Here is a 41428-nt window from a genome sequence, read left to right as displayed (position 1 = left end):
ATCCCGAACCGGACTCTTATGTCAGGCGGAAACCACTAGGAACAAGCGATTGCACAAGGACGGCAGCCGCAGTTACGAACAAGTTAATCTGAAGTTCTTTCATTCCCTCTCCCCTCGCCGCATTTTCTTATTCTAAGAATTACTTCTGTTGAGATAGATACTCCTGCAGAAAGTCGAGACGATCATTGCCCCAGAATATTTGATCGTCGACAAACATTAACGGCGCGCCGAAGACTCCCCGCTGATAGGCTAGGCTGCGAGCCTTGCGATATTCATTCTGGCCAAGTGAAGAGTCCACGAAGGCTGTCAACGCCTCTGGATCGAGTCCAGCTTCTGTTGCACAGGCGCGCAGTTCTTCGCGGTCGCTTGGGTCGATTCCCTGCCCCCAGATCAGATTGTAAGCGGCAGCGACGTATGCTTCCGCTTTGCCCTGCTCGCGCGCGTAGAGCGTGGCGCAGTTCCAGTCCTTGCAGGCAAAGCTGGCCGGAAAACGCAAGGGAGCGTCATATTTGTGGGCCCACCGGTTGAGGTCCGCCATCATCACCTTGATTTTCGGAACCACCTCGCGATTGGACGGGCCGTAGTTCCCCGCCGCAATCTTCGCCTCGGGGATATCGATCGGCCAATATTGGAGTTCGCAACCGGCCTTGCGGGCTATTTCCGGGAGCTTCAGCTGCGCGAGGTAACTGAAGGGACTGATGAAGTCGAAATAGAAGTCGATCTTGCGGCTCATCGTGCGGTCCCGAAGCCGACGAGCTTCTCGTAACTGTCCCAGAAGCCGACAATGGCGCCTTCGGTGACAAGGTGGTCGGCATCCTCGGCGCGGCCACCGCCCATCGCGATGAACGAGGTGGCCTGCTGTTCGCCGACAATGGCGTTCTGGACGATTTCCACCGCTTCGCCGTCTTCCATCGAGATCAGGCCGGCCGGACCGATCAGGTTGGTCTGCTTGCGCCGGATTGCCTGCATTTCTGCATCGTCGTCGGCGTAACCGAAGTGGGTCCAGACCAGCTCGAACGCTTCCTGTCCCTTTGGCACGATTTGCCGCACGGCGAGCGTGTTCTGAATCTGCTGGAGGACCAGGTTCGGGAAAACCGCGAGGATAACCAGGGTAATGCCGTCATCGAATTCCTGGCGGCCCTTGAGCAGCGACATGTCCTGAAGCTTGAACTCGGTATCGAAAGTCCTGGAATCGCCATAGGCCTGTTTGTCGGCGGCATCGTCGTTGCTGGCGGCGATGGAATAAAGGAGCGAATGCCGCTTCTCGCTGTCCATCAGTGACTTGCCGGTCTGGGTCGATCGGTAGAGCCCGAACGTATTGTGGAACAGGTGCAGAAGGCTGGCGTGATAGGGATCGCGGGTATTCTCGGCATAGAGCTTCCAGTTGCCGTGAACATATTGCCGCTGATCGCCCAGAACCTTGATCGGCTTGTGCATGATCCGTTTGATATGCTCGACAACCAGCGGGCCGAGGAAATCGTTCAGTGGCACCACGCTTTGAGAAAAGCTGGCGAAGACAAGCCCGCCGACGATCCCGACGCGCAACTGCTTGAGGCCATGCTGTTTCATGTCGAAATCGCCGGGCATTCCGCCCTGGCCCTTGAGACCGCGGCGGAACGGCACCCCGATCAGATTGCCGGCGAGGTCATAGGCCCATTGGTGGTAAACACATTCGAGATTGGGGCGATTGCCGCGCAGTTCGCGGCATACCAGTGCCCCGCGATGAGCGCAGCGATTGACCACGACATGAACGGCGCCATCAGCGGCCCTGGTGACGATGACCGGGGTTTCTCCGATGAAGGTTGATTTGAAATCGCCAGCCTCGGGCACTTCTGCCTCGAGCGCGACGAAGGACCAGGCCTCGCCCTGGAAGATCTTTTCCTGCTCGCGCGCGTGATACTCCGGATCGGTGAAAACCCGGTAGGGAACCCGGCGACCAGTTCCGTTTGCGGTTCTCGAGGTATTTTCGTCTGGCAGAGCTGTGTCGGTCATGATCAAAATCCTGGTCGCGAACTAAATCGGGCGAACCATCATCGTGTCGATGAGGTTGGTATCGAAAACGGCGATCTTCGAACGAAACAAGGGGCGCTCGCCCGACAAGTCGATCTCGTCTATATACTTGCCCGAATTGTAGATTGTTGTGTGTCCGTCAGTACGGGTCATAAGGACCGCATAATTGGTTTGCGTCTTTGCAAGTGCTCCCGTTGTGGAAACCATCCGGGTCGGACCGAGAATATGACGGTAGGCATGCACCGGGAAGATATTGGCTTTGCGCAGTGAAACAATGCGATCCACAAGCATTCCGCGGCTGTCGCAATAGATCGCCGCTGAATCCATGTTTCGCTCGAAGTTCTCGCGCGAGATCACGGTATAAACGCAGTCCGAAACAAAGAGTTCGGGCCACTCTTCCAAGCGATCATCGTCAATGAGTTCGGCGTAGAGCGCGTTGAGCTCGGAAGTGAGCTGCTGCAGCTCATAGCGGGAAGGGGTGTCGAGGAGCATTCAGGCGCTCTCTTTCGGTTGATCGATGCACACCCAGCCGTCTTCGATCGTGACGGGGTATGTCTTGATGGGGATCTGGCAGGGAAAGGCCTTGGCAGCTCCGGTGGCGATGTCGAACGAACCACCGTGAAACGGGCACTCGATAATTGTGCCGTCCTGGTAGCCATCGGTCAGCATGGCATTGCCATGGGTGCAAAGATTGTCGGTGACGAACACTTCGCCATCGACGTTGTAGACTGCAAGCGCAGGCATTTTTTCCTGGTAGACCGCGACCGGTTCACCGTCCTTGACGGAGGCTACTTGGCAAAGGCGCAATTTGTTCGACATGGCGTCTGGCAATTCCAATCTAGGTTATGGACCGGCGATCAAATGGATGATCAGCCGAGGGGAATATCCATTCCGTAGCCCGCGGCTTCGTTGCCGTGACCGAATATATCGCGGGTGTAGTATTCCTGCTGGCTTGGGGCCTTGCGGGCACCCCAGCCGAACTCCCACAGCCAGCCCGACGGGTTGGCGCAGTAGAAGGTCAGCGCCTGGTCGTTTGCATGCTTGCCGAGCTGGAGCGCGACGTCGATCTTGCGCGCCCGCACAATGTCGTGCGCGAGGCCGAGATCGTCGAGGTCGGTATATTCGAACATCAGGTGGTTGATGCGCTTTTCCATCGGGCCAAGCCCGAAAGCGACCGAATGCTGCCGCTCGTTGCAGTGCATGAAGTACGGCTGCGCCACCATCCCGTTGGGCAGCTGCAGGTGATACTCGACCGACCCGCGCAGCCCCAGCAGTCCGTAGAACGCCGCCGCCGCGGGAACATCGTCCTGACGCAGGATGCAATGCCCGATTCCTTCCGATCCGGTCACGAACTTTCCGTACATGGGGCGCCCAGGATGGAAAGGCTTGTGGGTGTCGACTTGCGGCCCGTAAAAAATTTCGGTGGGGTTCCCACCCGGATCAGCCAGCTTGGCAAGACCGAGCACGCGCCGCTCCCGAGCTTCGGCCTCGCTTGCCACCGTCAAGGAGATTCCGGCGGCGGTCAGCTTTGCCACCATGGCGTCGAATTCCACCGGATCGGCAACGCGCCAGCCCAGATAGGCAAGATCGTCGGAGTCGGAGGCATGCAACACGATGCGATGATGCCACTGGTCCATGCGCAGGTAGAGGCGGTCGCCTTCGCCCTCGTCGACAATCTCCATGCCGGCCACTTCGGCAGCATAACTGCGCCATGCATCGAGATTTGTTACGGTCAACCCGAGGTAACCGAGTTCCGTGACTGCTACCATTTGCCTTCTCTCCCAAGACGCGGCCCGCGTCGCGCGGGACCGTCATCACCGAATTGTGTTGTAGTCGGGCTTACCCGACCGACTCGACCTATTTAGTCGATAATTCTCCATGGTGCAATACGTTGCACCGGGAAATTTGTTGGTGTAGGAATGCGCAGCAGAACGTCAAACCAGCGATTCGCCCGTGATGGGCGGCGGCGCGGGGCAGCGTTTGGGAGCACCGCCAAGGTGCCCGGTCATCCAGCGACAGCCGACCGATCCGGCTTTCGCATCTTGGGAGTGGAGCGTTATGGAAGCCGCAGAAAAGCGCGTCGGTCGGATTGCCGATTTGCAAGCGATCAAACGGCGACTGAAGTCGTGGCTCGTGAAAGACCAGGCTAGGGGAATCTTCCAGATCGACCGCGCCGCCTTCACCGATGCCGAGCTGTTCGATATCGAGATGAAGTATATTTTCGAGCGCAACTGGATTTTTCTCGCGCATGAAAGTCAGGTCGCCAAGCCCCACGATTTCCTGACGACCAAGATCGGACGGACGCCCGTCATCATCACTCGGGACAGGACGGGCACTGTCTGCGGATTGGTCAACGCCTGCGCCCACCGCGGCGCCAAGGTCTGCCGCGAAAAGGCCGGCAACAAGAAGAATTTCATGTGCCCCTTCCACGGCTGGACCTACTCGTCTGCAGGGGACCTTCTCGACGTCACCGAAGAAGGGGCGGGGGGTTATGCGCCTGGCTTCGACCGCGCCGATTTCGGACTTCCCAGGATCGCCCGTCTGGAAATTTACCGCGGCTTCATCTTCGGCAGCCTGTCTCCCGATGTCTTGCCACTCGAGGAATATCTGGCCGGCTCGAAGGCGTTCATCGATCTGTTGGTCGACCAGTCTCAGCAAGGCGAAATGGAGGTGCTGCCGGGCGCTACGCGGTACCGCTATCGCGGCAACTGGAAGATGCAGGTGGAAAACGGTCTGGACGGGTATCACGTCGGAACGGTCCACGCCAATTACTTCATGACGGTGATGCGTCGGGTCGAGGGGGCCTCCAAGAACGACACCAAGGCGATCGACTTTTCAAATTTCAACCGGCAGGACGGCGGATCTTTTTCCTTCCATAACGGGCATTCAGTGCTCTGGGCCGACTACGCCAATTTCCGGGATCGGCCGAATTTCGAGGCCCTCGACTGGATCGAGGAAACCCATGGCGAGGAGAAGGCGCTGTGGATGAACAAACGCATCCGGAATCTTCAGCTGTTCCCCAACGTCTTCCTGATGGATCAGACCAGCACCCAGATCAGGATCATCCAGCCGATCTCCGTCGACGAGACCGAAGTCACGACCTATTGCATCGCTCCGGTGGGTGAAAGCGCCTCGGCACGGGCCCTGAGGATCCGGCAATACGAGGACTTCTTCAATGCCAGCGGCATGGCGACGCCGGACGATCTGACCGAATTCAACAACTGTCAGGCCGGGTTTGGTGCCGGCGAAGGCCGGATGAACGACATGTCGCGCGGTGCGACCCGGTGGGAGAAAGACGCCGGTCAATTCGGCGCGGGTCTCGCCGTGGATGCGGTGATGAGCAGCCCGGCGGTGGCCGACGAGGGACTTTATGTCGCAATCCACGACGAATGGATCAGCCGGATGAACACCGCAATCGACCAGGAGACTGCAGAACTTATTGCCAAGGGCGACCTGGAGTTGGCGCGATGACGGCTGCCGATACGCAATGGCTTGCCGTTCACCGTTTTCTTGGCCGCGAGGCAGTAGCGCTCGACGACAAGGACTGGGACACATGGCTGTCGCTCTATGCCGAAGACGCGGAATACTGGGCGCCGGCGTGGGATGACCGCGAGCGCCTGACCGCCGATCCGCAGCGCGAAATCTCGCTGATCTATTATCACAATCGCGGCGGCCTGGAGGATCGGGTTTTCCGCATTCGCACCGGGCGGTCCTCGGCAAGCACGCCCGGGCCGCGCACTTCGCACGTGTTCACGCTGCTATCGACGGAAGAAGGCGATGGCCTGGTGCGGGCGCGCACATCGTGGACGGTGACATCCGTGCTCGATGGGGCGGTAACCGTCTACAGCGGATCGGCCTTCTATGATCTCGAGCCTGCCGGCAGGAGTTATGTGATCAAGCGCAAGAAGACCGTGATCATCAACGACCTCGCGCAGACCATGCTCGATGTCTACAGCATCTGACCCACCCATGGCAGCAACAGCAGGGCGTCCCGTTGTCGGGACCATGATCGGCGATCCTGCGGGAATCGGACCCGAAGTGACGGTCAAGGCCCTCGCGGACGGTTCGGTACACGAGGTGTCGATTCCGGTGCTGCTTGGCTCGGCAGCGGCGGTGGAGCGTGCGCTCGACATGACCGGGGTCAAGGCCCGGGTGCGCCGGATGCGTTCGTTCGAACGGCCGAGCGACGATGTCCGGGTGATCGACGTGATCGACACCGGCGCCTTGCCGGACGGCGTTTTGCCGCTGGGCGAGGATACCGAAGTGGCCGGTCATGCCTCGGCGCAATGGCTGGACGAACTCGATGCGCTGGCCCGGGACGGGTCCTTTGCCGCGACGATCATGGGACCGATCAGCACCGGTTCGCTCAAGATGGCCGGAAAACTTGACAAGGTCATCAGTCCGACCCCTGGCGAAAGCTATCTGGTTTTGCTGACCGGACCCTTGCGGGTCGCGCATCTCACCGATCACATGTCGCTGCGCCAGGTGATCGACGTGATAACCGCCGATCTCGTGGCCAAGGCGATCGGGCAGGTCAACGATGCCATGCGGTCGTGGGGTATCGCCCGTCCGCGGATCGCCGTGGCGGGGCTCAACCCGCACGCCACGGGCGACGAAGACCGGCTTGCGATTGCTCCCGGGGTCGAGCGGGCGCGGGCAGCGGGCATTGCCGTGGAAGGCCCGATTGCGCCCGATTCGGTGTTCCGGCAGTGCATCGAGGGGCGTTACGACATGGTCCTCGCGATGTTCCACGATCAGGGGCACATTGCGGTCAAGACCTGGGGCTTTTCGGGCAACTGTGTGATCATGATGGGGCCGCCCTATCTGCACATGTCGGTTGCGCACGGCACCGCCTATGACATCGTCGGCACCGGACAGGCGGACGCGGCGATGATGCTCAGCGCGATGCGCACCTGCGGCCAGCTTGCATCGGGCCAGGGTTTTTCGGGAGACGCACAATGAATGCCATGGCACCAGTGGGGGCGCCCTCGCTCCCAACGGCGGTGGACTACAAGGTTTACCACGATACGCAGATTTTCGCCTCCGAGCAGCGCAGTGTCTTCAAGGGTCGCACCTGGTGCTACCTTGGGCTTGAGGCCGAGATTCCCAACGCCGGAGATTTTCGCGCGACCCATGTCGGTGAAACGCCGGTGGTGCTCGTGCGCGGGCAGGAAGGCAAGATCCATGCCTGGGTCAACCGGTGCGCGCACAAGGGCGCAACGGTGTGTCGCTCGCTGCGCGGCAACCAGGCCGACGGCGCGTTTGTCTGCGTCTACCATCAATGGGCCTACGATTCGGAAGGCACACTGGTTGGCGTGCCGTTCCGGCGCGGCCTCAAGGGAGTAGGGGGGTACGACAAGGATTTCGATCCAGCCAATCACTCGCTCGAAAAGCTCCGGGTGGAGAGTTACAAAGGCATGGTGTTCGGCACCTTTTCAGCCGAGATCGAGCCGCTTGAAGATTTTCTCGGCCCGGTGATGCGCAAGTACATCGACCGCGTTTTTCACCGCCCGATCAGGGTGCTCGGTTATTCCCGGCAATATATGGCGGGCAACTGGAAGCTCTACTCCGAAAACAGCCGTGACAGCTACCACGGCGCCTTGCTCCACCTGTTCTATCCGACCTTCGGCATTTACCGGCAAAGCCAGGACAGCGCCGGAGAATTGGCCGAGCAGGGTTTTCACAACGTCTTTACCGTCTCCAAGCCCAAGGGCGACATCGATTACGGCTCGTTCGGCGATGAAGCCAATCGCGAAATGCAAGGCGCTGCCAAATTGCAGGACGAAAGCCTGTTGCAGTTCCGGCCCGAGATCGAGGACGATGTCGGCTTGCACATCCAGTCGCTGTTTCCGTCGGTCGTGCTGCAGCAGATCCAGAACACCCTGGCGACACGCCAGATCGTGACTCACGGCGTCGACAAGACCGAATTGGTCTGGACCTATTTCGGCTATGCCGACGACGATGAGGAAACCACGCGTCACCGCCTGCGCAACCTGAACCTCGTCGGTCCTTCCGGACTGATTTCGATGGAGGACGGTGAAGCGGTCGAGCTTTGCCAGCAGGGCACGGTCGGGGCCGAAGGCAAGCACAGTTTCATCGAAATGGGGGGCGACGACGTGCGCGGCTATTACGCGCCGATGGGCATGGACGAAAACGCAGTGCGCGGATTCTGGAAAGGCTATCTGAACCTGATGGGCGATGCACTTGCCGTCAGTGCGGAGGCATCGGCATGAGCATGGTCGATCCTGTTTTGCAAGGCCTCGTGGATTCCCTGAACGCCGCTTACGGACTGTGTCTGGATGACGGCCGGCTTGAGGAGTGGCCCGAGTTCTTCGTGGACGATTGTCTCTATCAGGTGATCGCCCGCGAAAATGTCGATAACGGGCTGCCGGCCGCGGTGATGTATTGCGACAGCAAGGGCATGCTGGTCGATCGGGTGGTAGCGCTGCGCCGAGCCAACGTCTTTCCGGAGCATTTCAGCCGTCACCTGATTTCGCGAGCGGTCTTGACCGGGATCGACGGGGATACCGTGTCGGCCGAAGCAAGTTATGCCTTGCTGCAGACGCGCAACGACGGTGAGACTCGCATCTACAACGCCGGGAAATATGCCGACCGCCTGCTAATCAATGACGGCGTAGCCAAGCTGGTGAGCCGAATGTGCGTCTATGACACACACAGGATCGCGACGCTGCTGGCGACCCCAATCTGACGGCCGACCATCGTCTGGCGTCGAAAAGAAATCTAGAGGAGAAATACCATGAAACTGTTCATCAGCCCCGGCGCATGTTCCCTCGCCCCGCACATTGCCCTGCGCGAAACCGGAGCCGATTTCGAAGCCGTCAAGGTCGATCTGGCCCTGCGCAAGACCGAGGCGGGCGAGGATTTCCTCACCGTCAATCCGTCCGGCAAGGTCCCGGCCCTCACCCTGGACAGCGGCGAGACCCTGACCGAGAACCCCGCCATCCTGCTGTACATTGCCGACCAGAACCCCGCGTCTGGCCTGGCGCCGGCCGAAGGCAGCCTCGATCGTTACCGACTGCTGAGCCGTCTCAGCTTCCTCGGTTCCGAATTCCACAAGGCATTCGTTCCGCTGTTCGCCCCCGGCACTTCCGACGAAGCGAAGGCGGCGGCCGCGGAATCGGTCAAGAACCACCTCGCCGCGCTCGACAAGGAATTGGCCGGGCGGGACCACTATGCCGGCAATGCTTTCAGTGTTGCCGACATCTATCTGTTCGTGATGCTGGGTTGGCCAGCCTATGTCGGTATCGACATGGCCGCCTACCCCTCGCTCGGCGCCTATGCCGGCAAGATCGCGCAGCGTGCCGCCGTGGGTGCCGCGCTCAAGGCCGAAGGCTTGGCGTGAGCCGGACAGTCCGACTTCCGGCATTATGCGATGGAGCTGAATCATTCTCCATTTGCAAATGCGTTCTATTTAGTGCAATAGTAACGAGAAATTGGATGGACGCGAAAGCTGTGTGCATGACCTGGCGCGAACACAGGCAATGCTAGCGTCAAAAAAACAGTTGAAAATCGATTGGGAGAGCCATGACTGCCGTAGCCAACGACATCGCACGCCCGGAGATTGGCAAGTCCATCACGGTTGATGGCAGCGTCACGAACTACCACGATGTGGGCGATGGCGCACCGGTCCTGCTGATTCACGGATCGGGACCCGGGGTGACTGCATGGGCCAATTGGCGGCTCAACATGCCCGAGCTAGCGAAGCGCTTCCGCGTCATCGCGCCCGACATGTTCGGGTTTGGCTATTCGGATTCGAAGGGGCGGATCGAAGATAAGCGGGTGTGGGTCGATCAGGTCGCATCCCTGCTGGATGGCCTCGGGATCGACAAGGTCTCGATGGTCGGCAATTCCTTCGGCGGCGGCATAACCCTGGCGTTCATGATCGCGCATCCCGATCGAGTCGAAAGGGCGGTGCTGATGGGTCCGGCCGGGCTCGATTTCCCGATCACGCCTGCGCTCGACCTGGTCTGGGGCTATCAGCCTTCGCTAGAGGAAATGCGCACCTCGCTCAAGTACCTCGCCTGGGATCACAGCCGGCTGACCGAAGACCTGGTCCAGTCGCGCTATGAAGCGAGTGCGCGTCCCGAAGCGCATGAGCCGTATCACGCGACGTTCGGCGGGGCTGACCGGCAGCGCAACATCGCGATGCTGGCAAGCCGCGAGGAAGACGTGGCGGCGCTAAAGCACGAAACGCTCATCCTGCATGGCCTGTTCGACCAGGTGATTCCGCTGGAATCGACCGTTCGCCTGGCCAGCCTGTTGCCGCGCGCCGACCTGCACGTGTTCGCGGAATGCGGCCACTGGGTTCAGATCGAACGGATGACGAGCTTCAACCGCATGGTGGCCGAATTTTTCGAGAACGGCCTCAAGGCCTGAAGGGACAAGGAGAACTGAAATGGCACTGACCGGTGTACTTCGCCCTGGCTATGTCCAGTTGCGCGTCCTCGATCTGGATGAAGCGATCCAGCACTATCGTGACCGTATCGGCCTCAACCTGGTGAGCGTCGAGGGAGGCAGGGCTTTCTTCCAGGCCTTCGACGAGTTCGATCGCCACAGCATCATTTTGCGCGAAGCCGATTCTGCCGGGCTCGACCGGATGGCCTTCAAGGTCGCCAGGGATGCCGATCTCGACCACTTTGCCGAACGGCTGCTCGACATCGGGGTTCATGTCGACGTGATTGCGGCCGGAGAGGATCCTGGTGTTGGCCGCAAGATCCGCTTCAATACGCCAACCTCCCACGTGTTCGATCTCTATGCCGAGATGGAGCTGTCCGAGAGCGGTCCGGCCGTGCGCAATCCGGACGTCTGGATCGCCGAACCGCGCGGTATGCGCGCGACCAGGTTCGATCACTGCGCCCTCAATGGTGTCGATATTTCGGCGAGCGCAAAGATTTTTGTCGAGGCTCTCGATTTTTCGGTGGCCGAGGAATTGGTGGACGAGACTTCGGGTGTACGCATGGGCATTTTCCTGTCATGCAGCAACAAGGCCCATGACGTGGCGTTCCTCGGCTATCCAGAGGACGGTCGGATTCACCACACCTCGTTTTTTCTCGATTCCTGGCACGATGTTGGCCATGCAGCGGATATCATCAGCCGCTACGACATTTCGCTGGATATCGGCCCGACCCGCCATGGGATCACACGCGGGCAGACGATCTACTTCTTCGACCCCTCGGGCAACCGGAACGAGACGTTCAGCGGCGGCTACACCTACTATCCCGACAATCCGCGCCGGATGTGGCAGGCCGAGAATGCCGGCAAGGCGATCTTCTATTACGAGAAGGCGCTCAACGACCGCTTCATGACGGTGAACACCTGAGCATGAACGGAGTGGCGACAATCCGGTCGGTGGGACACGATCTTGCCGCCAAGGCGGTGCAGGTCGCGGTGGCGAAAGGCGGCGAGGCGGGCTGTCCCCTCGTCGCCGCAGTGGTTGGCGCCACCGGGGAACTGGTCGCCCTGTTGCGCGCCACCGGGGCCCCGTTTCCCTCCTCTCAGATCGCGCAGGACAAGGCCTATACCGCTGCCAGCTTCAAGGTTCCGTCGCCGGACGTCTACAAGATGGTCGCAGGCAATCCCGCGCTAAGCGGAGGTATCGCCGCGAAGCCCGGAATCGCTATGTTCGGCGGCGGACTGCCGATCGCGATCGCCGGCGAAATCGTCGGCGCGATCGGAGTGTCGGGCGGAACCGAAGAACAGGATACGCAGTGCGCAAACGCAGCCCTCATCTCGATCGGGGCGACGCAATATTGAGTGTCCGGCCATCGCGGCACTGAAACAAGACGCTACGGAGAATTGAAGAGCCCATGGCACATGAGAATATCCCGGCTGTTACCGACACCATCCTGAATTTCATCGGGGGCGATTATCGCCGTGGAAGCACCGGCAAGACCTTCGACAATTTCGCTCCTGCGACCGGCCTTCGGATCGGTACTGTCCACGAGGCGAGCGAGGCCGATGTGGCCGATGCGGTTGCCGCGGCCAAGGCGGCGCTCAACGGCCCCTGGGGCAAGATGACCACGGCGGAACGGGTCAAGCTCATCTCCGCGGTCGCCACCGAGATCGAGCGCCGCGCGGACGATTTCCTCGCAGCCGAAGTGGCGGATACCGGCAAGCCGCGCCATGTCGCCTCGCATATCGACATTCCGCGCGGTGCCGCGAACTTCCGGATGTTTGCCGACGTCATCTCCACTACCCCGACCGAATCCTTTGCAACGGCAACGCCCGATGGCGGGCAGGCGCTCAACTACGTGGTGCGCAAGCCCAAGGGTGTGATCGCGGTGATCTGCCCGTGGAACTTTCCCCTGCTGCTGATGACCTGGAAGGTTGGACCTGCCCTGGCTTGCGGCAACACGGTTGTGGTCAAGCCATCCGAAGAGACGCCGCGGACCGCGGCGCTGCTGGGTGAGGTCATGAACGCGGTCGGGATGCCCGAAGGGGTCTACAACGTGGTGCACGGTTTCGGGGCGGGTTCGGCCGGTGAATTTCTGACCTCGAACCCCGACATCGATGCAATCACCTTTACCGGCGAAACCGGCACCGGCCAGGCGATCATGCAGAAGGCCGCGGTCGGGGTGCGCGACATTTCGTTCGAGCTGGGCGGCAAGAATCCAGCCGTGGTGTTTGCCGACGCCGATCTCGACAAGGTGGTCGAAGGATTGTCGCGTTCGGTATTTCTCAACACCGGGCAGGTCTGCCTCGGGACCGAGCGGGTCTATGTCGAACGGCCGGTTTTCGACGAATTCGTGAAGCGGATGACGGTGGCGGCCAAGGCGTTCAAACCAGGTGCAACCGGCGATCCCGCCTACCTTGGCCCGCTGATCAGTGCGGAGCATCAGGAAAAGGTGCTGGGATACTATGCGCGCGCGGTGGCCGAAGGCGCCACTGTCGTCACCGGGGGCGGGGTTCCCGCGCTTTCGGGGGACGAAACGGGCGGCTTCTATGTCGAGCCGACGTTGTGGACAGGCCTGGCGCACGACAGTTCGGTGATGCGCGAAGAAATCTTCGGGCCGTGCTGCGGGGTCATTCCCTTCGATAGCGAAGACGAGGTGATCGGCCTAGCCAACGATACCGACTATGGGCTGTGCGCGACGATCTGGACCGAAAACCTCTCGCGGGCGCACCGCGTGGCCGCCTCGATGCAGGTTGGCGTCTGCTGGGTCAATTGCTGGTTCCTGCGGGATTTGCGCACCGCATTCGGCGGTTCGGGACATTCCGGGATCGGCCGCGAAGGCGGCGTGCACAGTCTCGAATTCTACACCGAAACCGAAAACATCTGCGTGAAGCTCTGAGACCATGACGACTGAAACCACTATCGATCCCACGGCCATCCAGCAGGCGGCCGAGCAATTGAGGGGCGCGGCTGCCAGCGGCAAGCCGGTGGCGCCGATTCGCGATGTCATTTCGGCCGGCGGGGTGGATGCCGCCTACGCCGTGCAGGAAATCAACACCCGGCACGCCCTTGACAGCGGACGGCGCCTTGTCGGCCGCAAGATCGGCCTGACCTCGCTGGCGGTGCAGCGCCAGCTTGGCGTCGATCAGCCCGATTACGGCATGCTGTTTTCCGATATGGACGTGCCCGAGGGAATTCCGATCTCGCTCGATCAGGTCATCCAGCCCAAGGTCGAGGCCGAAATCGCGATCGTGGTCGGCCGGGACCTGCTCTATCCCGATCTCACCACGGCCGAGATGATCCGCGCGGTCGAATATGTCGTACCCGCGATCGAGATCGTCGATAGCCGTGTTGCCAACTGGGACATCCGCATCTGGGACACCGTCGCCGACAACGCCTCGAGCGGGTTGTTCGTGCTGGGGGCGGTGCCGCGCAAGCTCGAAGCGCTCGACCTGCGCGAATGCGGCATGGTGATGGAGGCAAAGGGCGAGCCGATCTCCGTAGGGGCGGGGATTGCCTGCCTCGGCAGCCCGATCACCGCATCGCTGTGGCTGGCGCGGGTCATGGCCCGGGTCGGACGCCCGCTGCTTGAAGGCGACGTGATCCTGTCCGGCGCGCTCGGGCCCATGGCCGGGATCGCGCGCGGCGATGTCGTGGAAGCGAGAATCAATGGCGTCGGAACGGTGCGGGCGGCTTTCGCTGCCGAGGCCGGCTGACGCAGATGAACGGAGAGATCGAAGAATGACCAAGATGAAATGCGCCATCATCGGCTCCGGAAATATTGGTACCGATTTGATGATCAAGCTGCTCAAGGGGTCCGATACCCTTGAACTGGCGGCGGTGGTCGGGATCGACCCGGCCTCGGAAGGCCTCGCCATGGCCCGCGAACGCGGCGTGGCGACAACCCATGAGGGTATTGAAGGGCTGCGCAAGCTGCCGGCCTACCCCGAGATTGGCATCGCGTTCGATGCGACTTCGGCCTACGCCCACAAGGAACACGATGCGGCCCTGCAAGCCGACGGCAAGCTGGTTGTAGACCTGACCCCTGCCGCGATCGGGCCGTTTTTTGTTCCGCCGGTCGGCGGAGTGCTCGACAGCGAAATCCGCAATGTCAACATGGTCACCTGCGGCGGCCAGGCGACCATTCCCATTGTCGCCGCGGTTTCGCGGGTGACCCCGGTCCACTACGCCGAAATCGTCGCGTCGGTGTCCTCGCGTTCTGCCGGGCCCGGCACCCGCGCGAACATCGACGAATTCACCCGGACCACCGCGCAGGCGATCGAGATAGTGGGCGGTGCCGGCCGCGGCCGGGCGATCATCATCCTCAATCCCGCCGAACCGCCGATGATCATGCGTGACACGATCTTCACGCTGACCGATCAGGTGGACGAGGACGCCATCCGCGCCTCGGTCAAGGAAATGGTCGAAACCGTGCAAGCCTATGTGCCCGGCTATCGCCTCAAGCAGGAAGTGCAGTTCGAACGGTTCGGCTCGAACCGGCCGCTGAAGATCCCCGGATACGGCGAATTCGTCGGCCTGAAGACCAGCGTGTTCCTCGAGGTCGAGGGCGCTGGCGACTATCTTCCGAAATATTCCGGCAACCTCGACATCATGACCGCCGCCGCCAAGGCAGCGGGTGAGCGTCTGGCCCAACAACGCCTTGAAAAGGTGGCAGCATGACCTTCAATCCCGAAACCGGAAAGCTCTACATCCAGGACGTCACCCTGCGTGACGGCATGCATGCCATTCTTCACATGTACGGCACCGAAAGTGTCCGCACCATTGCCAAGGCGCTGGACGATGCCGGCGTCGATGCGATCGAGGTGTCGCACGGCGATGGCCTCAACGGCACGTCGTTCAACTACGGGTTCGGTGCGCATACCGACTGGGAGTGGATCGAGGCCGCCGCCGATGTGATCAAGAACGCCGTGCTGACCACATTGCTGGTGCCGGGTATCGGCACGGTCGAGGAACTCCGCCGCGCCTATGCGCTCGGCGTGCGCTCGGTGCGGGTGGCGACCCATTGCACCGAGGCCGACGTCGCCAAGCAGCACATCGGCATTGCCCGCGACCTCGGCATGGATGTCTCGGGTTTCCTGATGATGAGCCACATGATCGATGCCGAGGCGCTGGCGCAGCAGGCCCTGCTGATGGAAAGCTATGGGGCGCATTGCGTCTATGTGACCGACAGCGGCGGCGCGCTCGACATGGACGGGGTGCGCGATCGCCTGCGGGCCTATGACCGCGTCCTCAAGCCGGAAACCCAACGCGGGATCCACGCCCACCACAACCTTTCGCTCGGTGTCGCCAATTCCATCGTCGCTGCCCAGGAAGGCGCGGTGCGGATCGACGCGAGCCTAGCCGGAATGGGGGCAGGGGCTGGCAACGCCCCGCTCGAGGTGTTCGTCGCCGCTGCCGACCGCAAGGGGTGGAACCATGGCTGCGACGTGATGGCCCTGATGGACGCGGCAGAGGACATCATCCGTCCGTTGCAGGACCGCCCGGTGCGCGTGGATCGCGAAACGCTGAGCCTGGGCTATGCCGGGGTCTATTCGAGCTTCCTGCGTCACGCGGAAAAGGCCGCCGAACAGTATGGGCTGGATACGCGCGAAATCCTGATCGAACTGGGCAAGCGCCGGATGGTCGGGGGGCAGGAAGACATGATCGTCGATGTCGCGCTCGATCTTGTTTCCGCACGTGCAGCATAGGCCCAAGGCAATGGACAAACTTGAGCGATACGCCGAAATCCTCGACAGCGCCGCTTTGCACGCGCGTGCCACACCGCAGCTCACCCATACCGATCCCGACCTGAGCGTCGCGGATGCCTACCGGGTCCAGCAGCTGTCGGTCGATCGGCGGCTGGCGCGGGGCGAACGCCGCATCGGGGTCAAGATGGGGCTGACGAGCCGCGCCAAGATGCTGCAGGTCGGGGTCGACGAGGTCGCCTGGGGGCGATTGACCGATGCCATGCTGATCGAGGAGGGCACGGCCATGTCGCGGGCGCGTTTTGTCCATCCGCGGGTCGAGCCGGAAGTCGCCTTTTTGATGAAGGCGCCGCTGGCCGGTAAGGTGACGGCGGCGGCCGCGCTGGCGGCGGTCGAGGCGATTGCCCCGGCCATGGAAATCATCGACAGCCGCTATGAGAACTTCAAGTTCGCGTTGTCCGATGTCATCGCCGACAACACCTCGTCGTCCGGGCTGGTGATCGGCTCCTGGAACGATCCAGCAATGGATTTCTCGAACCTCGGCGTGTACCTCGAAATCGACGGGGAAGTGAAGCAAATCGGCTCGACCGCCGCGATTCTCGGCCACCCACTACGCTCGCTGGTCGCGGCAGCCAGGCTTGTTGCCGAAGCTGGTGAGGAGATTTCGGTCGGGGACATCGTGATGGCGGGCGGGATCACCGCCGCGCCCAATCTGGCACCTGGTCAAACGGTGCGCACGACCGTCCAGGGGCTGGGTTCGGTCATGTTCCAGGTGGAGGCCTGAATGCCGATCATCGAGGTCAACTTGCTCGAAGGGAGGACTCCCGACGACAAGGAGCGGTTGATCCAGGCTTTGACCGCTGCCGCCATCGAAGCGATCGGTGCGCCGCGCGAATCGGTTCGCATCATCCTGCGCGAGATGCCGCCGGGCCATTTCGCGGTGGGTGGAGAGACCTTCGCTGCCAAAGCGGCCGCGAAGGCGGCTGGACAAGGCTAGGACCGTGACCGGCCTCTATCAAATCCGCGTGGTTGGCGGCGGCGAGTTCACCTGCGGCGGGGACGAGCGGGTCCTCCTCGCAATGGAACGTTGTGGTGCCGGCGATATCGGGGTTGGTTGCCGGGGCGGCGGATGCGGAATTTGCCGGGTGAGGGTAGTCGAAGGCGATTACCGGACCGGCAAGATGAGTGCGGCGAAGGTGTCGGATAGCGATCGCCAGGCAGGTTATGCCTTGGCTTGCCGTCTGTTCCCGGCCGAAGATCTGGTCATTGCAGTGGAATAAGGTTGGAAGGAGTTTTAAGATGGCTACTCAACTGAAAAGCGCGGAAAACGAATACGGCATCAAGCCGGAATACGGCCACTTCATTGGCGGTGAATGGGTTTCGGGTGACAGCGGCAAGACGATCGACCTGATCAATCCGGCGACCGGGGCGGTGCTCACCAAGATCCAGGCGGGCAACGCCAAGGACATTCAGCGCGCGGTCGCGGCGGCCAAGGCCGCCTTCCCGAAGTGGTCGGAAAGCTCGCCCGCCGAGCGCCAGGAAATCCTGATCGAGGTCGCCCGTCGGCTCAAGGCGCGCCACCAACATTACGCAACGCTCGAAACTCTGAACAACGGCAAGCCGATCCGCGAATCGATGTACTTTGACATGCCGCAGGCTATAAGCCAATTCGAAGTGTTCGCCGGCGCAGCCTATGGCCTACACGGCCAGACGCTGGACTATCCCGATGCGATCGGCATCGTCCACCGCGAGCCGCTGGGCGTTTGCGCGCAGATCATTCCATGGAACGTCCCGATCCTGATGATGGCCTGCAAGATCGCGCCAGCCCTGGCTTCAGGCAACACGGTGGTGCTCAAGCCCGCGGAAACCGTCTGCCTTTCGGTTATCGAATTCTTCGTCGAAATGGCCGACCTTCTGCCCCCGGGCGTAATCAACGTCGTGACCGGTTACGGCGCCGACGTCGGTGAAGCGCTGGTGACCCACGAGGATGTCCGCAAGGTCGCGTTCACCGGTTCGGTGGCGACGGCTCGCCGGATCATCCAGTATGCTTCCTCGAACATCATTCCCCAGACTCTGGAATTGGGCGGCAAGTCGGCGCACATCGTTTGCGCGGATGCCGATATCGATGCGGCAGTGGAGAGCGCCACGATGTCGACGGTGCTGAACAAGGGTGAGGTCTGCCTGGCCGGTTCGCGGCTGTTCCTGCACCAATCGATCCAGGACGAGTTCCTCGCCAAGTTCAAGGTGGCCCTCGAAGGCATCCGCCAGGGCGATCCTCTGGACTTTGCCACCCAGCTTGGTGCGCAGGCTTCGCAGATGCAGATGGACAAGGTCCAGAGCTATCTTCAGCTGGCTACCGAGGAAGGTGCCACGGTCCTCACCGGAGGCAGTCGCAACGAAAGCCTCGCCGACGGGCATTTCATCAAGCCAACGGTCTTCACCAACGTCAGCAACTCGATGCGTATCGCCCGCGAGGAAATCTTCGGCCCGGTCACCAGCGTGCTGACCTGGAACGACGAAGACGATATGATGGCGCTGGCGAATGATACGACCTATGGCCTGGCCGGTGGCGTCTGGACCAGGGACATCTCCCGCGCGCACCGGATTGCCCGCAAGCTCGAAACCGGAACCGTGTGGGTCAACCGTTACTACAATCTCAAGCCCAACATGCCGCTGGGCGGATACAAGCAGAGCGGTTTCGGCCGTGAATTCAGCCATGAGGTGCTGCACCACTATACGCAGACGAAGTCGGTGGTCATCAATCTGCAGGAAGGTCGCGTGGGGATGTTCGACCAGTAAGGCCGAGCAACCCCGCACAACCGGCTTGAAGAGGAGAGTGGCATTGTCTGCAAGGCTTGAAGGACAGGTTGCGCTGCTGACTGGCGGCGCAACCGGAATTGGTGCGGCGGTGGTCGCCCGCTATATTGAAGAAGGGGCCAGGGTTGGTGTGCTCGTCCGAGACGACGAGCAGGCCCAGCTGGTGCGTTCGCGCCACGGTGACAAGGTCGCCGTGGTCGCGGGCGACGTCCGTTCCTTTGCAGACAATGCCCGGGCCGTCGCCGAGACAGTCGGGGCATTCGGCAAGCTGGATGTCTTTGTCGGCAATGTCGGGATCTGGGATTTCATGGTGCCCCTTGAGCAGCAGGATCCCGAGCTTCTGGAAAAGACATTCGACGAAATCTTTGACGTCAACCTGAAGGGGTATTTCTTCGGTGCGCGCGCCGCGATTCCCGAACTGAGGAAAACCAAAGGCAGCATCGTCTTTACTGCCTCGACGTCGAGCTACTACACTGGCGGCGGCGGGACACTGTATGTCGCATCGAAGCACGCGGTGCTTGGCCTGATCCGGCAGCTGGCCTGGGAACTGACACCCGATATCAGGGTCAATGGCGTCGCGCCGGGCGGCACCCGAACTCCGCTCAGCGGCACCAAGACTGGCGGGTTTTCCGAAACCAAGATGGAGGAGATGCCTGGCCTGGACGGAATGATCGCGGGCATGACGCCACTGGCGCGGATCGCCGAGCCGGACGATCATGCAGGTCTCTACGCGCTTTTGGCTTCGCGTCGCGATTCCGCATACATGACCGGAACGGTTCTGCTCAGCGACGGCGGCGTCGGCATCGGCAAGCGCCCCGACGCCTGATCCGCTGGTTCGGCCAGACGGCAAACACCGCAGGAACGACACCCTGTATCCGAATGTGGAGGATCGAGAACCATGGCCGAAAAATTCGAGTTCAAGGAACTGCTGAACGTGGCGGGTGTGATCGGCGCCGCGCGGTGGAAGCCAACCCATGTGGGACCAACGATTGCTCCGCCGGAACTGGTCGAATTCGGCGGCGATATCACTCGGGATCGGGCCGAACGCATGATGGGGCATGCCGAAGCAGGCGGGCTTGCGATCTATGGCATCGGCCAGCTCAGCTACCAGCGGGCGCCGGTCGACAAGACAGTCGTCTACCCGATCGATGCCTATTACGCGCATGGCCAGTACACCTCGGTGATCGCGACCCTCAACCGGGTTGCTGTGCTGCTGGACAACAAGGCAAAAGTGGATGTTCAGGACATGGTGCGAAAGATGGTTCTGGTCGACAACTGAGCACTGCGCGCCCGGGCCGGCCTCGGTCCGGTTCCGGCGTATCGGACCGAGGCCAGGAACGGATCCGTTCAATCTTCGAACCGCATCCGAAGTCCGGGGTTCAGCGCATCGTGCTCTTGTCGAGAAAGCGATCCGCGGCGATCATTTCCGGCAACACGCCGTGTTGTATAAGCTGGGCTTCGGCGGCGTCGATCATGGCTGGAGGTCCGCACAAATAAGCCTCGGTGCGGGTCAGGCCGGGAAGCCGTGCGATCGGCTCGGTGACCAACCCTCGGCCCCCGGTCCAGTCGCTGCCCGCATCCTCTTCCGAAAGTACCGGAACAAATTCGAAGGGCGCATCCCAGGCCGCGCTAAGCGCTTCGATCTCGTCCAGACAATAGAGGTGTTGGCGGGTCCGGGCCCCGTAGAGCAGGGTTACCGGACGGTTCGCACCCATGGACTGGGCTTGCTGCAAGATCGCCATGATCGGGGCAAGGCCGCTGCCGCCTGCCAGGCACAGCATCGGCGCTGAGCTGTCATTGAGGCGAAATTGACCAAAGGGACCTGAGAGATCAAGCGTCTGGCCAATGCGATCTTCACCGAACAGCCAATCGGTGAAGAGGCCGCCGGGGACGTGCCGGACATGGAATTCGAGCCGCTGTGCCTCTCCTCGTTCGGGGGCGAATGCGAAGGAATAGCTGCGCGGTTCGGCCATGCCCGGTCCCGTGAGGTCGGCATATTGGCCCGGCGAGAACTGCATCGGGCGATCGATTTTGACGACAAGATTGATGATGTCCGGGCAAAGCCGGGACGTGGCAACGATGGTCGCAGTGAAACTTTCCACAGCCTGCTGGCGGGATAAAGGGGCATCAAGTGCGATGACCAGGTCCGAGCGCGGCATCGCCTGGCATGCCAGGCGGTACCCTTGTGAAAGCGCATCGCGTTCGAGAACCAGGGCCGAAGGACTCATACCGATGAGCGCAGGGTTTGACTCACGGTTGGGATTCCCAAGTTGCTGATTTTCTGATTCACCGGAGCGAGCACGAGGAGGCTTGCGATGGCGGCAGCGATAGGTGTTCGATCAGATTTCAATTCGGCAGATTTACGCCGGTTCTCGAGACGATGTGATGATCCCGATCAGGTTCGGCGCGTGCTAGCTCTGGCGGTGATCCTGGACGGCGGGAGCCGAAGTGATGCGGCCAAGATGGCCGGGGTGACGTTGCAGATCGTGAGGGACTGGGTGCTGCGGTTCAACGAAGCCGGCCCCGAAGGGCTGGCAACACGCAAGGCGCCGGGCCCGGCCTCAATCCTGAACGACGAGCAGCGAGCCCGTCTCGCGCAGCAGGTTGAGGCTGGACCGATCCCTGCGGCTCATGGTGTGGTGCGCTGGCGGCTTGTTGATCTGGCGCAATGGATTTGGGACGAGTTCGGCTTGTCGGTCACGCGCTTCACGTTGGGACGGGAGTTGCGGGCGATGGGCTATCGCAAGCTCACCGCTCGGCCCCGCCATCATGGCCAGAAGTCCGATGATATCGCCGATTTTAAAAAACATTCGCAGCCCGCCTGGCGAAAATCAGAAGGGCCCTTCCCAAAGGCACGCCGATAGAGCTGTGGTGGCAAGATGAGGCTCGGATCGGCCAGCAGACCAAGCTCACGCGTCGATGGGCAAGGCGGGGAACCCGGCCATCTGCGCCCAAGGACCAGCGCCGGGCTTCCGCCTGGATCTTTGGCGCGATCTGTCCTGCCGAGGGCAAAGGTGCCGGCATCGTCATGCCCCGTTGCAACAGTGAGGCCATGAGCATGCATCTCGAAGAGATCGCTTTCCACGTTGCGCCGGGAGCGCATGCCGTTCTACTGCTCGATCAAGCCGGATGGCATGGCTCAGCGGAACTGGTCGTGCCCGACAACATCACCCTCTTGCCGCTCCCACCCAGATGTCCCGAGTTGAATCCCGTCGAAAACGTCTGGCAGTTTATGCGCGACAACTGGCTGTCGAACCGCATCTTCTCATCCTACGACGACATCGTCGATCACTGCTGCTTCGCCTGGAACAAGCTCGTCGATCAGCCTTGGCGCATCATGTCCATTGGTCTCCGCCAATGGGCGCATAGGTTCTGATCAATGCACAGTGGTATCAGTTCCCCGATCTTGCCGTCCATCAGTTTGAACCGGCAAGTGCCGCATGAACCGACCTTGCAGTCGTGCGGCATGGCCAGCCCCTCTGCCAGCATCGCTTCAAGCAGCGTTTTGCCTCGTGGGATCTCCAGGATTGCCGGTTCTCCGGCAATACTGACCTTGCTTGATCGCTGCTTCTTGAGAATTGAGAACATTGCATGGGTCGCCTTGCATGGACATGAAGAAATTGTGAAAAAGAAGCGGGATCCCCGTTAAAGGGACCCGCCAAGGTTACATGGGGGCAATCGGAGAGGAAAACCCCCATGCGGGTGGAACCGTCAGTCGGTGGTGGCCCAAGCGGGCCAACCAGTCTGTGCGTTCGCCGCCATCGCTAGTTTGCGCTCGCTTGGCGAAGCGAAATGTAGATCCCAGTCCTTCAACCTCGGCTGCGCGATGAACCGGTGCCAGACGGGCGGGACAAGGCCGCACAGGAAGCAAAGGAACAGCGAAGGCATCTGCGGCGCCTTCGGCTCGGGCTGAAGTTCGTAGAAGGGAATGTGGCCGTCGAGATGGTGGTTGATGTGGTTGGTAATTTCCACGCCTATCGGACGCACGATCATGCCAAGATGGTTCCAGGCGTGGTGTTTCGCGATGGGATCGCCTTCCACGCGCAGCAGGCCATAGTGCTGGAAATAATTGAAGCCTTCGACGAACATCTTGGCAAAGAACATTGCGCCAACAGTAGCGAATCCGGCGATCGGCCCTGCCGCCGCGGCAACCCCCAGGATGATCGCGCCGACCAGCACCAGCTGGAGCCACATGACATTGCGCCAGCTCCACGGCGAATGTCCGAGACGCGACAGGATTTCGCCCTGCTTTTCCCAAGTGTCCTTGTACGAACCCCAGGTCGCCTGGAACACGAAGCTGTATATCGTTTGTCCGCGTAGCGGGGTGTCGCTGTCCTTCGCGGTGTCAAGATGGACGTGGTGGGTGACAATATGAGCAACATCACGGTTGGGATCGCCGTAAAAGGCGCTCAGGCCCTTGGCCACGGCCCGTGGGAACCAATGGCGGCGATGCATCAGCTCGTGCGCCACTGGCAGGGTCGGGACAGCCGACAGCCAGGCCAGGCTGGCGATCGAACCGATCAATTGCCATGCCGAACCATCGGTTCCCCAGATCGGGTTGGTTCCGGTCGCCACCGAATTCGCGAACGCCAGATAGAGTGCAACCATCAAAGGGAATTGCAAGTAAATCGTGCGATATCGGCAACCAGTGCAATCCCGCGCGAGCGCGCCTTGTGATCGCTCGGCAGGACGATATCCAGTAACATCAGCACCGCGAAGGTGGCGATGCCAAGCCAGACGAACGGGCCGCCCAAGCCAGACGAACGGGCCGCCGAGGATGAAACCCGCAACGCCGGTGAGGGTCATGGCGGGGACCAGAAAATAGCGCAGAGCATCCATGGCTTCTCTCCGATTTTGGGCACCTGCCCGCGGATGCGGGGAGCGTCCGATTGTCTTTTGATTGAACGGCGCGACAGACGGGTTCACCCGATGTCGCGCCGGGAATTACTAGAGGTAGATGTTCAGGTTCTTGCTGAGCATCACGTTGTGCTTGAGGATGATCCGGCGCTTGACCAGCTGATAGGCACCGCCAGTCTCGCGCCAGATGTCGATCCGGCTGCCGATCAGCGAATCCTCGTCACGTTCGTTGCGGTTGCGATAGGCGTAGAAGTTCGAGAACACCCTGAACTCATCCGCCTTGTCGGTGTGTTCCACTTCGACATTGGTGACGATGTGGGCGTAGCGCGTGGCCGGATCTTCCGACCATGCCGTGCCCGTTTCCAGGCGCGTGAGGCGTTTTTTGATCTCGTCGAGGCTGTCGTTGTAATAGGCCATCCGTGTCAGGTCGGTGACCTGATCGGTCGTATCGCGGCGATAGCGGGTCTCGATCCCCGGCATGTGATAATGCAGGTCGTCAGCGAGCATTGCTACCCAGCCGACATAGTCTTCATCGTCCAGGCAGCGCGCTTCGCGATAAAGCGTCTGGGTCAGCGCATGGGTCAATTCCAGCGAAGCGGTTGCGCCAGTGCGGGGGCGTTCGAGAGTGGTGGTCTGGTTCATTGTCAAATATCCTCTCAAAGCGCGAACAGGCCGGGAAGGTCGCGCGTTTCGGCCACCCCGGTCAGGCGGGGTTCGGGCCGCGGCGGCATCGCGCCGAGATCGGTGGCCTCCATCATGTCCAGCCACCGCTGGTAGAAGCCGCGCTGGTTGGCGTCGTTGTACTGGCCGCGATAGACGATTCCGGGCAGGGTATCGTGATCGATCTGGCGCCCAATGCCGCAGCGGTAGTGCAGCTTCTCGTGCCGGGTGACGACGCCGCGGTTGACCGTGGTGCAGTTCTCCCAGTTTTCGCCATCGTCCATCTCGAATGTACCGCCGGGGCCGAAAGTCTGCATCACGCCCTTGGTCACTTCGTCCTTGATGTCGTCGGGCATCGCCTTGTTGACGATCACCCAGGTTTTGAGCTCGAACTGCATCGGACCCTTGGGCTGCCATTGCCGGAAGGTTGAAATGCCCGGCAGGAACGAGACGTTCGGGAAAATCGAGGCGGAGGCCACCGAGCCGAAGATCTGCGAGCGCATCGTGCCCAGCCGATCGGCCATCTTCGGGCGGATCTTCTCGTAATATTCCATCACCTTGGGGCGGCCGAGCAGGAACAGGTCGCCCACGCCCTCGGTGCCGAATTCCCAGCCGTGGCCATTGACGCTGGCATGGTAGGAATTATCCATGTCGATCGGCGGGAAGGGCTGGCCGTTGTTCATCGACCGGCAGCCCGAATCGTGGGTCCAGCCCGCGTGGTAGGCATCGCCGATGAAGTTCTCGACCCCGAACTTCCAGTTTGCGCTGATCACCGACTTGATGCAGCCGCCAATCAGTTCGGTGCCGCCTTCCTCGTTGTCGAGCAGCATGTCGAGGTACCAGCGGAAATCGCCGAGCCAGGCGTCGAGGCTGGGGCCGTCCTCGGCAAAGGTGGCGAACACCAGCCCCTTGTAGCTGCCGACCCGGGCGACCTGCCGCAGTCCGTTCTTCTTGCGGTCGATGTCGCCTTCGTCGTAGCAGTATTCCTCGTGCATGCCCTGCAGTTCTCCGGCGGTGTTGAAGGCCCAGCCGTGATAATTGCAGACGAACCGGCGGGTGTTGCCGGCATCCGCGAAGCAGACCTTGTTGCCGCGATGCGGGCAGGAATTGAGGTAGACCTTGATCGAGCCATCGGGCTGACGGGTGACGATCACCGCGTCCTCGCCCATGTGCGTGGTCAGGAAATCGCCGGCCTTGGGCAGCTGGCTTTCATGGGCGACAAACAGCCAGGATCGCGCGAAGATGCGGTACAGTTCCTCCTCGTAGATTTCCGCGTCGCTGAAGATGCGGCGGTCGAGCCAGCCTTCCTTGAGGTCCATGTAACGCGAAAATTCCGGCTCACGGCCGATCCGTTCCAAACGCATGGTCATCGTCTCCCGTTGTATTGATCTAGAAAAATACGTTGACGTTGCTGTCGGGCAGCACCGAATGGTCGAGCGCGATTTCGCGCGCAGCGAGAAGCCAGCTTTCGCCCCCCTTGCGCCAGCGATCCGTGCGTCCGGCGGTGAGCAACCGGGTCTGCCCGTCGATCCGGTTCCGGTGGATCACCACCACCGAATGAACCACCGCTTCGTTCGGCTCGTCCGCGTCCAAAACCTCGACGTTCGAGACCACCCGGCGCACGAAGTTCGGCGGATCCTCAGCCCAGACAAAGCCGGAGCGCAGGCGATCGATCCGCAGCTTCAGCCGGGCGAGATTGTCGTTGAAGACATTCCCCGCGCCGACCGCGATCGGGGCGGAACGATCGGCCCGGAAGCGACGGCTCTTGAGCGCCATATGGTAGGACACGTCCTCGCACAGCAACTCCAGCCACTCCTCGAAGCGCTCGTCGTCGAGCAGCCGCGCCTCATGGAAGAGGCGCTGGGTAAGGGCGGTTACCGTGTCATGCAGGGCGGGTTGGGGGCGTACGTCAAGCATCGACGGCCTCCCGCGATGCCAGCGAATTGAGATTGTAGGCGGGAACGTCGCTCCAGCTCGAGGCCTGCATGTGTTCTTGCCAGCGGCGGTAGAAGTAGCGCTGATTGTGTTCGCTGACCAGGCCGGCGGCAATGTCGCCCGGAAAGCCTTCGCGCGCGCCGGAGCGGCCCAGCGCCATGTTGGTGTAGACATCCATCTGCGAAGTGCGCCAGCCGCGCGACTGTTCGGTGCAGGCGGCAAGGTTGTCGCCATCGTCGTTGTCGAACAGGCCGGCCAGCCCGAAGGTCAGGCACTGGTTGTCGAGGATTGTCGCCTTGATCTCTTCGGGCATGTCGTTTTCGACCATGGCCCAGGTCCATTGCTCGATCTGGCCCGGTCCCTTGGGATGGTAGACCCTGAACCAGTTGAGGCCGGGCAGGAACTGGAGGTTGGGAAAGATCGTGATGTTGATCTGAGAGCCCCACAGCTGTTCGCCGCGGGTCTTGCCGAGCCGCTCGATCGCGGTCGGCCGGTTGGCCTCCAGATAGTCGAGCATCGGCTTCGGATCGGGGTAGAAAGCATAGCCGGACACGCCGTCGAGAAACGTCAGCGCCATGTGGCCGTTGAGCCCGGCTACCGACAGCCCGCCTTCGAGGTTGGCGCTGGAATTGCCGACGCTGAGGCCGGACAGGTCCATCGACTGCACCGCCATCATCGCCCCGGCATGGGCCCAGCCCAGGTGATAGCCATCGCCGCAGACATTTTCGACCGGCAGCTTCCAGTTGGTGTTCAAGACCATCTTCTGGGTTTCGCCAACCAGCGAGGTGCCGCCGGGCAGAGCATCGAGCCAGACGTCGAGATAGAATTTGGCGTCGCCGAGATAGTCTTCGAGCGACGGCGCGGCGGGATCGAAATTGCCGAAGATCAATCCCTTGTATTCGGCGACCTGCGCCACCGGCACGAGCCCGAACTTGCTGCGGTCGAGTTCGCCGAAATAGGCCTCGTTTTCGAGCGGCACGCCTGCCAGCGCGCCATCTGGGGCGAACGACCAGCCGTGGTAGTTGCAGGTGAAGGACCGGGCATTGCCGCGATCGGCGCGGCAGATGCGGTTGCCGCGGTGAGTGCAGGTGTTGAGGAAGGCCTTTACCGAGCCGTCCTTCTGCCGGATGACGATGACGTCGTCTTCGCCCATGTAGGTGCGGAAGAAGTCGTTGGGCTGCGGAATCTGGCTGGTGTGGGCAAGGAACAGCCAGCATCGGCCAAAGACGCGCTCAAGCTCCTGGCGGTAGATGGGCTCGCTGGAATAGATCGAGCGTGATTGGCGGCCTGTGCTCGTATCGACCAGATCTGCAACATCCATATTGGCCTTCTCCTCTCCTCCGTTGGACCTCCCGGCTTGGAGCGGGCGGTTCCACGTAGCCATGGATAAAGCAAAGATCATGCCAAGGTGAAAAATGGCGCAAACATGCTCGATAAGGGGGATCGGCTCACGCTCGATTGCTTTCAGGGATTGTCATTTGCGTCAATTGTTCAGAAAATCGTGGTGCAGGATTGACATTTTGGTAAAAAGGATGGCGATGAAACAGCTTCCCGGCTACGCCGACCTTACCAAACGCTTGCGCTTTTCGCCCGAGCAGGGCCGCATCTAGCGCGACAGCGAACGATGCGTGCTTTTGAGCCAATCGGCGCTGACCACGCTGCGCAGCCAGCTGGTGGTGCAACTCGGACTGGCGCGGGCGCGACGCCTGTTCTGGGACATGGGCTTTGCGGAAGGCGCGAGGTGCGCGGTCGAGGCGAAGGAACTGCGCCCCGATCGCGGGTTTCTCGAAGCCTTTGCGGTTGGGCCCCAGGCCCATGCGCTGACCGGGTTTGGCTGGACCGAGATTGAGACCTTGGACAGCGATTCGGCGAGCGGCCATTTCCACGGCAGCTTTGTCGTCCACGATTCGATCGAGGCCGCGGTCCATCTGGCAACGGATGGCGTCAGCGCCGATTCGGTCTGCTGGTTGCAAACCGGCTTTGCGAGCGGCTTTGCCAGTTCCTTCGCGGGCCAGCCGATCGTCATGCGGGAGATCGAATGCCAGGGGATGGGAGACGGCGCCTGTCTGCTGCACGCCAGGCCGGAAGCGGAATGGCCTGAACTCGACGACGTCGAGAAATCGGTGCCGCCGCAGATGTTGGCGAACTCGCAGGCCGATCGGCACGAATTCGTCCCCGGCGTTTCAGCCGGGTATCACGCCGTCCGGAACATGATTGAACGCGCCGCCGGGACCGATGCCAGCCTACTGTTCCTGGGCGAGACCGGCGTCGGCAAGGAAGTGTTCGCCAAGATGGCGCATCGCGCCAGTCTCCGAAAGGACGCGCCGTTCGTGGCGCTCAACTGTGCCGCCATACCCGAAGGGCTGATCGAGGCGGAACTGTTTGGCGTGGCAAAGGGTGCCTACACGGGCGCGGTGGCAAGCCGCCCGGGACGGTTCGAGCTGGCGCATGGCGGCACACTGTTCCTTGATGAAATCTCGATGCTGTCCCCGCTGGCCCAGAGCAAGGTTCTGCGGGTCATTCAGGAGGGCGAATTCGAGAGAGTCGGCGATACCAGGACCACGAGGGTCGATGTGAGGTTGCTCGCGGCGTCCAACATCGACCTGGAAACGGCAATGGAAGCAGGCCATTTCCGCGCCGATCTATTCTTCCGGCTCGCTACCTTGCCGATCCAGGTTCCTCCCTTGCGTCACCGCCGCGAGGACATTCCCGGCTTGATGGAACATTTCCGCGCGAAGTACGCACGGCGCCATCGGCGTGAGGTCGCCGGCTTCACTGCCAGATCGATCAATGCCCTGCTGATGCACGAATATCCAGGCAATGTCAGGGAACTCGAACGAATGGTCGAACGCGCGGTTTTGCTGGTGAACGATCGCGAGGCGATCGACCTTCGGCACCTCTTCCTCGGCTCGGATCGCATGCGCATCAGGGCCGGCCTGGCCTTGACCAACGATGGACGGGTGTCAGGCGCCGAGGTCGGTAAAGAACAGGATCAGTCAATCAGTCACTTGGTCGGACTGTTGCGGCAGAAAGGGGAAGGGCTGAAAGCCGTTGAGAGCAGGATCGTCGAAGCCGCGCTGGAAGCTGCGCGGGGCAATGTCGCGCAGGCAGCTCGAGACCTAGGCCTGACCCGGCGGCAGCTTGCATCGCGCCTGGAAAAGATCGGACGGTAGCGAGAGCCTTGGCGTCCATCACTTGCAAGGAGTTGTATAATGTGCAATGAAAACCGCTGATTTGGGGATGCGGCGAGCAGCCCGGACGTGGCAAACAGAAAGTGGGGAGAGAACCAAGTGCGCTCGATTGCGATTGTTGGTGCGAATCTGGCCGGTGGGCGCGCAGTCGAAGCCCTGCGGCAGGCGGGGTTCGACGGGCGAATCACCTTGATCGGCGAAGAACCCTGGCGTCCCTATGAACGTCCGCCGCTGTCCAAGGAAGTGCTGTGGGACCCGGCCAACGTCCCGGACAATTTCTTCCTCCAGGACGAGGCCTGGTACGATGACAACCGTATCGACATGCGGCTGGGCACCCGCGCCGAAGCGATCGACCTTGCGGGCGGCGGGGTTCGCCTGTCGGGCGGCGAATTGGTTCAGGCGGACCGGATTCTGCTCGCCACTGGCGGCCATGCCCGCAAGCTCAACCTTGCCGGGTCCAATTGCGCCAACGTCCATTATCTGCGTACGCGCGACGATGCGACCCGCATGGCCCTCGACCTGCGCGAAGGGGCCAGCATCGTGATTGTCGGCATGGGCGTGATCGGCGCCGAAGTCGCCGCCAGTGCGGTGAAACTCGGCTGCAAGGTCACCGTCGTCGAGCCGATGCCGGTGCCGATGGAGCGAGCGCTCGGCCGGCGCTTTGGGCAATGGCTGGGCGAGGAACATCGCAAGCGGGGAGTCGCGACCCATTTCAACTGCGGCGTGACCGGCTTCAGGTTTTCCGACAACCGTGTCAGCGCGGTCGAGGCAGACGATGGCACCGTGATCCCGTGCGATGCCGTGATCGTGGGGGTGGGAATCGTGCCGGCCACCTCGCTGGCCCGCGATGCCGGGATCGAGGTCAACAACGGGATCATCGTCGACCGTCGCTGCCAGACCAGCAACCTGGCGGTTTTCGCGGCGGGCGACGTGGCCGAGCAGGACGGGTTTTTCGGCGGTCGGTTCCGGCAGGAAACCTACCAAAACGCGGCGGACCAGGCGCAGGCGGCTGCTCTGGCGATGCTGGGGCAGGAGGTCTCCTACTGCAAGCCGATGTGGTACTGGAGCGACCAGTTCGATCTCAACATCCAGTTCTGCGGGCAGATTCCGGTGGAAGCCGAGGTGGCGATCCGCGGCGAGATGGACAGCAACGCCTTCGTCGCCTTCTTCCTGGCCGGCGAGGCGATCGAAGGTGTGCTGACAGTCAACCGCGCGCCCGATATGGGGGTGGGAAAACGGCTCGTTGAACGCCGGGCCCGCGCCAGCGCTGCGAGCCTGGCCGACGCCGGTATGTCCTTGCGGGATCTGCTCAAGCAGGCGGGCTGATTAGCCCGCGGCGCGGTCAGCCGATGCCGCCCCCGGCGACGAAAAGTGTCTGGCCTGTGACGTAGGACGCATCGTCGGAGGCGAAAAAGCAGATCGCCGCGGCCAGTTCATCGGGCTCGCCAAAGCGGGCCATCGGCGTATCGCGCAGCGTCTGTTCGAACACCTGGCTGAAGCCCAGGCGATCCGCTTCGGTGGGCGCAGCCGGATTGCGGGGGGTGACCCTGGTCACGTTGACTCCGCCCGGCGCGACGCAGTTGACGCGGATGCCGCTGGCTTCGAGCTCAAGTGAGAGGGCTGCGGTCAGCGCGGCGACCCCGCCCTTTGCGGCGGCATAGGGGACCCGGTTGACGCCGCGTGTCGCAACCGAGCCGATGTTGACGATCGCACCCCGCCCTGCAGTCCGCATGTGGGGCAGAACCGCGTGGCAGCACCACAGTGTCGGCCACAGAGACCGGTTGATTTCCGCGGTGATTTCCTGCGGGGTGTAGTCCCAGTAGGGCTTGGCCCAGATCGTGCCGCCGACGTTGTGAACGGCGACGTCGATTCGCCCGAATCGGTCAATGACCGTCTGATACAGTTCAACAGCGCCTTCGCAGTGTTCCAGGTCCACCGCGACTGCCAGGGCATTGCTGCCTTCCGCCTGGAGCTGTGCGGCCGAAGCCTCGGCCGCCTCCGCTGCGCGGTCGGCGATGACCACGCTGGCGCCTTCCACGGCCAGGCGCCTTGCGGTCGCCAAGCCAATACCTTGCGCTCCACCCGTGACCACGGCCACCTTGTCATGGAATCGATTCAGCAAAGTCACGTCCACATTCTCCCCGTCGTCCGCCCCAGCGAACGAGACCTATTCGATCTTCGGCAATTCCTGCCATTAGCGGCAAGAGCCCGATATTAGGACTTGAAGTGACATAAGGAAAAGCATTACACAATAGCGAACGTCCCGCTCGAGGCGGGCAATTTCCATTGGGAGAGTATGAGTCATGGCCAAACCGTTGTTGAGCGCCGCCGATGTCAAGGGCGCTTGGGCAATCATTCCGACCCCGTCCAAGGATAACGCGTCGGACTGGCGTGCGACCAAGACCGTCGATCTCGATGAAACTGCTCGCGTGGTCAACGGGCTGATCGATGCCGGGATCGACGGCATCCTGAGCATGGGAACGCTGGGCGAAGCCGCGACCATGACCCATGACGAAAAGCTGGATTTCATGCGTGCGCTGATCGACGCGGCGGCCGGTCGGGTTCCGGTTTTCGTCGGCACGACCTGCATCAACACCCGCGATACGGTGGCGCTGACGCGGGAAGCGCTCGCGCTCGGTGCCGACGGCACGATGCTTGGCGTGCCGATGTGGTGCGCGCCTAGCCTCGACGTCGCTGTCCAGTTTTACAAGGACGTTGCCGAAGCCGTGCCGGAAATGAACATCGCGATCTACGCGAACCCGGAAGCCTTCAAATTCGATTTCCCGCGTCCGTTCTGGGCTCAAGTGGCTGAAATTCCGCAGGTCGTGACCGCCAAATATATCGGCGTCGCCAACCTCTTGCCCGATCTGGCCGCGATCCGGGGCCGGATCAAGCTGCTGCCGATCGACTTCGACTATTATGGCGCGGCGCGGATGGATGATTCGGTCGACGCTTTCTGGTCGAGCGGAGCGGTCTGCCACCCGCTGGTGACGACCACCCTGCGCGACCTGGTCGCCCAGGCCCGCGCAAGCGGCGACTGGAGCGCGGCCAAGGCGTTCATGGGCCGCCTCGGCCCGACCGCAGCCCCCTTGTTCCCGAACGGCAGCTTCAAGGAATTCTCGACCTACAATATTGCGCTTGAAAAGGCGCGGATGGACGCCGGTGGCTGGATGAAGGCCGGGCCTGTACGTCCGCCCTACCATCTCTGTCCGGAGCCCTATCTGGCGGGAGCGCGCAAGTCCGGTCAGATGTGGGCCGAACTGGGCAAAGCGCTCGAAGCCGAAGCATTGGGGGCTGCTGCCTAGGAGGATTGCGATGAGCGAAATTGGCTTGACCTGGCCCAAGAACTTCAACGAGGTTCCGAAGGCGGCGTTCACCCGCAAGGATATTTACGCCGAAGAGATGAAGCGCATCTTTTTCGGGCAGGAATGGCACCCGGTCGCGCATGAAAGCGAGTTGCCCAATCCAGGCGATTTCAAGACCTTCCGCTTGGCCGGCGTTCCGCTGCTGATCGCCCGCGACAGGGAAGGCGTCGTGCGGGTGTTTTACAACGCCTGTTCGCATCGCGGCAACCAGCTCGAAACCGCGGTGATGGGGAACAAGACCGAATTCGAATGCCCCTATCACCGCTGGCTGTTCGATGCGAAGGGCGATCTGGTCGGTTGCCCCAACCATCGCGATTTTCTGCCCGGCTTCGACAAGTCCGACTATCCCCTGGCGCAGCCCCGGTTCGACAGTTTCTATGGCCTGATTTTCGTGACCCTTTCGGCTGAAACCGAAACGTTGACGGAGTTCCTCGGCGCGTCGCAGAACACCTTGCGCGAACTTCTCGGCGGGGACGGCAGGCTCAAGCTGCTGGGCTATCAGAAGGTGCGCTACGACAGCAACTGGAAGTCATATACCGACAACGACGGCTACCATGCGCCATTGCTCCACCAGGCATTCAAGATGCTCAATTGGCAAGGCGGCAAGGGACGTCAGTTCACCGCGACGAAACATGGCCACATCTGTTTCGAATCGGCGCTGTCGGTGGTCAGCGGCCCCACAGTGCTCAAGGATGCTTCGCTGATCGCCTTCAAGGGGCAGGACCCTGCGGTCGGCTCGCGCATCGTTTCGCTCTTCCCGACCTTCGTTTCGACTAAGCATCTCGATGTCATCAATTTGCGCTTCGCAACCCCGGTCGATGAAGAGACGGTCGAGGTCCACTACGCCTATTTCGCGCACCAGGACGACGATGAGGACATGGTCCTCCATCGTCTGCGGCAAAGCTCCAACCTGCTGGGACCCTGCGGCCTGATCAGCATGGAGGACGCATCGATCTTCCATCGCATCCATATTGGCAACCATACGCCCGGCAATGCGATTTTCCAGAAGGGCGTGCACGACCAGTCGAAGCTGGAGTCGGAGTTCCTCCAGAACGACGAGAGCGGCAATCTTCCCCGTTGGGAATATTACCGATCGGTGATGGGTTTTGAGAGGGCCGAGGCATGATGCAAACCGACACCACGCTCGAATCCGCGCTCGACGCCCTTTTGATGGCCGATGCAAGCGCGCTCGATAGCAAGGACATGATGGGCTGGCTCGCTAACTATTCCGAGGAAGACGAGGCCTCCTATATCTGCCGTGCCGCCGAAAATTCGGAAAATGGTCTCGCCCTGGGGTTCATGTACGACGATTGCCGATCCCGGCTCGAGGATCGCGTCACTTTCGTGAACGATATCTGGGTCGGTACGTTCCAGGACTATCGCACCCGTCACTTCGTCCAGCGCGTCGCGTATCAACGCGCCGATGCCTCTACTATCTCGATGCGATCGAATTTCTCGCTCTTCATGACGCCCACCGATAGCGGCATCACCCAAGTCCTGGCTGCGGGTCAATATCTTGATACCATCCGTTTGGAAAAAGCCGGTGCGTTGAAGCTGCTGTCCAGACGGGCCGAGCTCGATACGTCCGTTCTGCCCCGGTATCTGGTATATCCGATTTGATATCGGCTGCTGAACATTGCTGAAAGCGCCAGCCATGGTTGGAATTCTCAATGGATAGCAAAGTGCCGATGATCGGCGCCCATGCGCGCCTTGTCGCGCCTGCAGCACTCGACGCGTACAGGGAGCAACCTCGTGGTTTCAGGGGCAATATGGCAGTAGCTATCGTGCGCAGTTTTCCGATCGTCTGCTGGATGAGAGCGCGGACCAGAACGTCAAGATTATGGATGCAGTGGGGGCCAGACCTGCAGTTGTCCGGTGGAATGCCTACACGAGGTGTGGGCCGGTCAGCGTGGTGGGCCATTACGCCTTGGGAACTATCCACTGGCGCTCGGTTCCTGGAAGATTGCTTCGGCGCTGGCCCCGGATGCACCGTGGTCGTCAAGCCTTCCGAGCTGACCCCGCTCAGCACGATGCGCCTGGCCGAGCTGTGCCTCGAGGCGGGCCTGCCCGCGGGCGACCTTAACATCGTCAACGGCTATGGCCATGAAGCGGGCGAGGCGCTCGCCAGCCACCCGGGGTGTCGACAAGATCACCTTCACCGGATCGACCGCTGTCGGCAAGAAGATCGTCGAATATTCGCTGGGCGACATGAAGCGGGTCACGCTCGAGCTTGGCGGCAAGTCGCCGAGAATCGTGTTTGACGATGCCGATCTCGATCAAGTGGGGCTGGGCGCCGTACTGGCGATGTTCTTCAATTCGGGCCAAATCTGCTTCGCGGCCATCCGGCTGTTCGTCCAGGACAGCGTCTACGACAAGGTGGTCGATGCGGCCATTACCGGGCTGACCCACCATGGCATTTCGGTCGACGACATTCACTACGACAAGTTCACAGACAGCAGGGATCAATAGGCCGCGATCGTCAGCATAGGCGACGCGCAAGAAGGGAGACGGGGAATGAAAAGCAAGTTAGTATTGGCATCGGGTTTCTGCATGGCGCTGTTCTGGTCCGGCAGCGCTCATGCCACAGATGGCTTCAATTTCATCGGCTATGGCCCGACGTCGATCGCGATGGGCGGAACCGGCGCGGCCTACGACATCGGCCCGGCCGGCATGATGATCAATCCCGCAACGCTCGCGCTGATGCCGGACGGATGCGACGGCCAGATCGGTGGCGACATCATCACCAGCAATCTCAAGATCCGGAATACCGCAACGGGCGAGGTCGCGCATTCCAACAGCGAGGGCACCAATAACGGGCCCTATTATGCGCCGGAGGTCGCCTTCGTCTGCCGGAAGGGGCGATACACGCTGGGCATCGGCTCCTTCGCGGCAGCCGGCGTTGGAACCCAATATGCCGCGGACAGCTTTCTGTCGCGCACCGTCACCAATACCACCGACACGGGCCTGCGAAACTTCTCTCGCATGCTGACGCTGCGGATTCCGGTTTCAGCCGCCTACCAGGTGACGGACAGGCTTGCGGTCGGCGGCTCGCTGGACGTGGTCTGGACCTCGATGAACGTGGGGCTGCTCCTCGACACATCACAGATCGGGACGCTCGCCGCCCAACAGCGCCTGTCCGGGTCGCTGGTGCCGACCCTGCTCGGCATTCCCCAGCTCTCGGGTGGCTATTTGAACTTCACCAACCACAGCATCGTCGGCGGAGCGGCCGAGGGTTGGGGCATCGGCGGCAAGCTCGGCGCGACCTATCAGGTATCGCGCAGAACGCGGTTGGGCATCGTCTATAGTTTTAAGACCTCGGTCAGCGATCTCACCGGCCACTCGACGCTTACCGCGGTGAGTGCGGTGGCCGGCAACATCCCGCTCAGCGGGAAGGTGCGGGTGCGCGATTTCCAGGGCCCCGCGCAATTCACGGCGGGCGTGTTCCATGAGTTCTCGGACAGGCTCTCCGTGGCGGTCGACTATCAGCGCGTGTTCTGGGGAAGCGCGATGAAGAATGTCTCGGTGGGTTTCAAGGACGACGCTTCGGGCGCCGACATCAATCTGTCCTTTCCGACCAACTACCGGGACACCAATGTGGTCGGCGTGGGTGTGCAATATCGACTGACCCCGCGCTTCGCGGTGCGGGGCGGCTTTCACTATGCGGACGAGCCCACCCCGGGCCACGGGGTGTTGGCGATCATCCCGTCCACACCGACCACCAACATCACGGGCGGCGGTTCCTGGGCGCTCGGCAAGAACAGTGCCCTCGATTTCGCTTTGACCTATGCCTTTCCCAAGAGCGTGTCCAATGACGGGCCTCCCAACACGGCCGCGCCGATCGAAGCGACGCATAGCCAGATCGCGGCCTCGATCGCCTTCCGGAAGCACTTCTGAGAGTCCTCTCTGATTGGGGCTGTTGAAGTCAACTCCTGTCGGCTTTTCCGGTTCATCGCACGGGTCACGCGCTTCTCTTCGCGGTCGGCGCTGTGGCCGCCGCATGATGGGGTCAGGAGAGCAAGGCGTCTCAATCTGTTTCACGACCTTGCGGGGATTGGCGCTGCAGGTTGGGGGCTCTCAACGAGATCACCTCGCCCATCGTCCCCGTGGACGATCCGGATTTCGCCCTCTCGGGCAAAAATTTGTTCTGCGTATGCCTCAGATCCTTCTTTCAGGGTTATGCCGCCAACGCGGCAGGCTCCTTGCCGAAGCGGAACTCGGTGGCATCGGCCCACTTGCGATGCAGGCCCTATATGGCGACGACCATGCGGTTCGGGCTCGAATGGCTGCTGACCCCCCTGCTGGTCTATCAGAACTATCACCTGATCCATCACCTTTATCCGGAGATACCCTTCTACCGGATGCACAAGGCCTATTACCTGCGCTACGATGAGATCAACGCGCAGGACATTCCGCGGCAGACTGCATTTGGGCTGGCACCGGAAAATATCGAATCGCACCGGGCATTCCGGCGGATGAAGGATGCGATAGCGGTTCCTGCCGAGTAGGAACGACTCTAGACAGCGTAGTTTTAAGGCGGCGCTATATCAACTTTGCCGGCCGCATGGTGTTCATAGTCAACAAGCTTCCGATCATGCTGGTAAATCTCGGTGGCGCACCCAGCTCGTCACCGTGGCAATTGTGGCCCGCTCGAGTTTGGCTTGTCCGTAAGCGGAGCCCTGACCCCACCTTGCGGTCGTAGGAAGCAGCGCCGAGTCTCCGCGCCCTGACGGACTGGGGTGCGCTGCTACTATGATGATCACGAGTGATGATCCTGTGAGCAAGGGCGCGCAGCGGTTTGAGGTATTCACGGGCGCGGGCAAGCGACGGGACTGGCCGCCTGAGGTAAAGGCCTCGATTGTCGCCGAGTGTTACGTAGGTGAAGGTGTCAGCGCCGTCGCGCGCCGTCACGGGTTGGATCCGTCGCAAGTCTAGGCCTGGCGACGGGATTTGCGGAAGCAGTTCGAGGCTGACGGTCGTCTTCCGGCAACACCTCGTTCGGAAGCGCCGGTCTTCGTGCCCTGTAGCCGTTCCAGCGCGTCCGACAGGCGCGTATAGGAGCGGGCCGAGCCGTTGACGCCGGTGACGTGGAATAGGTCGTGAGCGGTAAAATAGAAGTCCTGGGAGACGTCCACGCCGGCCTCCAGCTTCGCCACCATGAGGCTCGCGATGTAAAGCAACACCTCTTTGTCGTAGATCGTCGCAACGCCCTTCGCGGTGGCGACGATCTCGATCGAAACCGCGTCGGTCTTGTAGGCGAGCGGCTTGGTCCACTTACCCTTGCCCAACGCAAAGAACGGGAACGCCATCAGCGACCGTTCGCCGCGAACCTCCTTCAACAGCGGGCTATCGAGCGAAAACAGGTCGCCCTGTTGGATAGGCAAGCTCATGTGGTCCGCAGCCCCATCGGGTTCCGGCCGGTTGTCGAAAGCACGAAGATTAGGGCTGCTGCCCGGTGGCGCTCCCCTGTGATGGCCGATTTTACGGTCAAAGTTCGTGCTTTCGATAACCGGACGACGGCGTTGGCATCGCCATTCGTGCTTTCGGAAACCGACGGACGGGACAGCCCCCGCGGCCTTCTCACAAACGATCGATTATGAAGCGGGACCATGTGAGAAAGCGTAGCAGGCGTGCAGCACGTATCAAAACACTTTCTCGATTGAGCTGGCTCGTGATAGGTGCGGACGGTAAGTTTTGAGAATAACCCATGATCTGCCCCCACCGAGTGGCCCGATTGGTTTGTTAGTGGATTAAGCCCATCGCCGCCATATCCGGACGGAGGTGGAGCGAAGCGGAACCGGAGGCCGGATATGGCGGTGTCGCCGTTTCCGGTGCCGGCGGTCGGTAGCCCAGGCTGCTGTGAGGGCGAACGGTGTTGTAATGCCGCCGCCATGCCTCGATCAGCACCTTGGCCTCAGCGAGGCTGTAGAAGATCTCGCCGTTGAGCAGTTCGTCGCGAAGCGACCCATTGAAGCTTTCGTTATAGCCATTCTCCCATGGTGATCCCGGGGTGATATAGAGCGTCTTCACGCCGATCTGCCCCAACCATTTCTGGACGGCGGTCGCGATAAACTCGCTACCATTATCGGATCGTATATGCGCTGGTGGCCCACGCGAGATGAACAGGTCAGCCAGCGCCGCCAGCACATCCTCGTGTTTGAGCTGCCGGGCAACGATGAGTGCCAGGCATTCCCTGCTGGCCTCGTCGATGATCGTCAGAATCCGGAACTTGCGGCCATCGTGCGTGCGCCCTTCGACGAAGTCGTAGGCCCACACATGCCCGGGATACTCAGGCCGCAAGCGGATACATGATCCGTCGTTGAGCCACAGGCGTCCCCGTTTGGGCTGACGCAGCGGGACCTTCAGTCCTTCGCGTCGCCATATCCGCTCGACCCGTTTGTGGTTCACCGTCCACCCCGCATGGCATAGCAACGCCGTCACTCGGCGGTAGCCATAGCGGCCATATTGCTTCGCCAGCGCGACGATGTCCTCCGTGAGCGCCTGTTCGTCATCTGCCCCACGCGGCACCTTGCGCTGTGTCGATCGATGCTGCCCCAGCACCCGGCATATCCGTCGCTCGGACACCCGGATCGGCAAATCTCGTCGCAACTGATCGATGCAGCGCCGCCGCCGCGCGGGGCTCAGAAGTTTCCCTTGGCAGCTTCCTGCAAGATCAGCTTGTCCAACGTCAGATCCGAAATCGCCCGGCGTAGCCGCTGGTTCTCTTTCTCCAGATCCTTCATCCGCCTCGCCTGGTCGGTCTTCAGGCCACCATATTCCTTGCGCCAGCTAATGGGATGGACGGCTCTCCCACCCCGGAGCATCGTTGTGCAACCGGCAGTCGAAGGAGAGGAATGATGACCATCGATGTACTTGGTATTGATCTGGCGAAGAATGTCTTCCAGCTGCATGGCGTTGATCGCAAGGGCAATGCGATTTTCAAACGGCGGGTCATGCGCGACCAACTACTTTCGGTGCTGGCCGGGATTGAGCCCTGCACCGTCGCGATCGAAGCCTGCACAGGAGCATTTTGCTGGGCCCGCCAATTTGAAGAGTTGGGCCACAACGTGAAGATCGTGAGTCCTCAATATGTGAAGCCATTTGTCCGCAGGCAGAAGAACGACGGCAACGATGCCGAGGCGATCTGTACGGCTGTGCGTCAACCCCACATTCCGCTGGTGCCTAAGAAAAGCGTTGAGCAACAGGATATCCAGGCTCTACACCGCGCCCGCCAGCGTCTTGTGAACCACCGAACGGCCCTGGTCAGCCAGATGCGCGGGCTGCTGCTTGATCGTGGCATTGCCTTTGCCAAGTCGATTACCCGGGTGAGACGCATGATTCCGGAGATACTCGCACGCGCCGACTCCGGCCTCTCGACTATGGCCCGTGAGACCATTGCCGAGCTCTGGGATTTCTTCTGCGATCTCGAACGCCGCATCGAGCATTTCGACAAGAAAATCGAAGCCGTCTTCAAATCGAGCGAGCCCTGTCAGCGTGTCGCCAGGATCAAAGGCGTTGGGCCCAAAACGGCAACAGCGATTGTCGCGGCGGTCGGCGATGGTTCGGACTTCAGGAATGGGCGCCACATGGCGGCCTGGCTTGGATTAGTACCGCGCCAGTTCTCGAGCGGTGATAAGGCGGTGCTTATGGGCATCTCTAAACGAGGAAGCCAGCATTTGCGCAGCCTATTGGTTCACGGCGCGCGTGCCGTCGTGAGAACGGCACCCAATAAAAATGATCCCATCAGCCAATGGGCCAACCAGCTTCGGGAGCGACGCGGGTTCAACCGCGCAACGGTTGCCATCGCCAACAAGAATGCACGGATAATCTGGGCCGTGCTTCGAACGGGCGATCAATACCGCGCCGCCGCCTGAAGAACCGAACCAGTTTGCGAGTAGACGGAGAAATGGACTGCACTGATCGAGCCGACGCGCGACGAGCCTGACTATTATCGAGGCCCTTGAGGCCTACCAGCTGTAGAGGTGCGCGTGTGCGGATTTCCCATTTGGGCGCTCTGGACAACCAGCTGACGCCGGATAGATGTTTGCAACTGATCCACGCAGAACGTTTCAATGCCGCTTGCAAAGGGAGAGCCGTCCATAGAGATAGTATGTCTGCTCGCTGACTGCGATCCGGCGGCACGCCTCTGCTGTCGAGGCTCCCTGCGCCAGAACAATCTCAACTTCACGCAGCTTGCCGATAATTTCTTCCGGCTTGTGCTTCTTGCTCGGCATTCATCGTCCCTTTCGTGGTCCAAACTATCATAGTCTCTGGGCCACTCAGCGGGGGGCAGATCAGGTCTTGGAACAGGTGCTTATGGAGCGCCCGATAGCCATCGGCGGTGGCTGGAAAGGTCAGGCGCGCGGCCTCCGCGCCCCGTGCCTGGGTCAGTCTCCGTTCGGCCTCTGTAAGCGTCTTGTCGTCGGTGATTCCGAGCCGATTCCGAAGCGTCTCGGTGCCGGGATACGTGTAGGGATC

Annotated in this window: 43 protein-coding genes and 4 pseudogenes; 31 read left to right on the top strand and 16 right to left on the bottom strand. The window is 61.4% G+C overall.

Annotated features, from left to right (window positions below; genetic code table 11):
• Positions 1-139: 139 nt before the first annotated feature.
• The 5 genes from ACFFJC_RS20995 to bphC are packed head-to-tail and all read right to left on the bottom strand — an operon-like array spanning position 140 to position 3779.
• Entirely contained in the window at positions 140-733 is a 594-nt protein-coding gene (locus tag ACFFJC_RS20995; RefSeq protein ID WP_037508713.1) for a 2-hydroxychromene-2-carboxylate isomerase, read from the bottom strand.
• The gene (locus ACFFJC_RS20990; protein ID WP_052076599.1) at positions 730-1992 is read right to left on the bottom strand and encodes an aromatic ring-hydroxylating dioxygenase subunit alpha; all 1263 of its coding nucleotides are present in this window, start codon (positions 1990-1992) and stop codon (positions 730-732) included. Before ACFFJC_RS20990 ends, ACFFJC_RS20995 begins: the two co-directional genes overlap by 4 nt.
• A 21-nt stretch (positions 1993-2013) precedes the next feature.
• Positions 2014-2502, bottom strand: coding sequence for an aromatic-ring-hydroxylating dioxygenase subunit beta (locus ACFFJC_RS20985; protein WP_025548168.1), 489 nt, complete (start codon positions 2500-2502; stop codon positions 2014-2016).
• Positions 2503-2829 carry a non-heme iron oxygenase ferredoxin subunit gene (locus tag ACFFJC_RS20980; RefSeq protein ID WP_025548169.1) on the bottom strand — a complete coding sequence of 109 codons (327 nt, stop codon included), beginning with the start codon at positions 2827-2829 and terminating at the stop codon, positions 2503-2505.
• Between the two features lie 50 nt (positions 2830-2879).
• Positions 2880-3779 carry a biphenyl-2,3-diol 1,2-dioxygenase gene (gene bphC, locus ACFFJC_RS20975; RefSeq protein ID WP_037508711.1) on the bottom strand — a complete coding sequence of 300 codons (900 nt, stop codon included), beginning with the start codon at positions 3777-3779 and terminating at the stop codon, positions 2880-2882.
• 289 nt (positions 3780-4068) lie between these two features.
• Between bphC and ACFFJC_RS20970 the strand changes: the two genes are divergently transcribed.
• From ACFFJC_RS20970 to ACFFJC_RS20880, 19 genes are all read left to right on the top strand, one after another.
• Positions 4069-5481 carry an SRPBCC family protein gene (locus ACFFJC_RS20970; protein ID WP_052076598.1) on the top strand — a complete coding sequence of 471 codons (1413 nt, stop codon included), beginning with the start codon at positions 4069-4071 and terminating at the stop codon, positions 5479-5481.
• Positions 5478-5972, top strand: a complete 495-nt coding sequence (locus tag ACFFJC_RS20965) for an aromatic-ring-hydroxylating dioxygenase subunit beta (protein WP_025548174.1) — start codon at positions 5478-5480, stop codon at positions 5970-5972. The genes ACFFJC_RS20970 and ACFFJC_RS20965 overlap by 4 nt, the downstream gene beginning before the upstream one ends.
• 43 nt (positions 5973-6015) lie before the next feature.
• Entirely contained in the window at positions 6016-6972 is a 957-nt protein-coding gene (locus ACFFJC_RS20960) for a PdxA family dehydrogenase (protein ID WP_230588532.1), read from the top strand.
• On the top strand, positions 6969-8243 hold the full coding sequence (locus ACFFJC_RS20955) for an aromatic ring-hydroxylating dioxygenase subunit alpha (protein WP_037508704.1): 1275 nt from the start codon (positions 6969-6971) through the stop codon (positions 8241-8243). Before ACFFJC_RS20960 ends, ACFFJC_RS20955 begins: the two co-directional genes overlap by 4 nt.
• Entirely contained in the window at positions 8240-8719 is a 480-nt protein-coding gene (locus ACFFJC_RS20950; RefSeq protein ID WP_037508701.1) for an aromatic-ring-hydroxylating dioxygenase subunit beta, read from the top strand. Before ACFFJC_RS20955 ends, ACFFJC_RS20950 begins: the two co-directional genes overlap by 4 nt.
• A gap of 48 nt (positions 8720-8767) precedes the next feature.
• Positions 8768-9373, top strand: coding sequence for a glutathione transferase GstA (gene gstA / locus ACFFJC_RS20945; protein ID WP_037508698.1), 606 nt, complete (start codon positions 8768-8770; stop codon positions 9371-9373).
• A 182-nt stretch (positions 9374-9555) separates the two neighbouring features.
• Positions 9556-10407 carry an alpha/beta fold hydrolase gene (locus tag ACFFJC_RS20940; RefSeq protein ID WP_025548183.1) on the top strand — a complete coding sequence of 284 codons (852 nt, stop codon included), beginning with the start codon at positions 9556-9558 and terminating at the stop codon, positions 10405-10407.
• Positions 10408-10426: 19 nt separating this feature from the next.
• A complete protein-coding gene (locus ACFFJC_RS20935) occupies positions 10427-11350 on the top strand; it encodes a catechol 2,3-dioxygenase (RefSeq protein WP_037508695.1) in 924 nt (307 codons plus the stop codon).
• Between the two features lie 2 nt (positions 11351-11352).
• Positions 11353-11784, top strand: a complete 432-nt coding sequence (locus ACFFJC_RS20930) for a GlcG/HbpS family heme-binding protein (RefSeq protein WP_037508687.1) — start codon at positions 11353-11355, stop codon at positions 11782-11784.
• A 53-nt stretch (positions 11785-11837) separates the two neighbouring features.
• Complete coding sequence (locus tag ACFFJC_RS20925) at positions 11838-13322, top strand: 2-hydroxymuconic semialdehyde dehydrogenase (protein WP_037508681.1); 1485 nt, start codon at positions 11838-11840, stop codon at positions 13320-13322.
• A 4-nt stretch (positions 13323-13326) separates the two neighbouring features.
• Positions 13327-14139: a 2-keto-4-pentenoate hydratase gene (locus tag ACFFJC_RS20920; RefSeq protein ID WP_037508679.1), complete on the top strand. Its 813-nt coding sequence runs from the start codon at positions 13327-13329 to the stop codon at positions 14137-14139.
• A 25-nt stretch (positions 14140-14164) separates the two neighbouring features.
• A complete protein-coding gene (locus ACFFJC_RS20915) occupies positions 14165-15103 on the top strand; it encodes an acetaldehyde dehydrogenase (acetylating) (protein WP_037508677.1) in 939 nt (312 codons plus the stop codon).
• Positions 15100-16131 carry a 4-hydroxy-2-oxovalerate aldolase gene (dmpG, locus tag ACFFJC_RS20910; RefSeq protein ID WP_037508674.1) on the top strand — a complete coding sequence of 344 codons (1032 nt, stop codon included), beginning with the start codon at positions 15100-15102 and terminating at the stop codon, positions 16129-16131. Before ACFFJC_RS20915 ends, dmpG begins: the two co-directional genes overlap by 4 nt.
• A gap of 10 nt (positions 16132-16141) precedes the next feature.
• Positions 16142-16912 (top strand): 2-keto-4-pentenoate hydratase, encoded by a 771-nt coding sequence (locus ACFFJC_RS20905; protein WP_037508671.1) that lies wholly within the window; start codon positions 16142-16144, stop codon positions 16910-16912.
• A complete protein-coding gene (gene thmT / locus ACFFJC_RS20900) occupies positions 16913-17125 on the top strand; it encodes a 2-hydroxymuconate tautomerase (protein WP_037508667.1) in 213 nt (70 codons plus the stop codon).
• 4 nt (positions 17126-17129) lie between these two features.
• Complete coding sequence (locus ACFFJC_RS20895; protein WP_025548196.1) at positions 17130-17408, top strand: 2Fe-2S iron-sulfur cluster-binding protein; 279 nt, start codon at positions 17130-17132, stop codon at positions 17406-17408.
• 19 nt (positions 17409-17427) lie between these two features.
• Positions 17428-18927 (top strand): aldehyde dehydrogenase family protein, encoded by a 1500-nt coding sequence (locus tag ACFFJC_RS20890; RefSeq protein WP_025548198.1) that lies wholly within the window; start codon positions 17428-17430, stop codon positions 18925-18927.
• Between the two features lie 37 nt (positions 18928-18964).
• Positions 18965-19771, top strand: a complete 807-nt coding sequence (gene hcaB / locus ACFFJC_RS20885) for a 3-(cis-5,6-dihydroxycyclohexa-1,3-dien-1-yl)propanoate dehydrogenase (RefSeq protein ID WP_229742712.1) — start codon at positions 18965-18967, stop codon at positions 19769-19771.
• Positions 19772-19843: 72 nt separating this feature from the next.
• Positions 19844-20224 (top strand): hypothetical protein, encoded by a 381-nt coding sequence (locus ACFFJC_RS20880; protein WP_025548202.1) that lies wholly within the window; start codon positions 19844-19846, stop codon positions 20222-20224.
• Positions 20225-20324: 100 nt separating this feature from the next.
• On the opposite strand, the gene ACFFJC_RS20875 is transcribed toward ACFFJC_RS20880, so the two are convergent.
• The gene (locus ACFFJC_RS20875; protein ID WP_379489228.1) at positions 20325-21173 is read right to left on the bottom strand and encodes an FAD-binding oxidoreductase; all 849 of its coding nucleotides are present in this window, start codon (positions 21171-21173) and stop codon (positions 20325-20327) included.
• Between the two features lie 87 nt (positions 21174-21260).
• Here ACFFJC_RS20875 and ACFFJC_RS20870 point away from each other — a divergent pair.
• Positions 21261-22321, top strand: a protein-coding gene (locus tag ACFFJC_RS20870) for an IS630 family transposase (RefSeq protein WP_143840503.1) whose coding sequence is annotated in 2 segments (ribosomal slippage) — positions 21261-21753 and positions 21753-22321 — 1062 coding nt in all. Because the reading frame shifts where the segments join, the coding sequence is not laid out codon by codon here.
• Here ACFFJC_RS20870 and ACFFJC_RS20865 read toward each other — a convergent pair.
• The 6 genes from ACFFJC_RS20865 to ACFFJC_RS20840 form a co-directional block, all read right to left on the bottom strand.
• Positions 22267-22533, bottom strand: coding sequence for a 2Fe-2S iron-sulfur cluster-binding protein (locus ACFFJC_RS20865; protein ID WP_379489227.1), 267 nt, complete (start codon positions 22531-22533; stop codon positions 22267-22269). The genes ACFFJC_RS20870 and ACFFJC_RS20865 overlap by 55 nt on opposite strands.
• A gap of 123 nt (positions 22534-22656) precedes the next feature.
• On the bottom strand, positions 22657-23784 hold the full coding sequence (locus ACFFJC_RS20860) for an alkane 1-monooxygenase (RefSeq protein ID WP_379489226.1): 1128 nt from the start codon (positions 23782-23784) through the stop codon (positions 22657-22659).
• Positions 23785-23892: 108 nt separating this feature from the next.
• The gene (locus ACFFJC_RS20855; protein ID WP_037508662.1) at positions 23893-24444 is read right to left on the bottom strand and encodes a 3-phenylpropionate/cinnamic acid dioxygenase subunit beta; all 552 of its coding nucleotides are present in this window, start codon (positions 24442-24444) and stop codon (positions 23893-23895) included.
• A 14-nt stretch (positions 24445-24458) separates the two neighbouring features.
• Positions 24459-25832, bottom strand: coding sequence for an aromatic ring-hydroxylating oxygenase subunit alpha (locus ACFFJC_RS20850; protein WP_240511586.1), 1374 nt, complete (start codon positions 25830-25832; stop codon positions 24459-24461).
• Positions 25833-25851: 19 nt separating this feature from the next.
• A complete protein-coding gene (locus ACFFJC_RS20845) occupies positions 25852-26379 on the bottom strand; it encodes an aromatic-ring-hydroxylating dioxygenase subunit beta (protein ID WP_025548211.1) in 528 nt (175 codons plus the stop codon).
• Positions 26372-27718: an aromatic ring-hydroxylating dioxygenase subunit alpha gene (locus ACFFJC_RS20840; protein ID WP_037508659.1), complete on the bottom strand. Its 1347-nt coding sequence runs from the start codon at positions 27716-27718 to the stop codon at positions 26372-26374. Before ACFFJC_RS20840 ends, ACFFJC_RS20845 begins: the two co-directional genes overlap by 8 nt.
• Before the next feature lie 307 nt (positions 27719-28025).
• On the opposite strand from ACFFJC_RS20840, the gene ACFFJC_RS20835 reads away from it, so the two are divergent.
• Together ACFFJC_RS20835 and ACFFJC_RS20830 are read left to right on the top strand one after the other, a co-directional pair.
• Complete coding sequence (locus ACFFJC_RS20835) at positions 28026-29570, top strand: sigma 54-interacting transcriptional regulator (RefSeq protein ID WP_379489225.1); 1545 nt, start codon at positions 28026-28028, stop codon at positions 29568-29570.
• Between the two features lie 117 nt (positions 29571-29687).
• Positions 29688-30914, top strand: coding sequence for an NAD(P)/FAD-dependent oxidoreductase (locus ACFFJC_RS20830; RefSeq protein WP_037508656.1), 1227 nt, complete (start codon positions 29688-29690; stop codon positions 30912-30914).
• A gap of 16 nt (positions 30915-30930) precedes the next feature.
• Here ACFFJC_RS20830 and ACFFJC_RS20825 read toward each other — a convergent pair whose 3' ends face one another.
• A complete protein-coding gene (locus ACFFJC_RS20825) occupies positions 30931-31716 on the bottom strand; it encodes a 1,6-dihydroxycyclohexa-2,4-diene-1-carboxylate dehydrogenase (protein WP_170978350.1) in 786 nt (261 codons plus the stop codon).
• Between the two features lie 175 nt (positions 31717-31891).
• On the opposite strand from ACFFJC_RS20825, the gene ACFFJC_RS20820 reads away from it, so the two are divergent.
• From ACFFJC_RS20820 to ACFFJC_RS20785, 8 genes and pseudogenes are all read left to right on the top strand, one after another.
• Entirely contained in the window at positions 31892-32893 is a 1002-nt protein-coding gene (locus ACFFJC_RS20820; protein WP_025548219.1) for a dihydrodipicolinate synthase family protein, read from the top strand.
• 10 nt (positions 32894-32903) lie between these two features.
• Positions 32904-34079 (top strand): aromatic ring-hydroxylating oxygenase subunit alpha, encoded by a 1176-nt coding sequence (locus ACFFJC_RS20815; RefSeq protein ID WP_037508651.1) that lies wholly within the window; start codon positions 32904-32906, stop codon positions 34077-34079.
• On the top strand, positions 34076-34573 hold the full coding sequence (locus tag ACFFJC_RS20810; protein ID WP_037508646.1) for an aromatic-ring-hydroxylating dioxygenase subunit beta: 498 nt from the start codon (positions 34076-34078) through the stop codon (positions 34571-34573). Before ACFFJC_RS20815 ends, ACFFJC_RS20810 begins: the two co-directional genes overlap by 4 nt.
• Before the next feature lie 50 nt (positions 34574-34623).
• A pseudogene (locus ACFFJC_RS20805) lies at positions 34624-35037 on the top strand (aldehyde dehydrogenase family protein); the annotation flags it as partial.
• 13 nt (positions 35038-35050) lie between these two features.
• Positions 35051-35422: an aldehyde dehydrogenase family protein gene (locus ACFFJC_RS20800; protein WP_234906617.1), complete on the top strand. Its 372-nt coding sequence runs from the start codon at positions 35051-35053 to the stop codon at positions 35420-35422.
• A 45-nt stretch (positions 35423-35467) separates the two neighbouring features.
• The gene (locus ACFFJC_RS20795; protein ID WP_086494298.1) at positions 35468-36847 is read left to right on the top strand and encodes an OmpP1/FadL family transporter; all 1380 of its coding nucleotides are present in this window, start codon (positions 35468-35470) and stop codon (positions 36845-36847) included.
• A gap of 209 nt (positions 36848-37056) precedes the next feature.
• Positions 37057-37458 (top strand): fatty acid desaturase, encoded by a 402-nt coding sequence (locus ACFFJC_RS20790; protein WP_325414929.1) that lies wholly within the window; start codon positions 37057-37059, stop codon positions 37456-37458.
• Between the two features lie 244 nt (positions 37459-37702).
• Positions 37703-37885 carry a transposase gene (locus tag ACFFJC_RS20785; protein WP_325414928.1) on the top strand — a complete coding sequence of 61 codons (183 nt, stop codon included), beginning with the start codon at positions 37703-37705 and terminating at the stop codon, positions 37883-37885.
• A gap of 77 nt (positions 37886-37962) precedes the next feature.
• Here the strand turns inward: ACFFJC_RS20785 and ACFFJC_RS20780 are convergent.
• Positions 37963-38340 (bottom strand): annotated as a pseudogene (locus ACFFJC_RS20780) (replication initiator protein A); the annotation flags it as partial.
• 352 nt (positions 38341-38692) lie between these two features.
• Positions 38693-39738, bottom strand: a pseudogene (locus ACFFJC_RS20775) (IS3 family transposase); the annotation flags it as partial.
• Positions 39739-39807: 69 nt separating this feature from the next.
• On the opposite strand from ACFFJC_RS20775, the gene ACFFJC_RS20770 reads away from it, so the two are divergent.
• Positions 39808-40824: an IS110 family RNA-guided transposase gene (locus ACFFJC_RS20770; RefSeq protein ID WP_026109761.1), complete on the top strand. Its 1017-nt coding sequence runs from the start codon at positions 39808-39810 to the stop codon at positions 40822-40824.
• A gap of 231 nt (positions 40825-41055) precedes the next feature.
• Here ACFFJC_RS20770 and ACFFJC_RS20765 read toward each other — a convergent pair.
• Positions 41056-41184, bottom strand: a pseudogene (locus tag ACFFJC_RS20765) (IS3 family transposase); the annotation flags it as partial.
• Between the last annotated feature and the right edge of the window lie 244 nt (positions 41185-41428).

It is taken from the genome of Novosphingobium soli (genome assembly GCF_042432915.1).
Lineage (GTDB): Bacteria > Pseudomonadota > Alphaproteobacteria > Sphingomonadales > Sphingomonadaceae > Novosphingobium > Novosphingobium soli.
The sequence above is the reverse complement of the archived record's forward strand: the minus strand, read 5'-3'. Positions and strand labels throughout refer to the sequence as shown.

What these genes read in the sequence shown, in the direction of transcription:
- ACFFJC_RS20925 (WP_037508681.1), top strand. Translation starts at nt 11,838, where the DNA reads ATGGCACATGAGAATATCCCGGCTGTTACCGACACCATCCTGAATTTC.
- dmpG (WP_037508674.1), top strand. Translation starts at nt 15,100, where the DNA reads ATGACCTTCAATCCCGAAACCGGAAAGCTCTACATCCAGGACGTCACC.
- ACFFJC_RS20930 (WP_037508687.1), top strand. Translation starts at nt 11,353, where the DNA reads ATGAACGGAGTGGCGACAATCCGGTCGGTGGGACACGATCTTGCCGCC.
- ACFFJC_RS20770 (WP_026109761.1), top strand. Translation starts at nt 39,808, where the DNA reads ATGACCATCGATGTACTTGGTATTGATCTGGCGAAGAATGTCTTCCAG.
- ACFFJC_RS20820 (WP_025548219.1), top strand. Translation starts at nt 31,892, where the DNA reads ATGGCCAAACCGTTGTTGAGCGCCGCCGATGTCAAGGGCGCTTGGGCA.
- ACFFJC_RS20880 (WP_025548202.1), top strand. Translation starts at nt 19,844, where the DNA reads ATGGCCGAAAAATTCGAGTTCAAGGAACTGCTGAACGTGGCGGGTGTG.
- ACFFJC_RS20970 (WP_052076598.1), top strand. Translation starts at nt 4,069, where the DNA reads ATGGAAGCCGCAGAAAAGCGCGTCGGTCGGATTGCCGATTTGCAAGCG.
- ACFFJC_RS20855 (WP_037508662.1), bottom strand. Translation starts at nt 24,444, where the DNA reads ATGAACCAGACCACCACTCTCGAACGCCCCCGCACTGGCGCAACCGCT.
- ACFFJC_RS20850 (WP_240511586.1), bottom strand. Translation starts at nt 25,832, where the DNA reads ATGACCATGCGTTTGGAACGGATCGGCCGTGAGCCGGAATTTTCGCGT.
- ACFFJC_RS20795 (WP_086494298.1), top strand. Translation starts at nt 35,468, where the DNA reads ATGAAAAGCAAGTTAGTATTGGCATCGGGTTTCTGCATGGCGCTGTTC.
- ACFFJC_RS20875 (WP_379489228.1), bottom strand. Translation starts at nt 21,173, where the DNA reads ATGAGTCCTTCGGCCCTGGTTCTCGAACGCGATGCGCTTTCACAAGGG.
- ACFFJC_RS20990 (WP_052076599.1), bottom strand. Translation starts at nt 1,992, where the DNA reads ATGACCGACACAGCTCTGCCAGACGAAAATACCTCGAGAACCGCAAAC.
- ACFFJC_RS20955 (WP_037508704.1), top strand. Translation starts at nt 6,969, where the DNA reads ATGAATGCCATGGCACCAGTGGGGGCGCCCTCGCTCCCAACGGCGGTG.
- ACFFJC_RS20890 (WP_025548198.1), top strand. Translation starts at nt 17,428, where the DNA reads ATGGCTACTCAACTGAAAAGCGCGGAAAACGAATACGGCATCAAGCCG.
- ACFFJC_RS20995 (WP_037508713.1), bottom strand. Translation starts at nt 733, where the DNA reads ATGAGCCGCAAGATCGACTTCTATTTCGACTTCATCAGTCCCTTCAGT.
- ACFFJC_RS20960 (WP_230588532.1), top strand. Translation starts at nt 6,016, where the DNA reads ATGATCGGCGATCCTGCGGGAATCGGACCCGAAGTGACGGTCAAGGCC.
- ACFFJC_RS20905 (WP_037508671.1), top strand. Translation starts at nt 16,142, where the DNA reads ATGGACAAACTTGAGCGATACGCCGAAATCCTCGACAGCGCCGCTTTG.
- ACFFJC_RS20935 (WP_037508695.1), top strand. Translation starts at nt 10,427, where the DNA reads ATGGCACTGACCGGTGTACTTCGCCCTGGCTATGTCCAGTTGCGCGTC.
- ACFFJC_RS20980 (WP_025548169.1), bottom strand. Translation starts at nt 2,829, where the DNA reads ATGTCGAACAAATTGCGCCTTTGCCAAGTAGCCTCCGTCAAGGACGGT.
- ACFFJC_RS20815 (WP_037508651.1), top strand. Translation starts at nt 32,904, where the DNA reads ATGAGCGAAATTGGCTTGACCTGGCCCAAGAACTTCAACGAGGTTCCG.
- ACFFJC_RS20810 (WP_037508646.1), top strand. Translation starts at nt 34,076, where the DNA reads ATGATGCAAACCGACACCACGCTCGAATCCGCGCTCGACGCCCTTTTG.
- ACFFJC_RS20985 (WP_025548168.1), bottom strand. Translation starts at nt 2,502, where the DNA reads ATGCTCCTCGACACCCCTTCCCGCTATGAGCTGCAGCAGCTCACTTCC.
- thmT (WP_037508667.1), top strand. Translation starts at nt 16,913, where the DNA reads ATGCCGATCATCGAGGTCAACTTGCTCGAAGGGAGGACTCCCGACGAC.
- ACFFJC_RS20845 (WP_025548211.1), bottom strand. Translation starts at nt 26,379, where the DNA reads ATGCTTGACGTACGCCCCCAACCCGCCCTGCATGACACGGTAACCGCC.
- ACFFJC_RS20915 (WP_037508677.1), top strand. Translation starts at nt 14,165, where the DNA reads ATGACCAAGATGAAATGCGCCATCATCGGCTCCGGAAATATTGGTACC.
- ACFFJC_RS20965 (WP_025548174.1), top strand. Translation starts at nt 5,478, where the DNA reads ATGACGGCTGCCGATACGCAATGGCTTGCCGTTCACCGTTTTCTTGGC.
- ACFFJC_RS20920 (WP_037508679.1), top strand. Translation starts at nt 13,327, where the DNA reads ATGACGACTGAAACCACTATCGATCCCACGGCCATCCAGCAGGCGGCC.
- ACFFJC_RS20865 (WP_379489227.1), bottom strand. Translation starts at nt 22,533, where the DNA reads ATGTTCTCAATTCTCAAGAAGCAGCGATCAAGCAAGGTCAGTATTGCC.
- ACFFJC_RS20950 (WP_037508701.1), top strand. Translation starts at nt 8,240, where the DNA reads ATGAGCATGGTCGATCCTGTTTTGCAAGGCCTCGTGGATTCCCTGAAC.
- ACFFJC_RS20785 (WP_325414928.1), top strand. Translation starts at nt 37,703, where the DNA reads ATGATGATCACGAGTGATGATCCTGTGAGCAAGGGCGCGCAGCGGTTT.
- gstA (WP_037508698.1), top strand. Translation starts at nt 8,768, where the DNA reads ATGAAACTGTTCATCAGCCCCGGCGCATGTTCCCTCGCCCCGCACATT.
- ACFFJC_RS20840 (WP_037508659.1), bottom strand. Translation starts at nt 27,718, where the DNA reads ATGGATGTTGCAGATCTGGTCGATACGAGCACAGGCCGCCAATCACGC.
- ACFFJC_RS20800 (WP_234906617.1), top strand. Translation starts at nt 35,051, where the DNA reads ATGGCCATGAAGCGGGCGAGGCGCTCGCCAGCCACCCGGGGTGTCGAC.
- bphC (WP_037508711.1), bottom strand. Translation starts at nt 3,779, where the DNA reads ATGGTAGCAGTCACGGAACTCGGTTACCTCGGGTTGACCGTAACAAAT.
- ACFFJC_RS20940 (WP_025548183.1), top strand. Translation starts at nt 9,556, where the DNA reads ATGACTGCCGTAGCCAACGACATCGCACGCCCGGAGATTGGCAAGTCC.
- ACFFJC_RS20860 (WP_379489226.1), bottom strand. Translation starts at nt 23,784, where the DNA reads ATGGATGCTCTGCGCTATTTTCTGGTCCCCGCCATGACCCTCACCGGC.